Source organism: Alteromonas sp. G4i35, assembly GCF_054960375.1.
In genome coordinates this window covers 57,672-102,809 of sequence record NZ_JBHNZD010000022.1, presented here as the reverse complement: position 1 = coordinate 102,809, position 45,138 = coordinate 57,672, and the positions used below count along the sequence as shown (strand labels likewise).

The window sequence follows — 45,138 nt, the reverse complement described above, 5'->3', positions numbered from 1 at the left end:
AAAAGGTTTACCGGATTCGTTTACATTAAGAAATTTTTGGTGAATACACCACTCGTAAAATTTTACGACATGTCTCATGTATAGAGATGCTGTAGAGAACTGGATTCGTCCTAACCTTGCGTTTGTCAGTAGGTCATCGTTTCTAAATCTATAGGTAGGTCTTAAATATTTAGCGGTCGGAAATATATCCCAAGATAACGAGTTTTCCTCCATGAAATTAAAGTAGCGCTTTAAAGCACGAACCGTCGAGTTTAAATCTTTCGACTTTCTGTAGTTGACTAAATAATTTATCCAAAGATTTACGGGAGTGATGTATTTGTGGTTTGAAGAATAAAATGTAGGAATTCCTTCAAGCCTAATCTGCTCACTATTGGGTACCGAAAGGGGGAGTACAGAGAAAGGCTTGGATTGAATGACATAGGTCATGTACTACCCCGAATTAGCATTGAGAATTGCTTAAGGGTAGTACATTTTCCAGAAAGTGCTCAGCTACAGTCTAACATTCCAGAACGCGATCTACATAGTAACAAACTCTTCTGCACTGGTAGGATGAATGGCTACACACGCATCAAAGTCAGCTTTGGTCGCCCCCATTTTTATGGCAACGGCGAAGCCTTGCAGAATTTCATCCATGCCGTGCCCAATACCGTGAAGGCCTACCACTTTTTCGTCTTTACCCGCGCATACCAGCTTCATCTTGGTCATTTGACGGTGGCGGGTTACCGCGGTGTACATAGACGCAAAACTAGAGGTGTACACTTTAACGTTGTCTTCACCGTATTCTTCAATAGCTTCTGGCTCTGTTAGGCCAATAGTGCCAATGGGTGGATGACTAAACACAACGGTTGGAATCATTGAATAATCCATGTGAGCGTCTTTTTTGCCGTTGAATAAGCGTTCGCTTAGCAAGCGACCTGCTTTAACTGCCACTGGAGTAAGCTCTGCTTCACCGGTAATATCACCAACCGCGTAGACATTCTTTGCCGTGGTGTTTTGATATTTGTCGACCTTAACCGTGCCGTTGTCGTTCAGTTCAACGTCGGTATTTTCAATATCAATTTTGTCGGTAGAGGGTTTACGGCCAATCGCCCAAATCAAGCAGTCAGCTTTTAACACTTCGCCATTGGTTAAGTGTACTGATAGCTCGCCATCTTCAGCTTTTTCCACTTTCTCTACGCTAGCATGGTCGTGCAATTTGCAACCTTCAGCGTGGATCATATCCACTAAGGTTTCGTGAATAATAGGGTCGAAATTTCTAAGCGGAGCGTGTTTGCGAACTACCAGATGCGATTCTGTGCCAAGAGCGTGTAGTACGCCGGCTAATTCCACTCCAATGTAGCCTGCGCCAACCACGACAGCGCGCTTCGGCTGCTCTTTTAAGGCAAAGAAACCATCAGAATCAATACCGTACTCAGCACCTTCAATATCTGGGATGATTGGGCGGCCGCCTACAGCAATCGTAATATGATCAGCCGTGTACTTTTCGCCGTTGACTTCTACTGTGTTGTTATCGATAAACTTCGCGAAACCGCGAATTAAGGTAACGTCATTTGCGGTAAGAGCGCGGTCGTAAGAAGCATGAATACGCTCAATATAAGCCTGGCGGCTGGCAATTAGGCTGTCCCAGCTAAAGTGATTTACCGACAAATCGAACCCGTATTCAGGTGCATAGCGATGTATCGCTTCAGCCACCTGTGCTCCGTACCACATGGCTTTTTTAGGCACGCAGCCAACGTTCACGCAAGTACCGCCAATATCTTTCGCTTCAATGATGGCGGCCTTCTTTCCATGTTTAGCTGCACGGTTTGCAGATGCGATACCACCGCTGCCACCGCCAATACATATATAATCAAAATGTGTCATTCAAAAAGCCTTCTTTGTCGGTTAGGCGAACGTAAACGATAAGCATAAATGCCTTCGGAAGGTTCGCACAGCAAATCATTCTCTATCGGTCTTGTCATAAAGAGTAATCAAAAGACCGAGATTTGCTTTAGGGAATTTCATTTAGTTTATCAATGGGGACAGTGCAGCCTAATTAAAAGGCTAAGACAAAGCGAAGCATATTCATGCATCGCTCATCCTGCTTTCAGCACGTAATCTTTAAAGCTTATTCACTTATAGTAGCAGAAAGCTCTTCTGGTTCTATTTGAATACTAAACGCTTTTCCACGTTCTTCTTCAAAGTGTACGAGTTTTTGAATGGTGGCATCACTAAACACATGTCCCTCGGGAAGGATAAGGATGTGACTATCGTTATACAAATTTTGGGCTAGTACCATGCCTGCTTTGAGCTGCGAGGCTTTCAATGATGTAGAAAGCAGTTTAGATGTCGTTACATCTTCTGCTTCGAGCAACAGGTCCAAAAATTCACCGTCATAGCGGGTGTTTCTGTGCTTTTTCATTTCTAGTTTGGCATCGCGAGGGCTCATTTCGATGCCGCTCATTCTGCCAGTTACTAAGCGCCAGTAATCTCGGGCTATGGCCAAGATACGCGCGCCAGCAGGTATTTCTTTTGCAACTTTGTTATACAAGCCTGAGCCATTATAGTGCTCGAACTGAAATTCAATAATGTCAGAAACTTGATGTAGTTCGTGAGCCGGAGCAAGTATTAACGCAGCCTGCTTGGTTTGCGATAGATAGTTTTGCTGCTGTTGATATTTAAGCTTTGAAAATGGCGCCTTAAAATCTTCGCTTTCAAGCCCTAGTAACCCAAGCTCGCAGATAAGGCCAGCATAACGCACCTGTTTGATTTCTTCTTTCTCTAACCGAGCAATACGCGCCAGCTTTGATGCCAACTCGCTAACCTCAATGGCAAACTTACCATTAATGTCAGGGTTAATGCTTATCACGTTGAACAGCACCTGCTCCATTGCAAGGTTGTGTTTTTCGATTTTATTTAGCGCCGCTTTTATTTGGCGCGTGCGCTTTTGAACCACTTGTTCTAGTGAGGCATTTACGTCGCGTAGCTTTTTATTTTGCAGTCGTGTTAGTTTTTGTAGACGAAGGTTTTCCGCCTTTAACTTAACTCGCTCTAAGCCTTCTTCTACAACAGCGATAAGCTCTTGGTTGTCCCATGGCTTTTGCAGGTAACGGTGTATCTTGCCTTGGTTTACAGCTTTAATTGTTGACTCAATGTCGGCATAGCCAGTGAGCACAACTCTAAAAGTCTCGGGATAATTGATAGCGACCTGTTCGAGTAATTCCGCACCTGACATCTGCGGCATTTTCATGTCAGAAATAACTACATGAACATCGTGTTTACTCATTAGATCTAACGCTTTGGCACCACTATCAGCAAGCAGTAAGGTGATGTCCATAGTGAACAGCGCACGCTTAATAGCGCGAAGGATATTCGGCTCGTCGTCGACAAATAGAACCGTGTAGGTCGTGGCTTGTTCTGTAGTAGGCTCTGTCATAAATTATTATCCTTATAAGCGACGTTACAACTATTACACGCAATGCTGCTTGTTAACACTATTAGTTGCTTCATCCTTCGCTCTCTAATGTTTTGTCTGAGTGTGAAACAAGGGGGAGCGCTAACGTAAATATGCTTCCTTCTCCCTCTTTGCTGGTGGCTGAGAGCGTGCCGCCATGCTCTTGAGCAATGCCAAACGAAATTGAAAGACCTAAGCCAGTGCCTTGCCCTTCAGGTTTAGTTGTAAAAAATGGATTGAAGAGTTTGTCTAAATGACTTGATGGAATACCGCAGCCAGTGTCTTCTACACGAAGCTCGACAAACTTGCCCGCAGTACAGGTGGTAATAGTTACCTTACCGTTCTTACCCGTGCTCTCTATCGCCTGCCCCGCGTTAATGAGTAAGTTGGTAACAACTTGAGAAACCTTGCCTACATTCATGGCAACGTCAGGGACTTTGCCCAAATGCGTTTCAACAGTACAAATATACTTTAATTGGTTGTTCACCATGGCAAGGGTAGTGCGTACACAATCATTAATGTTGTGCTGCTGCATGTGGTCACTGTCTACACGAGAGAATAGCTTTAACCCTTTTACAATTTCAGCAACCCGACTTAAACCGTCTCTCGAATCGCTGAGAAGGTCGGTGATATCTTCATTGATAAACGCCATATCTTGATTAGCTAACATTTTTTCTAGTTCTGATAAGGCAGAAGCACGCTTACCCTCGTCTTGCTCATTAAGCACCGCGTTAATTTGTGAGAATATCATTTGGTAGGTAGCAACGTACTCGCTTAAGGTGGATATGTTGCTGCTGACAAAACCGACAGGATTGTTAATTTCATGGGCGACCCCCGCTGCTAGCTGGCCAACTGACGCCATTTTCTCAGCTTGAAGTAGTTGTACCTGGGTCTCTTTTAGATCTTTATTGGCCTCTTGGAGTTGATAGTTTTTCTGATGCAGCAATGCGGTTCTATCCTGAACCTTTTCTTCAAGTAGCGTGTTAAGCTCTTTAAGCTCATCTTGCGCGTATTGACGCTGCGCATGTTCTTCCTTTAAACGCTCAACCAGTTGATTAAATGCCTCTGCCAGTTCGCTTAACTCATCAGTGCCGCGCACGGGAACAAAAACATCTTGATAGCTGTTGTTTTTCACTGCATCACCTAAACGTTTAGCGCCTTCGTGTAATTGATGAAGTTGCGACATCAGGTAAGAACCGAGTAAGTAAGAGCACAATCCGACCAAAATAAATTCTAGAAAAGCCAGTGTAACTGTCCAGTTTCTCACCCTTGACACAGATTCAGTTACTGAAGCAATGTTAAGTCCAATCTCTACATAGCCGTACAAAGTCCTGTTTACCATGATGGGGGCTCGGGTGTCGTAAATACCATCATCAGCGTCTGAAACACTTGTGTCGGCAGTAAAAGGCCGGTTTAGTGCGTTGGTGTTACCCTTTTCTACGAAAACTCTGCCTAATTTGTCTTTAACTTTGACGTAAGCAATATTGGGGTTGGTAAGGATTTCTGAAACGTCGGCATCTAGAGCTGCAAGGTCGTAGCTTAAAAAGGCATTTTTTGTCGTCGAAACAAAAAGGGCAACCGTGGTGTCGGCTGACTTTTTTATGTTACTGTCGACAAGGTCATTAAGTAGCTGAAACACCGTCACAATGAGCACTAGCAGCAAAAGCGCTGCTATTGATGCGATGCCTGTTATTGTTTTTATACGCAACGACAGTTTCATACGAGTCTACTCATAAATGCGGCCTCGATAGCGACGCTATTCCCAATGCTCTCACGTCGTCCCAATCACTGTCGTTTGACGCTATAAAGCCGTTAAATCCAATACCTTTTAAAATCCAAGACTTACTTGTGTCATTCGACAAAGCAAGTAATGCATTAAGAATAGCTTGTCTGTCAGCGAGTGCCATATTTGGATGGGTTGCGATAGCATGAGGCGTATAACCTTTGCTCTTCCAAAGGACACGTAATTCTTGTTTAACGTCGTCAGGTGAACTGTTAAGCGTACGGACAATGCCACCCCCAGCATTGAAAAAGCCCCGTTGTACTGCGAGGTACACAGAGTCATGAGAATTGACGTAGCGCGGTACAAAAGCAATGCTTTTCATCCGCAAGTGAGCGCTTGTGATAATTGTGGCAGCAAACGCAGCTGGCGCTGGGAAGGCTACTTCAGTACCGCTTAAGTCATCCAGAGAGCGTATGGGGCTGTCTTTATGTACAACAAGTAAGCCGCGAATTTCTTTATCGCGTTGGCGCGCAAGCGCGCGGTATCCCGCAGATTCATTAAAGACCACAAAGTGGTAGGGGTTCATGTAGGCAATATTATATTTGCCGTCGGCGAGATTAGCCTCGAAGGTGGGAATGTCTTTTGCAGTTTTAAAATCAATCTTAAAACCGGTGTAATTGCTCACATAGTCGATTAAGGGTTGCCATGTTTCAGCCATTTTCTTGGCAGACTGCTGAGGTACAACAGCAAAAGTAAGGGGTTTAGCATTTGTCGGTAATGCGCAAACACCAGCAAGCAAACTTAAAAGAGCCAATCGCGATAACCAGGCCATAATGTCACTCCCTTCAAATCGATTTACATCGACATAAACTGCTCAAGGACCATTGTTAAGTCATGATTTGAGAACGGCTTTTGTAAGGTGGCATCAGCCCCTATCTCAAGCGCGCGCTCCAAGCTAATTTCATCGAGTGCCGATATGACCACAATTTTGAGATCTTTATATTTACTCTGATCTCGCGTGAATTCGATAACGCTGTAACCGTCCATGCCTGGCATACTTAAATCGAGGGTCATTACTTTGGGCTCGTATTGGCTTAGCATAATCCCCGCTTGGAAGCCGCCTGTAGCGATATACGACTCATAACCCGCCCGTCTGGCCACGCGCTGAATAGACTTGGCAACTGGCATTTCATCGTCAACAATTAATATTGAGGGCGTGGCAATGCCTTTCAATGAATCGGGAATTGGCATGTCGTGTCGTTCAAGAAAGGCGACAAAATCTTCTACTAATACTCTGTTGTTTCCACGCCCAGGAAGTTTGAAGCCTTTCAGCTTACCGCTTTCGATCCATCGAATTACGGTGCGCAGATTTACATCGCAATACGAGGCTATTTCGCCTGAGGTCAACGTTTTCATATCTATGCCTTGTAGATTTATTAATCGAAATTATAGACGCTGAACAGCGAAGGGACAAAGTAGACAAAAGGATGAAATGTGACATTTGTGACAGCGCTTGGCGGAGGCGGCTGTGTTGTTCAGTTTTTATGAGGGGCATTAAGAAAAACGGTGCAGCGGCATTCATTGAATTCGTAAATATAGGCAATAATCATGATCCATGCACGTTAACGGCTAGTAAGTTCAAAATAGGTCAACAGTGGCTAAAACAATAGCTTGCTTTTAATCAGCGAAGCCCCATCATTATTCTATCAAAGTGTTAAGAGTGAAAAAGATTATGACAACCCCTGCAATTGAAATGGTAGATGGTCTACCAATTTTTTCTGCTATTGAACCTGCCTCTATTAAGCCTGCAATTGAAAAAGCCATTGCGGCGTGCAAAAGCGAAATAGATGAGGTCGTGGCGTCGAAAGATTACTCTTACAAAAATCTAGTGCTGCGCCTTGAAGAGGTCGATGATCGTTTAAGCAAAATGTTCTCGCCGGTTTCTCATATGAATAGCGTGGTGAGCAGCGATGAATTGCGTGAAGCTCACGATGCGTGTTTGCCATTACTATCTGAGTATGGGACTTGGGTAGGCCAGCACGAAGGCCTTTACAATGCTTATGCTTCCCTCAAAGCGTCTGACGAATTTGCGACCTTAAGCGAAGAGCAGCAGAAAGTGATAGAAAACGCCGTTCGCGATTTCACATTGTCAGGTGTAGCGCTTCCCGCAGAGCAAAAGAAGCGTTTTGCAGAGATTCAGGCAAAGCTTAGCGAGCTATCGTCAACCTTTTCCAACAATGTGATGGACGCCACTATGGGCTGGACTAAACACATTACCGATGAAGTTGAACTTGCCGGTATGCCAGAGTCAGCCCTTGAAGCAGCGGCGCAAGCTGCGCACCAAAAAGACTTACAAGGCTGGTTGTTTACGTTAGACATTCCGTCTTATTTGCCAGTCATGCTTTACGCCGATAATCGCGAACTTCGCGAAAAAATGTATCGCGCCTATGCAACGAAAGCGTCTGATCAAGGCCCTAATGCGGGTAAGTGGGATAACACCGATATAATCAAAGAAATCTTAACGCTGCGTACTGAACTGGCTGAATTGTTAGGTTTTTCAAGTTATGCAGAGCGTTCACTAGCGACTAAAATGGCGGATTCTACCGATCAGGTCATCGGTTTCTTGCGTGATTTGGCGGCTAAGTCTAAGCCTCAGGCAGAGAAAGAGCTTGAAGAAGTACGAGCGTACGCGAAAGACAAGCATGGTGTCAGCGAGCTAGCGGCATGGGATTTACCGTATTACAGCGAGAAACTGAAACAGGAAAAGTACACGATTTCTGATGAAATGCTTCGCCCTTATTTCCCCGAAGATAAAGTGCTGTCTGGTTTATTCGAGGTTGTACATCGCCTGTACGGCTTAAAAATTATTGAGCAGCCTGGCATCGATACGTGGCATAGCGATGTACGTTACTTCACCATTACTGACGATGCCGATGTGATGCGCGGCAGCTTTTACCTAGACTTGTACGCACGAGCTAAAAAGCGTGGCGGCGCGTGGATGGATGAATGTCGCGTACGTCGTGAAAAAATGAATGGCGAATTGCAGCTACCCGTTGCGTACCTTACCTGTAATTTCAACGCACCTGTAGGGGATAAGCCTGCGCTATTTACCCATGATGAAGTGGTGACCATGTTTCATGAGTTTGGTCATGGGATTCATCACATGCTTACTAAAATGCGCGTAGCCGGTGTATCTGGTATTAACGGTGTGCCATGGGATGCGGTTGAACTGCCAAGTCAGTTTTTAGAAAACTGGTGCTGGGAAGAAGACGCACTTAATTTTATCTCTGGTCACTATGAAACTGGCGAACCGCTTCCTGCTGATTTACTGGAGCGTATGCTTGCTGCACGGGATTACCAGTCAGCGATGCAGATGGTACGCCAGCTTGAATTCAGTCTTTTCGATTTCTTACTGCATAGCGAAAAGGGCAGTGAGGTAGACGTACAGGGCACATTGGATAAAGTGCGTGAAGAGGTGGCCGTGGTCATCCCTCCATCGTTTAACCGTTTCCAAAACGGCTTTGGTCACATATTTGCTGGTGGATACGCAGCGGGCTATTACAGCTATAAGTGGGCAGAGGTGCTTTCTGCCGACGCGTACAGCAAGTTTGAAGAGGATGGCATCTTTAACCGCGATACGGGCAAAGCGTTCTTAGAAAACATTTTAGAAATGGGCGGTAGTAAGCCTCCTATGGACTTGTTTGTTGCTTTTAGAGGGCGCGAGCCCCAAGTTGACGCTTTGCTTCGTCACAGCGGTATTAAAGGCTAGGCACACATGAAAGAGTCTAAGTTAGAGTCTTTTCAATCTATCTACCGCCGAGCGTGCGAGCGCAAAGGCGGTGAAAGGGTGCTTGAAGCCATGCTCCAAGCGCCACTTTCTAAAGCGCAAATTGAAGCAATTCCTGACGACCGCTTTTTAGCGGCGATGACCAAAAAAGTGTTCCAGTCGGGCTTCGTGTGGCGAGTTATTGAGCAAAAGTGGCCCGACTTTGAAACCGTATTTTTCGGGTTCGACATTGATAAAGTGTTGTTGATGCCTGATGAAATGCTAGAGCAAAAAGCGTCAGATAAGCGCATTGTTCGCAACTATAAAAAAGTGATGACAGTGCGTGACAATGCCATGATGATCAAAGACGTAGCCCTGGAGCACGGTAGCTTTGGTAAGTTCGTAGCAGGCTTTGAAAAAGACAATATCACTGAGCTTTGGGCGTTTTTGAAAAAACGCGGTGCGCGATTAGGCGGTAACACCGGCCCCTACATGCTTCGTGCACTAGGCATAGACACGTTTTTATTCTCACGTGACGTGGAAGATTACTTGCGAAAGAATGAAATTATCGACGGTGGCTTAACCTCGAAAAAGTCGCTGTCGGCGGCCAATGCGGCATTTGCGCAATGGCATGAGGAAAGCGGCCGTTCTTTGCAAGAGATCAGTGCCATTGTTGCCTTTAGCTGGGGCACAAACAATCAGGTAGCGTAGAGCAAGCTGCTTTAGTCTTCTAAACAAGCGAGCTTGTGCCTTGCAGGCTCCGCTTTTGTAAAGGTCAAAGGCTTGATTTACATCAGGAGACAGTCAGGCATAAAGCTTTTGCTTGAGCACACAATCCTATACACTTCGGCATTAATAAAAATATTCAAATTACAGGACTGTCATGAGCGACAATCAAACTCCCGCTACGCAAGCAGACTCTGCAATCGACAATGCTACTGAGCATACAACGCACTTTGGTTTCAAACAGGTGGATAAAGGGCAAAAAGCCTCTTTAGTTGCTAATGTTTTTGACTCTGTTGCAGCAAAGTACGACGTAATGAACGATCTTATGTCGATGGGAGTGCATCGTTTATGGAAGCGTTTCACAATAGACTGCAGCGGTGTTCGCGCTGGCAATAAAGTATTGGATATTGCCGGTGGTACTGGCGATCTAACCGCTAAGTTCTCTCGCTTGGTAGGTCCTACAGGGCGCGTAACCCTTGCCGATATCAACTTGTCTATGCTGAAAGTAGGCCGTGATAAGCTTCGCGATCGCGGCTTGGTAAGCAACATCGATTATGTGCAAGCTGACGCGGAAGCACTGCCTTTCCCCGACAACCATTTTGATGTGGTGACCATGGCATTCGGCCTTCGCAACGTAACGGAAAAGCAAAACGCGCTTAATTCTATTTTTCGCGTGTTAAAACCAGGCGGCCGTTTACTGGTATTAGAATTTTCTAAGCCTACGTCAGAGCAGCTCAGCAAACTTTACGATATGTACTCGTTTCACATTTTGCCAAAAATGGGTCAGCTAGTGGCGAACGATGCAGAAAGCTACCAATACCTTGCGGAAAGCATACGTATGCACCCAGATCAAGAAACCTTGAAGGGGATGTTCGAGCTGGCTGGCTTTGAGCAATGTGATTACCAAAACCTGACTGGCGGTATTGTAGCGCTACATAGAGGTTATAAGTTTTAATGCCTACTTCTGCGCTGGTTACCGCAACGGCTGAATCGGTTTTAAACAAGTTGCTGTCTTTAGACGAAGACAGCGAAGTAAGGCTAAAAGCGCTTGCTGGCGCCAGGCTTACCGCGTTCATTTCGCCGCTTCCTTATGGTATTACGCTGTCGTTTTCTGACCGTATTGACGTACTCAGCGAACAAGGCTCGTTTGAAGACGCCGTCGCGTCCCTTGGGCCGAAAGACTGTTGTATTAAAACGTCGCTACAAACCTTGCCAGAGTTAAAAGAAACCAGCCAGTTGACTCGTCTTATTCAGCAAAAGGCCCTCTTTTTGGAAGGAGAGCTCAATGTTGCTCAGCAGGTCAGTGCCTTGTTTCAGCAGCTCGATATTGACATTGAAGAGTTGCTGGCACAAAAGACTAACGATGTTATTGCCCATCAGACTGTGAAAACGGTGAAATCCGTGCATGAGAAGTCGATGTCAGCGCTAGCGTCCATGGCGAAGGTATTCGGCAACGCCGTAGTAGAAGAAAAGCAGCTTGCTGCACACAAGCTGGCGGTTATGCACTTTAGTGACGAAGTTAATGCGCTTCGCGATCGAGCAGAAAGTGCCGATGCGAGACTGCGCCGCCTAGAAGAAAAATTTAAGTAAGATTGAGAGAAACAGGCTCATAAATGCGTATTGTTAGGTTATACCGAATTAACAAGGTATTGTTGGAACACGGCTTAGACGAACTTATTCCAGCAAAGTGGTTACCCTGGTACGCGCGGGCTATGCGTCATACCATTTTTTGGGTGCGAAACAAGCACAAGGGCAAGTCAGCCGGCGAGCGTATTACCCTTGCACTACAAAACCTTGGGCCTGTTTTTATTAAATTCGGCCAGATGCTCTCTACCCGCCGAGACTTGCTTCCCCCTGCCATTGCTAACGAACTTGCCCGTTTACAAGACAAAGTTCCGCCGTTTTCATCTGACGCTGCACAAGACATTATCAAGCAAGCGTTGGGGCTTTCTGATTTAAGCGAATTATTCAGTGAATTTGAAAAAGCGCCGCTGGCGTCTGCCTCTATAGCCCAAGTTCACGCGGCAAAGTTGAAGCATAACAACGAAGACGTCGTGGTAAAGGTATTGCGCCCAGATATTCGCGATACCATCGTGGCGGACATGGAGCTTTTATTTAGCTTGGCTAACGTGCTTCAACGCTGGCTTCCTGACGGCAAACGGCTGCGTCCTGTCGAAGTGGTTGTGGAATACCGCAAGACCATTGTTGATGAGCTTGATTTACTGCGTGAATCTGCAAATGGTATTCAGTTAGGGCGGAACTTTGAAGGCTCAGACGCCTTATACGTACCTAAAATTTACAGTGACTACTGTCGCAGCAATGTGTTGGTTATGGAGCGTATTTACGGTCTGCCAATTTCAAATATAGACGCATTACTTACCCAAAATACCAATATGAAAAAATTGGCCGAGCGCGGTGTGGAAGTATTCTTCACTCAGGTATTTCGCGACAGTTTTTTCCATGCAGACATGCACCCGGGCAATATCTTTGTTTCTACCGAACACCCTGAAAACCCCAAATATATCGCTATCGATTTTGGCATTGTGGGTACGCTCAATCGTGAAGATAAGCGCTATCTGGCTGAGAACTTTATTGCCTTCTTCAACCGCGACTATCGCAAAGTCGCCCAGCTTCACGCCGACTCAGGCTGGGTACCGCAAGATACCAATATCGATGAGTTCGAGATGGCTATTCGCACGGTATGCGAACCTATATTTCAAAAGCCACTTGCTGAAATTTCCTTTGGCAACGTGCTGCTGCAGCTATTTAATACGGCACGTCGTTTCAATATGGTCGTGCAGCCACAGCTTGTGCTACTGCAAAAAACATTGCTGTATATCGAAGGCTTAGGCCGTCAGTTGTATCCTCAGCTCGACCTTTGGAAAACCGCTAAGCCGTTTCTTGAAAACTGGATGAAAGAGCAGATTGGCTTTACCGCCATGATGGGGAAGGTGAAAGACAATTTACCTTTCTGGTCTGAAAAACTACCTGAAATGCCAGACCTGCTGTACGACAGTTTACAGCAAATGAAGCGCTTGCCATTGCAACAACAAAGGGCCCATTTGGCACTGCTCCAAGAGCAAAAGAAAACAACTCAGACCACTCATTTAAGCGTAGTGGGCGCCACTTTTGTGTTAATGACAGCAATACTGCCAATGTACGATTTATCATGGTATTTCCCTGCAAGTACAGGCGTAATTGGCGCAATTTGCTGGTATTTAGCCTGGCGGAAAGGGCATTAATTTTTGTTACGCTGCGGTGAAATATTTATGAAATCCGTAGTTTATCAATTAATTTGTATATTAATCGTCCCGAAGAGTGTTATAGTGGCTTTGGCTTTAAGCCAAAGTCTTTAAAGAGACGCGATTTTGTATTATTTGCTATATGTTAAACCACTCGAGTTACCCGGTAATTTGTTGTAAGTTGTTTGTCCATTCGTAAGTAAGACCCAATACTCCGCCAATTTAAAGACTCTAAAGAACTTAGTTACACGCGCTTATGCGCAATTTAATACGATATTTGAGGTCTATACGACATGTCTAAAGTTACAGGCACAGTTAAGTGGTTCAACGCTGATAAAGGTTACGGTTTTCTAACTCAAGATAACGGCGGTAAGGACGTATTCGTTCATTTCCGTGCGATCATCTCTGACGGTTACAAAACGCTTCCAGAAGGTCAGCGAGTAGAATTTGAAGTTGAAGAAGGTCAAAAAGGTCTTCAAGCTGCTAACGTGCAAGCTATCTAAGAATTCAAAAACGGCGGTCATTTGACCGCCGTTTTTCTTTCTAATGTCTGTATTTCCACACCCACGCTAAACGCGCGACAAAGCTTTTAGTCCATACCGCTTTTGGTATATATCATTTCTAACGAATAACGCTTTTCATCAATAGCTAGTCTACCGCGTCGCTATCGCCATCCTTTTTCGGCTACACCACATAAGCACTCGTTCACCCCAATAAATTTGAAGCTCGCAGCATATTCCTAATATCAGTACGCCACGGTATTGCGTAGTCATAGCGTTTAATGCTTTACTCATTACAACGCCCATTTGGGTAATACCAGTCCGCACAGTTAATTACCCACTCAGCGAGACTCAAAGTGTTCGTAATCGCGGCGATAAATACGTCTACAGGGAGTGCTTAATGCGCATGACATCAACTATTCGATCTTCATTGGCCACCGCGCTACTTATTCTAATTTCAAACCTTGCTTATGCTGCTCAGGCAAATGGACAAGTCGATGATCAGGGTGTTTTAGCAATGGTGCTTAATACCGAAATCCGTATGGCAGACGTCGTGCCTAGTGAAGAAGAACGTAAAAACTTGAAGCAGCAAGCGAAAGACAATTACGCAGGTATGCTTGATTATGTGGTCCGTGTAAATGCGTCTAACAGAATTTATGAGCTTGTTTTAGAGGACTATGCAAAACAAAAAGGCATAACGGTTAATCAAACACTGGTAAGCAGGTTTATCGAGAAGTTTGAAGGTCAGGTTTCAAGTGAAACGGCAACGAAACCCATTAAAGAGATAGCGGCCAAGCAGGTTCTACAGTTTCAAACAGAAAAAGCGATGTATGAAGAGTTTGGAGGGCGTGTTATCTTTCGCCAGTCTAACCCGCAAATGCCGATTGACGCTTACAATACACTGTTATCTCGCTATCGCGATGCAGGTAAACTTAGCATAATAGATGTGGACTTGCGGGATGCATTTTGGGATGTATTTACGCCTCCCTTTCAATACGAAATTGCACCAGAAAATGTCGACTTTAGTCAGCCTTGGTGGCTGTAAATAGCCTCCATAAAAGTAAAGCGCCTGACGTAATTCGCTGAAAAACTGAGAACATGGAAATAAAGGGCAACATCTCACTATGCGTAGTGAAAAAACAAGCGGTATAGACACAATAGATAAAGCCATTTTGGCCATGCTACAGAATAACGCTGACACGCCTGTCGCAGAAATCGCTGAGCAAGTTGGGCTTACGGTAACGCCCTGCTGGCGGCGTATTCAAAAGCTAGAAGAGAAGGGCATAATCTCTAGGCGAGTAGCGCTGTTGCAAGCAAAACACCTGGGGCTGGCCATGACCGTTTTCGTTCAAGTAAAAGCGGGCAGACATGATGGAAAGTGGCTGGCAAGTTTCGCTAAACACGCCGCATCATTTGATGAAGTTGTTGAATGTTATCGTATGTCTGGCGAATACGATTACCTGCTAAAAGTCCTCGTTACCGATATGGATTGCTTTGATCATTTTTATAAGCGATTGGTTAACGGTATAGAGTTTTCCGACGTCACTTCAAGCTTTGCAATGGAGCAGATTAAGTACACAACCTCGGTACCGCTTAACCATATTTAACCCCTCATAATTAGCATTGGTTTTCTCAATACCTTCGGTGATAGATGAGGCAATTTGCAGTTGAAGACTCTAACTTACATAAATTCGATAACTTCCCGATTAAAAATCTGAAAGAAAAAAGCAACCGTAGCGGTCTATTTTTGTTCAATTGTAGGAGAAGTAAATTTTGTCCTACTACGAATAGAAAAGGGTGCAGAGACGTGCGACAAGTATAGGCGTGCCCCTAAATAATATGGGGGTTATATGTTTAAAACCATCAAGCAAAGAATATTGCTCGGTTATCTTCTCGTTGTAATTGTGTCGCTCATCGCGGCAATTGTATTGACAAAGAACAACGCCAATGTCGAAAACTTAGTAGAAGCCTACGTGGCTGAAACATTACCCTCGTTAAGCGCTATCGATGATATACAAACTCAAAGTAAAGAGCTGGTGCTTATCGCGTATTCCTTATACGGAACCACAATAAGTAGTCGCGAATATAACGGGCAGAAAGACCGGCTCGTCGACGAGACCAACGCCAAATTTTCCCAATTCAGCTATATGGGAAGCGATGCCGCTCAAGAAAAATTTGATGTACTGGTTGCGTCAGCTGCGTCTTTACAGCAAACGATGTCAGCAACATCTATAGATTGGGATATTGCACGGGAAAATCTTCAAGTCATTACCCAAGCAGCATCTGAACTAAATGCACTTTTGACTGGGGTACGCTCGGGTGTTGAGCGTGCTGCGAACTCTCGAACCATGGCTATTTCTGCTGAACTCAGTGTGAGCCAGTTCACTATCTACAGCCTAATCATATTGCTACTGGCTGTATCCATAATGGGCTACATACTTGCTAAGCGGAATATCGCAAATCCTATCGAAGAGATGGCTAAGAGGCTTGACGATATTGCAAAAACACGCAATTTACAGTCACGTCTACCTACTCAAAATTTACAAGAACTCCACGCGATAACGCATAGCGTTCAAGGTCTACTAGCCGTATTTCACAAGGGAATGACTGACCTTCAACATGCAGTGAATGACCTGAACCACTCCTCACAAACACTTAACAGTGCAACATCACACTCTTCAACCGCTATCTTAAGCTTTCAAGGAGACATTAAGCAGCTAGTGTCAGTCATGGATAATCTGTCTGATGAAATGGAACAAAGTCTTACTCTATCTATAAAAGCTGCGGAACAAGCGAAAGGTAGTGCCCACCAGATAGCGCAAGGTAAGGTGGATGTGGAAACCACAGCGCGCGCCATCTCTGATTTAACCCTTAACATTGATAAAACTGCTACTACGTTAGATAAGCTGCAAAGCGATGGAAAAAACGTATCGAGTGTGGTGAAAACCATTGCTGAGATTGCTGATCAAACTAACTTATTGGCACTTAATGCTGCAATAGAAGCGGCAAGAGCAGGAGAGTCGGGTAGAGGTTTCGCGGTGGTGGCGGATGAAGTGCGTACGCTAGCATCAAGAACTCATCAATCGACAGTTGAAATTAATGCCATGTTAGAAAAAATAGTGCAGTCAATTCGTGATTCTGTACAAACTATGACTTCGAATAAAGACAAGGCACACAACGCATTGGGGCTTGCCAATGAGCTGGTGATTACGTTGGAAGACGGACGCAAAAGCGTTTTATCGTTAGTTGAGGTGAGCAATGAGGCTTCGGCTCTTGTACAACACGCTAAAGATCAGGTGCAAGTTGCACGCGAAGGGGCACTAGATTTTCAAATGCTGGGCGATCAAGTAAAAGCCGCGAATACCAATGTGAATAGTGAAGCGAAAAGCTTATTCAGCCTGGCTGAGAACCTTCAGGAAAACGTTAATAGATTTAAATTGAGCTAAAAAAATGGGGCCGGTTTGACGGGCCCCATATAAATTAATGATTTTGGTCTTCAACGTGCTGGTCGGCGAATATCTTGGATTTCTTTTTGATTTTACATCCTAAGATACGCTGCGCATTTTTACGGCCGATATAGTGAGCGACTGTGTAGGGGTGCGCGCGCTTGAAGAACCGTGAGAACGAATGGAATACATTTTCCATGGTATTGGCTCCTTCTATTAAAAATTGCCCCAAATAAAATATAGTAATATTACAGTTTGATGTCAACAAAATATTTAACGGTAAGTAACGTTTAAATTTTGATCACACCTTAAGGGTAGACTAGCTAACGCTAAACATCCTCTAGTCATTGGTATACATTGTTCGAGGGAAAGGATCATATTTTGATCGCAGGTTTTCAGATCGAGTTCGTGGATTGGGGATACTGGTCGCCGCAAATGCCCCAAGCACAGGAAAGGCGTCGGGAACCGCAAGAAACTCGCAATGTACAGCGTTTAGTATAGCGCTGAATAGAAAGTGAACACCATTGAATTTCAATGATGTTCACTATTGTTTCAAGTAATTGGGATCTGCTGCGATCCCATTAACAAAGGCTAGTAGTAAGAAAGCTTCTCTGATTTACCGGAGAATATCTTATATACCATGGCCGTATAAGCCAAAATAATAGGTACTACAATAACTACGCCAACAAGCAAGAAGCGCAGAGAGCTTGCATCACTAAGCGCATCCATCACCGTCATCTGTCCAGGGATGATAAACGGATAGTAGCTTATGCCAAATGCGGTGAAACAAAGTAAAAATACTAGAAGGGCAATAAAGAACGGAAGCCATTCGCCTTTCCCTTGTGCATCAGGCAGTTTTTTAAGCAACACACCACATAGTGCTAGAAGCGCAAAACACGCTACTGGAATAGCGAAAAGCACATAGCCCCAAGGAGCAGACAACCATAAGTCTCGTACGTCATCGTGTAAGGTTAGATTCGCGATACTTACCGCGACAATTCCTACCGCCAGTACCCCTAAACCTCTTCTGGCCCAGTAATACGCCTTTTGTTGAAGCTCACCTTCGCCTTTAAGTATTAACCAGCACGAGCCAATAAACGCATAAGCAGCCGTAACACCAAATGCAGCGAGAAGTGCAAAGCCTTGCGCCCAAATATCTGTGCGAAGCCCCGTCACGTATATACCTAACATATACCCTTGAGCTAATGTGGTTAAAAGCGAACCGTATTTGAATACCATGTCCCACTTACGCTTTTTCACCTGCACAACCTTGGCGCGAAAATCGAACGCTACGCCGCGCAAAATAAGCCCTAATAACATGAAGGTTGCAGGCAAGTACAAGGTTTGTAAAAACTCACTATGGGCTTCAGGGAAAGCAATAAGCAGTAGACCTATGGCGAGCACAAGCCACGTCTCATTAGCATCCCAGTAAGGGCCTATGGAGGCTATCATGTCATCGCGAAACGCTTCTGTTCTTGGCGGAATAAGTACACCCACACCCAAGTCGTAGCCATCTAAAATGGCGTACAGCAATACAGATAAACCAAGTAAACCCACATAAATATTTCCGAGCATTTCTGCTGATACACTTTCAAACATGTTTGCTCTCCTTAAACCGTGCTTGGGTCTGGGTCAGTAGGTTGCATTTTTGCCTTGGCAACTTCGCGCTCTTCCGTCGTTATCTCTTCAATTTCAACGGCTCTTCTGCACATCAACATAAGTGTTCCCATGTATGCGATTAGAAGCACCGTATAGATAACAAGATAGAGCGTGAACGACAGAGCAATATTCGCCGGTGGTAACTGGGTAACGGCATCAGCGGTTCTTAATACACCACTTACCAAATAGGGCTGACGGCCTATTTCCGTTACGTACCAGCCTGCTAACGTAGCAATCCAGCCGCTAAACGCCATGCCTGCAAACGTGCGTTTAAGCCAAATTGGGAAGTCTTTGTTACGCATAAGATAAAGACTGCCAAGCCATGACACAGCAAGCATCAACATGCCCATACCCACCATAACCCTAAAACCGAAGAAAACAGGAGCAACGGGCGGATGCTCTCCTTCGAACTCATTTAACCCCTTAATCTCGCCCTTAAGTTCGTGAGTAAGAATTAAACTTGCACCATAGGGAATGGGAATTTCAAAATAATTCTCTTTGCTTTCTTCGTCAGGAATTGCAAAAAGTAACAAAGGTGCACCTTCAGTGGTCTCCCAAAGTCCTTCCATCGCCGCTACTTTCTGAGGCTGATGCTCAAGCGTATTTAAACCATGCATGTCGCCAGCAAAAATTTGTAGCGGGATTAACACTGCCGCCGTATAGGTGGCGGTTTTAAGCGCGAGCTTAGGCGCAAGCTTGTCGTCGCCTTTAAGCATGCGGTAGGCCGAAAGCCCAGCTATCAGGAAGCTGGCCGTCAGTCCAGACGCTAACATCATATGTACAAAGCGGTAAGGGAAAGATGGGTTAAAGATAATTTCTTTCCAGTTTGTGGCATACACTACACCGTCGACCACTTCAAAACCTTGCGGTGTTTGCATCCAGCTATTTAAGGCTAATATCCAGAACGCAGAAGTAGTGGTGCCAAGTGCAACAATAAGGGTTGAAGCCGTATGCAGCCAGTTCGGAACACGGCGTATGCCAAACAGCATGATGCCTAAAAACGTGGCTTCTAAGAAAAAGGCGGTAAGTACCTCATAACCGAGTAGTGGCCCCGCCACATTACCTACTTTCTCCATAAATCCAGGCCAGTTAGTACCAAACTGAAATGACATGGTGACGCCGCTTACTACACCCAAGGCGAAGCTTAGGGCAAAGATACGTACCCAAAAGCGATACATACGCATCCACACAGGGTGACCTGAAATATTAGAGCGCAGCTTGAAGTAAAATAGAAACCAGCCCATCGCCATGGTGATGGTTGGAAACAAAATATGAAAACTAATATTTAACGCAAATTGTAAACGAGACAGCAAGAATGCATCCACAGAAGGCCCCCTTAGTTAACGCTGTTTTTCCCCGGAAGTAGCTTGTCCTTAAGCTCAAGCATACGGCCCACGCCAGAACCCAACTTCATCAACGTGTTTAACTTTTCAGGCCCAAGATTTTGAAGCTCTTCAGACCATGCCGTAATTGATTCGAGTAAATCGTGAATTTCGTTCAGTTTATGTTGTGCATTTGCCTCTTTTTCATTGGCAGGTGCGTCAAGCAACAAATCACGCAGTAGACTCATGGTTGGGTCTATCTCGCGCTTTCTTCGTTCTTCAAATACTCTATTGGCCAATGTCCAAATATCGCCAGCCGGAATAAAAAACTCTTTTCTCTCACCAGGAACAAGATGCTGTTTAACTAAGCGCCATGACTGAAGCTCTTTTAAACCCATGCTGGTATTGCCTCTGGATATGTTGAGCGCATCTGCAATTTCCTGCGCCGAAATGGGCTCTTCGTTTAAAACAATAAGCGCAAGAATTTGCCCAACTGTTCTGTTGAAACCCCAACGACTTCCCATTTCGCCAAAGTGCATAACCGCAGATGTAATTAAAGGCGTCATTTTCATTTTTACCATCCAGAAGTTTCAGAAATTACTGAAAGTTTATTGCGTAGGATCAAGAAACACAAGTTTTATTCGTGATATCACGTACGAATTTTTGAAAATTTAATGTTTCTCTACACCCAGACTGCGAGCTTGTTTTTCGAACAAAACGTGTCGCTAGCCTGCAAATTTAAAGCGTTTTGAAAATGAAATAGGGGTTTACCCTCATTACCTTTCCTTAACCTTATGTCTACTATTTTTCTTGTAACAGAGCCTGTACTGTCCTTCGAAATACGTTCGTAACCTACTAACTTATAAAAAGATATTAGGTTTTTATTATTCAAAAAATCGTTTTGTTAGTTGGCGAATTTGAATTTCATGAACTAGGTTTCAAAGTCTTTGTTTGGAAGTTGTTTACATTATTTTAACGTTTCTAGCAGAGGTAATTGGAAAAGTAACAGTGAGTAGAGGTTTTGCTCGGCCTCAATAAATTGAATGAAAGGAAAGACATGATCCGCACATTGTCCAAAGCCCTCATTACCGCATCGCTATTTCTAAGCACAGCTCAAGTTGTCTTTGCTGCAACACCGATTATCACAAACTCACCGCCGCAAAGTGCGTTTATAGGGGAGTCATTTTGTTACGACATACCGTTAATTAACTCAGGTACAACAGGGTATGGCCCTTATCTTCGCGTTATTCATGATGCTGACTTAACATTTAACGGTGCGACGTTTATAGGAAGTAACAGCGCTACGGTTAATGTCGGCACGTTTGACACCGTTGCGAACAACAATGAACTCGAAGATCCTATCAATGCGCAAACCGTTGCGGGCACCGAAGGGTTCAGTTTTTCAACGGTAGATATCCCAGTGGGTTCGGTTGTAACCAATGGCCCTGATCTAACTACCAATGTTTGTTTCACTATAGACAGCAATGCAACGCCAGCGGAAGCGTTTGCTATCGAGGTAACGCCTGTTTATGAATTTGGTGACACAGCAACAGGTGATAACGGCCCAATAGTAGGAACAACGCAAAGTGCGTCGGTTGAGGCAGCCCTCTACCAAGTAACTACGCAAAGCTCTGCTGCGGAAAACGAGCTTGCTGCGGGCCCTAGTTTTTCAGCAACCGTTACACATACGGTAGATGTTGCAAATGGCCCTACGATAGACAGCTTACAGTTCACAGATGTTTTAGACAATGGTGTTCAGTATAGCGCTCAAGCTACGATAACTGGTGGAACTGGGTGCGCTATAGATAGTGAACCTTCTACATCCAGTACTGGTGGCATTTTAGATGTTTCGTGTGCTTCTGCTACGGGAACAAGCAGTGCAAATGATGTGCGCGTGAGCTACCCCATGCATTTTATTAATGTCCTGAATGCGCAGCAGTGCAGTGCGTCAAGTATTGTGCATCCGCTTGACTTTAATGCGAGTTTTAACGGCAATGGGCTTACCCAGGTTTCTAGCAGTGACACGGTTACGGCAAAGCATGTTGCAATACAGCAAGGTGTAAATACAGGAGAGTCAAGTCCCGGAAACACACTTACCGTTACTAACTCAATCCAAATTTCTGATTACGTATCGGTAGACTCTTTAATTCTTAACGACACCATAGCCGATGGCGTCGATTTTTCATCTGATATCACGGTTAACTATGATGGAAGTACGTTTAACATAACGAGGCCTGCTTCAAGTACTGATGCCAGTCAAAATGAGGCCATCACTTACAACGTTACTAACGCAACAGGCACGCTTCCGGGGGGAAGCGTTTTGACGGTTTCTTACACCGTAGATATTCAGCAAAATTACGTTGGTGGTTACACAGGGGTTGATAGTAATGCCCCTGTCGTTGCTAACGATTCACTGTCGTTTTCTCAAAGTGCACAATATAACGTAGCAAGTGGTGCGTCGAGCTGCTTGGAAGGCTCAAGTGCTTCGGTCTCTATTGAGGGTATTCGTACCTCTAAATTTCTTGTTGACGGTAACGGCGATACAACCACACAACTATTACAGTACGCACCGGGTGAAAGCGTTACCTATCGTTTGCGCATGGATATTCCTTCTGGCGATACTAACGACATTGTATTTGTAGATTTTCTTCCTTTGCCCGTTTTCTTAATCCCAGAAACGACTGTCGATACAAATTCAAATATTGCGAGCAACACCAGCTTTTCTTATACCGCTGAAAATACGGTAACAACCCTCACACCTACAATCACGGTATCATCTGCTGAAAACAGCGTAACGTTAGACTGGGGCAGTATCTCAACAACCCAAGCTGAAGTACTAGAAGTTGATTTTACCGTTGAGGTAACCGATAAGCCCTATGCTGATGGGTTGGAATTGGCGAACTTATTCCAAGGTACTTCGACCAATACGCCTGATGCAATCACTGCCGATCTTAAGTCAGCTAAAATTCTTGTTCGTGCTCCAGAATTGACCGTTTCACTTGCTACTTCTGCAGGAAATGTAGATGCCGGAGATACGATTCAGTACACCTTAACAGTAACTAACGAAGGTGGTGCTACATCATTTGACACCACCGCCAGTGTTCCTATCGTTTCTGGCGTGGCTTCGCAGAGCCTTGTATCTGCAACAGTCGATGGGAATGGTGTAGCCTTGGGCAGCGGCTCACTAGCAGATGGTACTTACAGCATACAGAACCTCGCCGCAGGTGAAGTTTACGTGCTTACTTTCACTCAAGATATTGCACAAACTGCAGAGCCTAACGATGTCATCACGTCTGAAGCGACGATTGATTGGGCTTCTGCACAGGGGCAGGCTGCGACCTTTGATCCGCAGTCAGATGACGCATTTGTCACCGTTTCAGATATTGCTATTGCTTCAACAATAGTAAGCCCCACGGGGAATGTTGTGGTAGGTGATACCGTACAGTATCGGGTAGACGTGACTTTGCCAGAGGGCACAACGAATGACTTAACAGTAGATATGACGCTCCCTGCTGGCTTTGAATACAGCAATACGTTAACGGTAAATTCAACAGGTTTTGACGGAACCGTAAGTGCCAGCCCAACCGTGACATCGTCGGGAACTGTCGAAAGCGGGCAAACGGTTAGAGCTGTGTTTAACGGCAGTACAACCACTAATAATGATAACGATCCAAGCGATAATACATTTTCAATTACGCTTGAAGCCTTGGTGCAAGACGTCACACAAAATGCCGCTACAACGTCAACGCAAAGCAAGCAGCTGCAGGTAAATGCGGGAACCAACAATACCACCGACAACGCTTCAGCTACGTCAACTAATCAGTTTGCTGAACATGTGTTAAGTGCAACAACAAGCGTGTCGCCTAGCTCTGGCGTAGAAGCAGGTGATACGGTAACTGTAACCATTAACGTTGAAAATACAGGTACAGCTACCGCTTATGATGTTGAAGTGGTCAGCAATGTTAATACTGATATTTTCACCAATGTCACCGAAGGGACAACCCCAATTGGATTTACTTATGCACTACAAACTACACCAGAAAGAGTAACGTATTCAGGTACGGAGCTAGCCGCTGGTGATAGCGTGCAGTTCACTTATACTGCTGAAGTAAAAGCAGGTGCACAGACTGGTTCCTCTTTTGATATTACCGCGCAAGCTACAGGTGATAGCCAAACAGGCGAACAAGCCGTTGAGCGTGACTCTCAGTCCAGTAGCACAGGTACCACGGCCACAAGAGCAATTTCAGCTGACAATATTACGTTGATAGCTTCTTCAGAAACTTTTACGAGTGATTCAGGTACTCGTGAATCGGCTATAGGGGAAGTGCTTACCTACGCGTTTACAACTGTCGTACCAGAGGGACAGACGCTAGAAACTGCTAATCAGGACATTATCGAAGTTATTCTGCCTGCTGGAATGGCCTATCAAGCGGGCACTGCCTTAATTCGCGGAACATTTGATACGGGCTTTACAACTGCAAACGGCGTGTCGATCACTGCTTCAAATACCTCCATTACCCCTGTCATTAATGGGCAGTCGGTTGTTTTCGATTTAGGTGATGTTACAAATAATGACAACGATGCGGGTGATGAAAGTATTACGGTAACCCTTGATGTACTTACCCAAAACACGAGTGACAACAACCGCACTAACAACAAGACGGTAACGGGGGAAGTAAACTACCTTAACCAAAGCAGCACAAATCAAAGTAACAACACGACTCAGAATATTCGTATTGCAGAGCCAAACCTAACCGTAACTAAAACAGCTTCGCCATCAACTGTAGATGGTGGAAGCGAAGTAACATTCACCGTTACGTTAACAAATACGTCGGGAACTGCCGTATCGCGTGCGTATGACTGGTACATCAACGACAACGTACCTGCACGGTTTAACAGTGTGTCATTAGTAAGCGCAACGCATTCAAGAGGCGTGGGCATAGATGTATCAGCCTGTGCAAGCGTTAGCGGCAATGAACTAACGGTTGAGTCAAATAACGTTAGTTGCCCGGCCAGCAATATTGATTACCTGGAAGCGGGCGAAAGCGTCACCGTTGTGTACACCGCTCAGGTCAATTTTGATATTGCATTTGAAGAAACCGTCACCAATACCGTTTCAACTTCGGCAACGTCTTTGCCAGGTGCATCAGGTACTGGAAATGCGACGCCAGGCGCAGCCGGTTCAGATACCGGTGAACGTACTGGTAGCGGCGCGAATAACGACTCAGGCCAAAACGTTAACGATATCGCTGATTCTGCTATGGCATCAGTGACCGCCAATGCGCCCACGCTTACGTTAACGACTACTGCAGCCGATGCTGCTATTGGAACTGTGGTTGATTTAACGGCAAGTTTCTCTATACCGACAGGTACAACAGACAACTTTGTTTATACGTTAGATCTTCCTTCAGGCTTAACATATACCGGCGACGCCATTACCATTACAACACCAGTGTCAGATTTTACCAGCACAAATACACCTAATACCGTCCCTGCTCAAGGGACCGATCCGGTCGTGTTGGATTTTGGTACCATCACCAACAGCGCTTCAACGTCTCAACAAGTCACTATTGCAGTACCTGTTGAAGTCGCCAATATCTTAATTAACCAAGGTGGAATAACGCTAACCAGTACCGGTTCACTTAGCTACCAAGACGTGAGCTCGCCAGCACCTTCTGCGAACGTTGACGTGGATGTTATCGAGCCGAATTTATCTATTACGCAAACCATCATTGCAGGTGCGACATCAAGTGATAGCGGTGATACGGTAACGTATCGCACAGTGGTAACCAACACGGGGAATACAGCAAGCGCGTATGCCGTGACCTTTGAAGATGTGATGCCTACAGAGTTACTTGGAGGGCCTGACGGCAGCGGCTCTGGTGTTACCTTCTCTGCGATAACGCTAACTAACCCGAGTGATGAGGCAGTACTAACCGGCACGAACACAGCACTGACCGCAAGTGATGTCAGTGAGACTACTACGACTAACACTGGCGATACGCTGTCGGTTGCAGCATTCGATCTACCAGCTCTTGCAAGCGTTACCGTCGAATACAGCGTCGTAATGGCCAACGAAGCAAGCGCTGGTGAGACGCTAACTAATGCAGTTGAAGCAACCTATAACAGTCAGTTGAACGGCAGTGGTCTAAACGGACGTAGTGGCGCAGATGGTACAGACGACGATGATGACACTGCGCTAAATAACTACCGTGAAACAGCTAGTAGTAATGTAACGGTAGATAACACACTGGCTATTCAATCTGCACTTAATGCTACACATAGCGATAATGATTTCGCAGTGGGAGAGTCGGTTTCTATTGATGCGCGTATCGATTTAGTGGAAGGCACAATTGACGGTGTTTCTATTGTAAACACGCTGCCAGCGGACATTCGCTTTGACAGTATTAGTATTAACAGCCCAGCGCAAATTAGCTATGACGGCGCTGCAACGGCTAGTGTTTCAGGCAACGATGTCACGGTTGATTTTGGCACTGTGAGTAATACCGCTGATGGCGATAGCGCCAATGATTACATAACGGTTACTTTTACCGGTGTTGTAGAAAACGAAGTAGGCAACGCGCAGGGTACAACACTTACTAATAGTGTGAATGCATCAGGTGGCGGTGAAAGCGCAGGTCCATCTACTCTCGAGATCGATATCGTTGAGCCAAATTTAGACTCAACAATGACGCTCGATAAAACCTCGGTATCGTTGGAGGATACTTTTACCCTAACTATTGACGTAGGCCACAACTCTAGTTTTGCCGACGCGTTTGAGACCACATTTAACGTATCAGTTCCTAGCGGTCTTACTTATGTAGCAAATAGCTTCATGGGGCAAGGTACGATAGATGATACGGCGCCTACGCTACTTGTTGTAGATATGGGCAGTATCACGCTGGTCGAAGGCAGCAAACAAGTAACCCTTCAGTTCACCGTCGATAGCGACGCTGATGTGGGGAACGCGCTATCTATTGGGTTGACAAATGGTGCATATAGCTCAATGAGCGGCGACACAGCTGACGAACGTGATTACAGCTTTGCCGACTCAATTAACGTAACAGGTGATATCGCGGCATTTATCGGTGCAACGCAATCAGTTGTGCTATCTGATGATGTCAATGGTAATGGTTTCATTGATGCTGGTGATACCGTATTAGTCACTTCAACGCTAACTAATGAAAGCGATAGTGCCACAGCCACTGACGTTGTATTTACTCATGGGATTCCTGCAAATACAAACTATGTAGCAGGGTCCGCGACAACGACGAAAGGCACCCTTGATGATAATGCCGGCATCACGGTAAATGTTGGCGATATGGCATTTGGTGAATCTGAAACCATTACATTCGAGTTGCTTGTTGATGCCAATGTGGCTAACAACACGTTAATCTCGCTACAAGGTAGTGTGGATTCATCTGACACAGTAGCAGAGCCAACTGACGCCGATGGTAACGATGTAAACGGCGACCAGGCAAACACCTTCAGAGTGGGCACACCAGCAAACACAGCAGATTTAGATATTACTCAACTGGTACGTCTATCAACCGATGCTGATACCAATGACGTCATTAGCCCTAATGATACGTTAACCATTACGTATTTACTTGAAAATACGGGTAGCCAAGCGCTATCAAACATTGCCCTAAGTGACGCTATACCCGCAGGTCTTACTTACGTCGCTAATTCGGCGCAGGTAAGCGGTGGACATACGGTTAGTGTAATAGGTAGTTCACTAAGCGCAGATTTTATCACGCTAGCAGCTGGCGCCAGTGAAACGGTTTCTTTTGATGTTACCATCGATTCACCGCTGGTTGATTTCAACGGCAATGCCGCAAACGAAAGCTTCTCGCTACAAGGTGAAGCAACGAGTGACGAAACTGATACTGTCTATGCAGATAATAACCGTGCAGATAGCGATGGATTCCAGCCGCTCACGTTCAGTGCATCGACGGGCGCGGGCACGCCAGAACTAGAGATTATTCAATACTATGAACTTGTTAACGATGTAGACGGTGATGGGGTTGTTGATCCAGGTGACAGCGTACGCATTTACACCGAGGCAACCAATCAAGGTTCAGCGATTGCAGAAAACGTTTCGTTTACTCAGCCGGTTAATGCGGGCTTAAGCGTAGTAGCTAATACAGCTGTTACCAGCCAAGGCGTTGTAGTAAGCGAAACGCCGTTTGACGTTAACGTGGGCGGAATTGCCCCAAGTGAAACGGTAACCGCTTCTGTGGTGCTAACGCTAGATGCTAATGCAGCTGACAACACCGTATTTTCAGTTCAAGCGCTGTTTAGCGGTGACAACCTCGGCGCCAACCAGTTAAGCGACAACGACAGTAACGCTTCTGATGGCGAGAATGCTCTGCTTATTCCGGTTACTTCACAAGCGCAAACCGTATCTGCGCCAACCTTTGCCCTTACCGATACCAGTGATGGTGGTACATCTGGTAACAATTTTGTGCAGGGCGAAACACTAACCCTTACACAAACCGTTACTGTACCTAAGGGGACAACAGACGATTTAAGCTTAAGCGTTACCTTACCTGCTAATGTTTCATTGCTCGCAGGGGCGGGGGAACTTGCTCGTACCTTCAATACTGGCCTTTCTTCAGGTGTCAATCCAGCAAGTATAAACAGTGCTGCTGGCGGCACAGCGGTTAACGTGAACGGCAATATTAGTGTGTCTAACAATACGCTAACGCTTGATTTAGGCAGTATTGTAAATAGCGATAATGATGGTGACACTGAAACCTATGTGTTTAGCGTTGAGCTAGACACCAGCGCCCTAGTGCCCAGTGCGGCTACCCAAGATTTAAACATTTCTTCTGCGCTTAGCTACGTTGATGGCGCAGCTCAGCCTCAGTCATTAAATGCTAACGACGTGACGGTAACCTTACTTAACCGTATACCATCAGCGAATGACGATAGTTTCACTGTAGATGAAGATACAACCAGCAATACGTTAGCGGCCCGCAGCAATGATAGCGACGCTGACAATGGCCAAAGCATTAGCATTACCTCTGTAGCTACGCCAAGTAACGGCGGTACGGTAACTACAGATGGCGCGAACTTGATTTACACGCCGGCAGCTGATTTCTTCGGCACCGAAACCGTGCAATACATCCTTACCGATAGCGCAGGCGGTAGCGACACCGCCACAGCAACATTTACGGTAAACAATGTTCAAGATGCGCCTGTAGCACAGGCCGACTCAGCCAATACCACTGAAGACACACAAGTGATAGTGAATGTCTTGGCAAATGATTCCGATGTGGATGGCGATACACTGTCTATCACAGCGGCTAATTCTAGCAACGGTGCGGTTTCGTTTGCGGGAAGCAACATCACCTTCACGCCTGCACAAGACTTTAACGGTCCAGCACTTGTGACCTATACCATTTCTGATGGAAATGGGAACAGTGATAGCGCGAATCTAACGGTAGACGTGCAAGCAGATAACGATGCTCCGGTAGCCGCAGACGACAGTGCGAATACTAACGAAGATAATGACGTAATTATTGATGTGTTAGCTAACGACAGTGACGTAGATGGAGATGCCCTAAGTGTTACTGCGGTGTCGGCAAGCGCTGGTGTGGCCTCCGTAAATTCAAATGGCGATGTTCTTTATACGCCGCCGGCCGATTTCAATGGCCCTGTTACACTTAATTACACGGTTTCTGATGGAAATGGCGGAACCGATTCAGCTTCTGTATCGGTAACGGTTAATGCGGTAAATGACGCGCCAATAGCTAACCCTGATTCAGGGACGGTGAACGAAGACAGCAGCGTAATTATTGATGTTTTGACTAACGATACTGACGTAGATGGCGATGCGTTGTCGATCACCAATGCAGCATCGCCAAATGGTTCAGTAACCTTTAGCGGAAACAATATTACCTTTACACCTACGGCCGACTTTAATGGCGCAACAACCGTAACTTATACCATTAGTGACGGTGCAGGTGGTACGGCATCAGGTACGGTGACTATTAATGTTACTAACGTCAACGATGCACCAGTGGCAAGCGACGACACGGCCAGCACGAACGAAGACACAGCGGTAGTTATTAATGTATTGGCTAACGACACCGACATTGATAACGATGCATTAAGCGTATCAAGTGTATCGGCAACCAATGGTAGTGCAGTAGTTAATGGCGATGGCAATGTGGTGTTTACGCCTGCGGCAGATTACAACGGCAGTGCCACAGTAGCCTATACGGTAACAGACGGTAACGGCGGCAGTGACAATGCGTCGGTGTCTGTAGCTATTGCAGCGGTAAACGACAACCCAATCGCTAATCCAGATACCGCAAGTGTCAATGAAGACGAGTCGGTTAGCATTAATGTACTTGCTAACGATACCGATGTTGACGGCGACACCTTAAGTGTGGCGAGCGCCTCTGTGACAACCGGTAGTGTGCATGTTGTAGGTAACCAGGTGAACTACACGCCAGACGCTGATTACAACGGCAGCGCCACTATTACTTACACCATCGAAGATGGTGCTGGCGGCAGCGCTAATTCAACGGTAGCAGTGACGGTTGTAAACGTTAACGATGCCCCCGTTGCGAATAATGATACAGCTAGCGTTGATGAAGACAGCAGCGTTGTGGTTAACGTTATTGCTAACGATACAGATGTAGACAACGATACCCTTGAGTTAACTGCTGTTAATGCTAGTACTGGTACGGCAACCATTAATAGCGATGGTAATCTTTTGTACACGCCGGATGCCGACTATAACGGTGCTGCAACAGTGACGTATACCGTTTCTGATGGAAACAGCGGCTCTGATTCAGCAACAGTGTCAATTACGGTAAACCCAGTAAATGACAATCCGGTAGCTATTGCAGATACGGCGAGTGTACAGGAAGACGAAACGGTAATTATTAATGCGCTTTCGAACGACAGTGATATTGACGGCGACACGTTGCAACTGTCGGCTGCAAGCAGCAGTCAAGGCATTGCAACTATTACCGGCGATAATACGCTTAGCTTTACGCCAAGTGCCGACTTCAACGGTACAACCACGATAACTTACAGTGTATCGGATGGTGCTGGTGGTAGCGCCTCATCGACAGTCACAGTAACGGTGGCGCCAGTTAACGACGCACCAGTAGCTAATGATGATGCCGGAAGAGTTACCGAAGATTCAAGCACTACGCTTGCTGTATTAGACAATGATACAGATGTTGACAACGATGAATTAAGCGTGACATCTGCTAGCGCATCTGAGGGGACTATTACAGTTAATGCAAATAACAGTGTGACGTATACACCACCTGCTGATTTTGATGGGGCGGCAACCGCCACCTACACTATTTCAGACGGAAATGGCGGTACCGCCACTGCCAGCATTAGCTTTACGGTAGAAGGGGTGAACGATGCTCCTATCGCTTTGGACGACACCGCTGTTGTTGATGAGGACGCTTCAGTAACAGTAGCTGTTCTCGCCAATGACTCTGATATAGATGAAGATGTGCTTTCAGTTTCGGTGGCCTCGTCAGCGCAGGGTAGTGCAGTGATCACGGCAGATAGCCAGGTTACTTTCTCGCCAAATGCTGATTTTAATGGCGAAGCGACAGTGTCATATACGGTAAGCGATGGTAATGGTGCCACTGATACAGCAACGATCACTGTTACCGTTAACCCGGTTAATGATACACCGGTAACGGTGGATGATACGGCCGCAGTCGAGGAAGATGGCTCTGTTGTTACCGACGTGCTCGCGAATGACTCTGACATTGACGAAGACGTACTGACTATTTCAGACGTAACCGTTGACGAAGGTTCAGTCGCTATTCAAGGTGGCCAAGTAAGCTACACACCAGATGAGAACTTCAATGGTACGGCAACCATTACCTACACGGTTTCTGATGGCAATGGAGCAACAGCAACAGGTACGCTTGTTGTAACGGTTACCGCAGTTAACGATGCACCTACACTTGCTGATTTCACTGCTGCAACGAACCAAAATGAAGCATTAACTATCGATGTTATCGCCAATGTTGAAGATGTAGATACAGATGATACGCATACTATCGTTAGCGCCACATCTTCAGACGGCACGGTTGAAATTGTTGACGGCAAACTGGTTTATACGCCGTCTGAAGATTATTCCGGTGAAGTAACCATCGATGTTTGTATTCAAGATGCTGAGGGCGAAGAGGCTTGTGCGCGTATTACCGTTACAGTGGTGTATACAAACATTGGTCCAGTCGTTGAAGATCTCGAGTTCACCATTTACGAAGGGGATAGCCTACCCATCACGCTAACGGGTACCGACGCAGACGAAGACGTTTTAACGTTTGAATTGGTAACGTTGCCAACAGGTGAAGTGTTAGGTTCTGCTCCTTCTTTGCTGTACGTTACTCCAGAAGATTACAACGGTACGGTACTGTTCAGCTATAAAGCGAACGACGGTCAAGAAGATTCGAACACTGCCAATATCACAGTGAATGTGGTGGCCGTGAACGACGCGCCTGTCGCCGTTGCTGATTTAGCTGAAGCGACAGATCAGAACAGTGTAACTATTGATGTACTAGCAAACGATAGCGATATCGAAGGCGACCTGCTAAGTATCGTTGGTGCAAACTCTGATTTTGGTAGCGTAGAAATTATCGATAATGCATTGGTGTTTACGCCAGGTGAAGGCACTTCAGGAGAGGTACAGATAGAGTACACGATTGTCGATCCTTCAGGTGCAACATCAACATCCTATGTTGTGGTGAACGTAGTGCGCACCGTAACCCGCAACGATGCAAACCCGAGAGTAATTGCGCCAGCTGATATTGAAGTTGACGCGAACGGATACCTTACGCTTGTAGGCTTGGGCGTTGCAACGGCTACCACATCTCGCGGTCAATCATTACCAGTGACCTTATTGAACGGTCAAACCCGCTTTACGCCAGGGCTACATACTGTTTACTGGCAGGCAACTGACGATGAAGGCAATACGACAACGGTTAGTCAAACTATCCGCGTAAACCCTCAAGTGTCATTAAGTGATGATGTGGTTGTAACCGAGGGTGGTGCAGCAAGTTTTGATGTACTGTTAAGCGGCGATGCACCTAGTTACCCAGTAACAGTGAGCTACACGGTTTCAGGTACTGCAGATACGAGTGATCACGACCTTATCTCTGGCACTGTCACTATTGAGAGCGGTACACAGGCCACAGTTAAATTCAATATTATCCCCGACACGATTATCGATGACGGCGAAACGGTAATCGTAACGCTAAACGAGAACGTAAATGTCGGAGAAAAAGCGTCGCAGACCACAACAATTGCAGAAGCACCAGTGGCCCCAGTTGTAGCGCTGTCAGTTGAGCAAGGTAACACGACAACGTTAACTGTTGGCCAAAATGAGGGTTTAGTCGACGTTCTAGCGGCTATTAGTCACACCAATCCAGCCGCTGACTTTATCTACGACTGGAGTAATTCATCATCAGAGCTTACTAATGTTTCAGGTGATGATGGCGTATTTACTTTCGACCCTGCTCTAGTAGCGCCAGGTGTTTATGCGGTTACGCTACTTGTGGCAGACAGTGAAAACCCCACGCTTGTAAGTTCACGCACAATTTATATTGAAGTGGTACAAACCTTACCCGAGCTTACTGGTGCTGACACCGACGGTGACGGCCTGCCAGATAATATTGAAGGCGCAGGTGATGCCGACTTAGATGGTGTGCCTAACTACTTAGATAGCATTGCGCTCTGTTCCCTAGCACCAGAAATTGCAGGTGAAAGCGCACAATATCTTGTTGAGTCAAACGCTGGTACATGTGTAAGTGCGGGTGAGTACACCCGTGGCACTTCAAATGCTGGCGTATTGCTACTTGCTGATGATAGCGCAGTAACAAGTCGCATTCCGACAGATACGGAAGCTAACAATATTGGTGGGCTGTTTAACTTCGACGTTGTTAATAGTCAGTCTAATCAAGCACAGTTTGATGTGGTTATTCCGCAGCGCAATGCCGTACCAGAAGACGCATTTATGCGTAGCTGGACTGCTGAGCTAGGTTGGTTCGACGTTATTGCAGACGGCGACGCAGTGATTTACTCAGCACCAGGTGCACCAGGCTTCTGTCCTACCGTGAATAGTAGCGAATGGCAAGAAGGTCTGGTTGCAGGTAGCTGGTGTGTGAAGCTGACGCTAACCGATGGCGGAAGTTACGATGCTGACGCTACAACCAATGGAGCGGTTAGCTTTGTTGGTGGAGTAGGCACATTTGTTAATGGCAATACTCTTCCTGACGTTCAAGACGATCAGCTGGCTATTAAGCTTAACGAAGCGGTAGAGGTTGACGTACTGGCTAATGACACCGATGCAGATGGCGATGCACTTACGCTTACCTCAGTATCGGCTGATTTTGGAACGGCGACTATTATTGATGGATTAGTGTCATACACGCCACCTGAAGGTTTCGTAGGCACAGTAACGGTTACCTACACCGTGTCAGACGGTATGGGCGGCACGGTAACGGGTACCTTGGAGCTAACCGTTGCCGAGAACAATATCCCTGTTGCAAATGATGACAGCTTTACGTCTCAAGAGGACGAGGCGGTAACCTTGGATGTGCTGTCTAACGATACCGATGAAGACGGCGATACGTTATCCATTACCGAAGTAACAGCATCTACAGGCAATGTGATTTTGTTGCCAAACGGAGAATTAAGTTATCAAGCGCCTGCCAACTATAACGGCGTGGTCACTATTGAATACACCATTTCAGATGGTCATGGTGGTACTGATACAGCGCAGGTAACCTTAACTATCACTGCGGTGAACGATGCCCCTGTTGCCGTTGATGACACAGCAAGTGTTACCGAAGATGGCAGTGTTACTGTAACCGTACTAACAAACGATAGCGACGTCGACGGCGATGTACTAACGGTAACCATGGCAAGTACTGAGAACGGCAGTGTAGCGGTCAATAACGGCACTACTGTTACCTATACACCTGTTGCCAATGTAAATGGTGAAGCAACATTTACCTACACTATCAGTGATGGCTTCGGTGGTACTGATACCGCGACGGTTACCGTAGTCATCGTTGCTATTAACGACGCACCAGTAGCAAACAACGACCAAGCTAATGTAAGTGAAGACAGCAGTGTCATTATTAATGCACTTGCCAACGATGCTGACATTGACGGCGATACGTTAATCATCACAGATGCAACGGCTAACTCGGGCACGGTAACCATTAATAGTGATGGAAACATTGTTTACACGCCGCTGCCTAACTTTGTTGGAACGGCGATCATCACCTACACCATTTCAGATGGTAATGGCGGTGTAGCGACTGCACAAATTATGGTGACGGTTGAAAACGTGAATGATGCACCGACCCTTGAAGGTGGCGAAGTATCTACAAGTCAAGACACGCCGCTTAGTATTAACGTGTTATCCAATGCAAACGATATCGACGGTGATACGCTCACTATTGCTAGTGCCGAAGCGACTAACGGCACCGTAGAAATCATCAATGGTGTTGTGACATTTACGCCTGCAGATGGTTTCCACGGCACTGCCACCATTACGGTGTGTGTGGCTGACCCTTCGGGCGCGCAAGCGTGTGCGACCTATACGGTAACGGTAATCGACACTAACGATGCGCCAACGGTGATGGACTTAACGTTCACAATGGAAGAAGACGCAACACTGCCAATTCGATTACAGGGTAGTGACGCAGACGGCGACGCGCTAACGTACCAGTTGGTAACATCACCAGACGGTGAGCTTGTTGGTCGCTTGCCTAGCGTATTGTATGCACCTGAAGCCGACTTTAGTGGCACAACAAGCTTTACCTATACCGCAAATGATGGTGAGGAAACCTCCAACGTAGGTACCGTAACCATCAACGTGAACCCCGTGAACGATGCGCCGGTTGCCCGTGATGATGAGATAACGTTGGGTAACTACAACCCAGTTGCAATTGATGTACTGGCCAATGACTCTGACGCTGATGGCGATACATTACGCATCATCGGTGCCCGCGTTGAATTAGGCGACGTTTCTTGGGCTGACGATTCACTTACCTATACGCCGCTTGAAGGTTTTGTCGGTGAAATAGTAATTGACTACACCATCACCGACCCTCAAAGCGAGGTTGCCCGAGCGTCAGTGATTGTAGATGTTATGCCTGATGATTTGGCCGACCGCCCAGTTATTGAAGTACCAGAAGACGTGTTTGTAGATGCTAATGCACTATTTACCAAAATCGACCTTGGCGTAGCGTCGGCTGTCGATAAATTTGGCAATCCGTTACCTGTGTCATTAGTAGATGGCCTTATCTTCTACGAGCCGGGTAATAATACCGCATACTGGCAGGCGACTGATGAAGACGGTTTAACTTCTGTGGCAAGCCAAGCTGTACGCGTACGTCCTTTGGTTTCTATCACTAAAGATCAGGTTGTGCTGGAAGGTCATGAAGTTGAATTTGGCATTCATCTAAACGGTACGTCACCAGTATATCCGCTAGAAATTCCATATACAGTAAGTGGTACGGCAGATAGCAGCGACCATGACCTGGTTGATGGCGTCATCGTGATGGAATCAGGTAGCGATATAACGGTGAGCTTCAATGTGTTCCCTGATGCGGATATTGAAGGTATAGAGACGATCACAATTGAGCTTTCTGATGTGCTTAACATAGGTAATAAGTACATTCACGAAATTACAATTCGCGAAGATAACGTGAACCCTGATGTTGACCTGTTTACCGAGCAGGACGGCGAATCAAGAATTCTCGTTATCCCTACTGGTTCTGACGTGTTAGTCACCTCTACTGTTGACCATCCAGACCCAACCAATGAGTATGAATTTGTGTGGACATCACTGGATGCAGACATTGCAGATACCGATAGTGTTAATGACACCTTTACGTTTGATCCAAGTGGCTTGGACGTGGGGGTTTACCGAATTCGTGCAACGGTCACAGACGCAGATGACACGGCCTTTACAGACTCGGATACCTTATACATTCAGGTAGTTGATGCGTTACCTACACCTGCTGAACTTGATAGTGATGGTGACGGCGTGCCGGATGTTGTGGATGGCCTTGCAGATAGTGACAGAGACGGTATTTTGGATTACCTAGATCCAACGCCTGAGTGTAATGTGCTTCCACAAGAAGTGGCGTTTGTTGACGGCTACATGGTGGAAGGTGACCCAGGCGTTTGCTTGCGCCTAGGTAACTTCTCTGTAAGTAGTGAGCTCGGCGGCGCGAAAATCATTGATGGCGATATTGCCGGCGACGATGACATTGTCCCTGACCCAGAAGCGACAAATATTGGCGGCATTTTCGATTTCATTGCCTATGGTTTACCTGAAGCGGGTCAAACGCTGAATATTGTTATGCCACAGCTTAAGCCAATACCTGCAAATGCGGTGTACCGTAAGTTCACGCCTGAAAACGGTTGGGTAACGTTTACGGAAAACGCGAACAACCGGTTATGGTCTGTTGAAGGTGAGCCAGGCTATTGCCCACCTCCAGGCGGTGACTACTGGACAGAAGGCCTAACTGAAGGGCACTGGTGTGTGCAGTTAGAAATTCTTGATGGCGGTGTAGATGATGATGACGGTTTAGTAAACGGTACGATTGTCGACCCAGGTGGTGTAAGTGTCATGTTTAATGGCAATACACAACCCGTGGCAAATGACGATGCAGTAACTATCATTGTTGATGAGTCTGTAACTATTGAAGCCTTAAGTAACGATGCAGACCCTGATGGCGATGACTTGCGTATTACCTCTGCTACAACCACGTTCGGCACAGCTGTGATAGCGGGGGATACCATCGAATACACGCCTCCACTTGGCTTTATTGGCGAAGTGATTGTTAATTATGGTATCAGTGATGGAAACGGAGGTTCAGACCTGGGTGTAATTACGGTAACCATTATTGGTAACAATCCTCCACAGGCTGTAGACGATACTGTAACGATAGACGTTGACCAATCTGTAACCGTTAACGTGCTTGCCAACGACTTCGACGAAGATGGCGATAGTATTCGTGTTGTAAGTGCCCAGGCATCAATCGGTAGCGTATCTGTTAACCCTGACGATACATTGACCTTTACGCCGCCTGCTGCATTTACGGGCAATGCTGTAGTCACCTATATTATTGAAGATACACAGGGCGGAACGAGCGAGGGTAGACTAACCATTACTGTTCAACCCGTGACGGTTAGAATTGAAAACTCTGGCGGAGGCGGTGGTAGCATGAACGCTATGCTGCTGATGTTACTGGTATTTGTTATGACACTGCGCCGCTTATTAGTGGCGCAAAGAAAGGGAGTAAAAGCGTGAGCGTAGCTAAGATGAATAGAACTTTTAGGTATGGGATTGTTAGCGCTGTTGCAATGGGAGCAATGTTTTCATTTCCAGCCATGGCTCAGCAATCTAATAAAGAAAGGGATGCTTCCCCTTTTTTAGCTAGCAAAACTCAATGCTTATCTGAAGAGGATGCCTCAAAACTTTCTAAAGAATATGAAAAGTGCACGGCTAAACAGTTTTTCATAAGCGGGAGTTGGGGGAGCGCATCAGGAGATTTCAAGGAAAGGGATGTACAACAAGAAGCCGCAGAGCTAGGCTTTGATGTCTTCGACATAGATATTGATGACACCCGCAGTGCGTGGAAAGCGGTAGTAGGTACCAATATTACCGAAAACAGCTTTATTCAAGTCGGTTATACCGATTTAGGTGATGTATCGGCAGCATTTTCAACCACGACCAACGAGCCATCTCGCTTTTTCAGCGAGACATCGCGTATTCGCCCAACATCAGTAGATGGCTATACATTAAGTGTAGCCTATCAGTTTTTACGTCATGAGGACTGGTTTTTACATGCGCATGTGGGCTTATATTTTTGGCAAGGTAATTACGATTCGTTAGATGTGTTTGAGGATACAGCCCTACTTCAAGACGTTGATGATGAAGGCACGGATTTGTTCTATGGCATTGGCGCTAACTGGCGTATCCACGATGATTGGGTTGCAACGATTGAGTATGAACGTTACGACATAGATGATAATGCTACTGACCTCGCGTCCGTTGGCATTAGCTATTTGTTTTAATATTTGCGGTCTAAGGCCTAAACTACTCGCAAACAAACTCAAGGAAGGGAGGGGAAACGCCTCTCTTCCTGAGATCTACTTTTCCGATATAACATGCTTTCTCAGCCATAAGTTGTTATCGTGTGGGTTACTCTACGGAACACACGACGAAAGTTCGCTTTCTTGATACTTGGCGCAAAGTAATGCAAACAATTGACAATACCCCTACAACGCTTCAAAACTGTGAAGATGAAGCTATCCACTTGATTGAAAGCGTACAAAGTTTTGGGTATGTCATAGCCATTAACCCTAGTACCAAAAAAATTCAGGTGGTGAGCGAGAACATCAATGACATGTTCAACGTAGACGTCGTTCCCGGTGAAACACTTATCACTGAACTGATTGACATTCCCTCTCCTGAAGCGCGCACATTCCAGACTATTCACGATGCTGTAAAAGGCGGAAATGTACGCCACGCCTACCAGTGGAAGTTTGCTGAAAATGCGCTCCATCTCAAAGATTGGGAGAAAGAGGGCAGTGGTGTTGCCTTCGATTCAAATGGCCTGTTGGTTATAGAGCTTGAGCCAACCCCTCAACTAAGCTTTGAGGCGGCGCAGCAATGGGTGCCAATGGATGTAGATATTCGCGCATTGTTACCCAATGTCGATGACCGTGACTCCATAGGGGATGTTGCCGATGCTATCGCTCAGGTATTTAAGCAATACATAGGTTTCGACTCGGTCATGGTTTATCAGTTTGACAAAACCTACTGTGGTGAAGTGATTGGTGAAGCCGCAAGTGCAGATTCTCGCTCATTCAAAGGGTTGAAGTTTCCCGCTTCAGATATCCCTAGTCAGGCCCGTGAACTGTATCTAAAAAATCGAGTGCGCTGTGTCTACGATGTAGAAGAGCAAGTTATAGGCCTTAAGCCTTCGGTTAAGGAGGCTGAACGTCCGCCATTGGATTTATCAATGTCAATGGTTCGCTCTGTTTCGCCTATGCACATTGCCTACCTTAAAAATATGGGGATCCGTTCTTCATTTTCAGTTTCGCTTGTTTTTGAGGGTAAGCTGTGGGGATTGTTAGCATGCCACAACAGTGAACCTGCTTACATCGACCAGAAGAAACGTTTAGTTTGCGAATCATTAGGTCACCTTTATGCCTGGCAGCTTCACACGAAAGCACTGCATAAAAAGAAAGAGCAATTTCAAATTCGCCAACGCAAGCTGAACTATATTGTTCATCAGCTTACTTCATTCACGAACCCGCTTGAGGCCATCACGCAGAAAGAAGGAGACTTACTGGATGTTGCTGATTCGTGCGGTATGGCGGTGGTTACCCCTACGGGCAACTATCTGGTTGGTAAGACTCCCACAGAGAAAACCTTGGCAAAATTACTCGAAAAATTTGCCATTAGCGGCTCTGAGCAGTCCATTGCCATAAACCGATTAACAAATGAAATTTTAGATAGCGGCGACCTAAACGGCATTCGAGGCATGTATATTTCCTGCGTGTCTTCAAAACTGGGCTACTACACGGTTTGGTTTAGGGAGCAGAAAGACAAGACCATTCGTTGGGCGGGTCGCGATGCAGCCAGAAAAGATATTGGAAAGTCTCTTACTCCTCGTAATTCGTTTGATATGTATTTGCAAAGTGTCGCTGATGAATCGGTAGAGTGGACCGAAGATGACCAACTAATCATTGAAGGTTTTGATCATCTGTTTATACCTTACGCGCTAAGCTTAAAAGCGTCGCTCGATAAGCAAATTAGTAAATTAGAAGAGCTGGATAAAGCGAAAGATCAGTTTCTTGCCAGCATTTCTCACGAGCTACGTTCACCACTTAACTCCATTGTGGGGTGGACCGATTTAGCGCTTATGGATGTCGGCAATGTGGACAGAATGACTGATGCCCTTGGCGTGATAAAGCGCGCGGCATCAACTCAGGCAGCACTGATCAACGACATTCTCGATTTATCCCGTATTATTTCAGGTACGATGAAGCTCAGTACCCATTCGCTTAATATCGCTGGGTCAATATCTGAAGTTGCTAAATCTTTTGAGGCTGGGTTTGCGAGCAAGAATATTCAGCTATCGATAAATTGCGAAGACGATCACACGCAAATTCTGGGTGACAATCTCCGTATAAAACAGGTTATCAATAACCTGTTGAGCAATGCGCTTAAGTTCACGTCGAAAGGCGGTACTGTGCATGTAAGAGGTAGAAGAGAACATTCGAACTACCTTTTCCGCGTTAAAGACAATGGCAAAGGTATGACGCGCGAGCAGCTATCTCATGTTTTCGAACGTTTTTATCAAGGCAAAAACGAGCACAACAAACATGGGTTGGGCTTAGGCCTGTCTATTGTGAAAAGTTTAGTAGAGATGCACGGTGGTGAAATTTATGCTGAAAGCGACGGACCTAATACAGGAACAACGTTTTACGTAACGCTGCCTATTGCGCCGCTTAATTTGCACGACGACATTATTGAAACTAAGAACTCTGAAATTAGCGACCTGACTGAGTCTTTGCGTTTGAACGGCTTACGGATTTTAGTCGCAGAAGATGAGCAAGACGCCCGTGATTTTATAAAGCTGTTTCTAGAATCTAACGGCGCGCGAGTTAATGTTGTGAAGAACGGCCTGTTAGCATGGAAAGAAATTAACGATATGCCAGAAGCCTTCGATCTTCTGCTATCGGATATTGGTATGCCGGAAATGGACGGGCTGGGTTTAGTTTTAAAAATAAGAGCCAGTGAAATACCAGAAATTGCAAAGCTTAATGCCGTAGCACTGACCGCTTATGCCTATACATCTGATCGCGTTAAAGCACTTAAAGCTGGCTTTAACAACTATGTGTCAAAGCCAGTCGATGGCGAAGAATTGCTGACTATTCTGGAAATGTACTTGCCAGAAACGACACACTAACGCTGCCGACTCCCCGTCTTTTTTGCAACCTTTGATCAGCGGTATTACGAAGATAGAGCGCGAAGATAGAACGTTAACAAGGCTGACGCATACCTTTGAATAGTCCGTTTAGTTTAAGCAACGACAGGTATGCTTTGTAGTGTAGAAGTCGCGTAGTCGACTTCGTGCTTCTCTACCTAATTTAATGCCTTTCAAAGTTAAAGTTCACCGAAGTCAAAATTCATCTACCAGCGGCGGAGTAATAGCTGGTAGGTGGTTTTATCTAACAGCGACTCGCGGGGCGACGAACTTTCTTTTTCGGGAAGGGCAGCACGGGCTTTCTCAAGCGATGCATATCTATCCCCGTCAATATAAAATGCGCTGACTTCAGATGTAGGTTTACCGTCAAGGGAATAGGCGGTGTTTAACAAGTCTGACGTGGTAGTTATGTTGCTGTGCCCGATAAAGTCGGCAACGCCATCGCCATTCACATCTTTGGTGAGCCAAGCTAAATCAAGTGGCTGATTCAATTCCCCCGAATTCTGCATTGTCGACACAGCCTGGTTGAATTGCGCAATAATCCTTTCAGCGTTAGCAACATTTTTGCTGATAGCTATTTGAAATCCGGTTTTTGCTAATGGTTTTGCTGAAAAGTGCAGGGTTTCTTCATTATCGTTAGCCAGCAGTATGTTTAGCTCGCGCGCAAGCAGCTGGGTGGTAATTAAGTAAGGCGCTCTATCGTCGGCAAGTTGGCGAAATGCATCAAACGTAGTGGGGTTGCGTGACCACTTTATATCTTTCAGCAGTCTGAATGAGGGCGTATTCGCAAAGCGATTTTCAATAGCGACCCGGTTGTCTTTTAAATGAGGAAAAAGCTTTATTGCCTCAACGTCCGCCTCTTTGCTTACCGCGTAAAGGTAAATGGGTAAGTAGATATCGGATAGAACATAGTTGCTGCTATCCTCGCCCAAATTAACGTAGGCAAATTCACCGTCTAGCTTACCTGTCAGTACAGAACTGCCCAAAAAAGCTTGTCGCATAACCTGAAGTTGGATATCCAACTCCGCCTTCTGAAACACCTTTTCGAGCAGTGTGTTAACTCGAGCAGGCTCCCCATCGTCGCTTATGTAGGTCTCGAAGGAAGCTGCACCTAATTTGGTAGGGGCGGCATGTAATTGCGAAACATTAAAACAACAAAGGACTAGGCTTATGCCTAATAAAGAAAGACGTTGAGTGAAAATAGAGAGCGAGAACGCGCTGAATCTTACCAAAGGTGAACTCCGAACTGCCGTCATACATTTACTACACTGTAATGCAGTTAGTCGCTTAATTCCAATAAACACGTACTGGCTTAAATTAACAAAATGTAAGCGACATCAATATATTGAGTGTAGTGTCCACCTTTATACTAGCTTTTATTGAGTAAAGTCATTCGTGACGATAAGCCGGTTTCATTACCAGCTTAACGTCACGAACTTGATTGCATGCGTAATTGGATGCGTATAAGCGCGCTCAATATAGGCGCTCAACATAAACGCTTATTCTCCAAAGCTTCCCGCAGGACCTGGATAAACGACAACGCTTTCAACACCGTCCTTGTTCACGCTGGCTACACCAAAGAAGTAGTTGTCGATAACGACGTTCTCAAGCATAGCCTCGGTGACGTTACCCACATATTTACTGTATTCCCATTGCGGAGCATCAGTATGACGCCAGTATACTTTGTACCCTTTAAGTTGAGGGTTCTCTTCAGCGTCTAGTGCATCCCACTTTAAAAACGTGGAGGGTTGAACTGCACCGGCAATTTCTACATTTGCAGGTGGATTCGGTGCCCACGCCATTGCAGCAAGTGAAACAGCATTAAGGCCAGTAAGTTTGGCAGCGTAATCAAAGTCGACGCCATCCAAGGTGTCACCATAGGCAACACCGTCTTCTACGCGAAGGTCTTGATGCTGGCGGGTGTAGTTTTCGTTAGTTTCCATAATACGAATACCCGGATAGCCCAAGTCGTTGAACGGGCGATGATGGCCGCCACGACCAAAACGGTCCAAACGATAAATCACCATCGTGTCTAGGTTCTCAATATACTGATCGGCAATTTTATCGATGTAACGGGCAAGGTTACGGCTTGGTGAGTCAACTTCACCCCCGGTGAAACGTCGCATGCGCGCTTCCTTATCCGTTTCGGTTACGCGTGTACCTTCAGCAAACAAGCGAGCGGTGGTGTTGTTAATCACACCGTTAACCCCTTCGATATTGCCTATCATGTCATTATTGAGCACGGCTTTAATTCGCCAGCCGTCTTCCTTGGCTTGGTTTGCCATAATACGCCCGCCGAAAAGCCCTTGCTCTTCGCCAGATAAAGCAGCATACACGATACTGCCGTTAAACTTGTATTTGGATAGTACTCGCGCAGCTTCAAGGGTACCGGCAACACCAGAGGCGTTGTCGTTTGCCCCTGGTGAGTCAGAGGTGAAGTCCATTACATCAGACACCCGTGAATCGATGTCGCCTGACATGATGACGTAACGGTCTGGATCGGTGGTACCGCGTTGTATCGCGATAACGCTAACCACTTCTACTGGGTCGGGAATACGTTTTTCTCCGCTGATGACTTCCGACTGGTAGTACACTTCTAAGCAGCCACCACACTCGGCTGAAATTTTATCAAATTCAGATTTAATCCAACGTCGCGCAGCACCAATACCACGAGTATCGGACTCGGTTTCAGAAAGGGTATGGCGTGTACCAAAGTTCACCAGCGTAGTAATGTCTTTTTCAATGTTTTTAGCAGAGACATTTTTGGCAATATCGTAAAGTGCTTGCTGCTGCTCGCTTTGTGCGTGAGCGGCGAATGACACTGTGCTACTTACTAATACAGCTGATGCCAGTACTTTCGTTAACTCAGTTCTTATTTTTGCACTTATACTAGCTAGTGCGGGTCGGTTTTTTATCATTGTTATCTCCTGTTTTTATTTTTTCACCATAACGAATACGTGGCAAAGCTACAATTAGAGTAAACGTGTTTAATGGTTGGTCATCGCAAGGCATCGCGATTGAAAAAAGGAGTAAGACGCTGGGAATGAAAAATGACTTTAAAAAAACAAAAAAGCCGGCATTCGCCGGCTTTCAGAATATGGGTTTACGCTAGCGCTTAAATAAACGCAAACGCGTCGCCAAACAGGTTCTCAACTTTTAAGCCGCGTTGTGTAAAATCATCGCGTACAACTTTGGCCATTTCAAAACGACCTGCAACGTAAACCTGAATATTGGCAAAGTCAGCGTGGTCTGCCATTACCGCATGGTGTACCCAGCCCGTTCTGCCTTTCCATTCGTCGCAT

Annotated in this window: 24 protein-coding genes (1 of these 24 cut by a window edge); 12 read left to right on the top strand and 12 right to left on the bottom strand. The window is 45.8% G+C overall.

Going from position 1 to position 45,138, the window contains the following annotated elements; all coding sequences use genetic code 11:
- Positions 1-516 precede the first annotated feature (516 nt).
- The 5 genes from gorA to ACFI6L_RS14970 all read right to left on the bottom strand — a co-directional run bounded on the left by gorA (position 517) and on the right by ACFI6L_RS14970 (position 6,572).
- Entirely contained in the window at positions 517-1,863 is a 1,347-nt protein-coding gene (gene gorA / locus ACFI6L_RS14990) for a glutathione-disulfide reductase (protein ID WP_462574327.1), read from the bottom strand.
- Positions 1,864-2,107: 244 nt separating this feature from the next.
- On the bottom strand, positions 2,108-3,415 hold the full coding sequence (nosR, locus tag ACFI6L_RS14985; RefSeq protein ID WP_014977555.1) for a response regulator c-di-GMP phosphodiesterase, NosR family: 1,308 nt from the start codon (positions 3,413-3,415) through the stop codon (positions 2,108-2,110).
- Positions 3,416-3,485: 70 nt separating this feature from the next.
- Positions 3,486-5,153 (bottom strand): HAMP domain-containing sensor histidine kinase, encoded by a 1,668-nt coding sequence (locus tag ACFI6L_RS14980; protein WP_049586758.1) that lies wholly within the window; start codon positions 5,151-5,153, stop codon positions 3,486-3,488.
- A 10-nt stretch (positions 5,154-5,163) separates the two neighbouring features.
- Positions 5,164-5,988 carry a phosphate/phosphite/phosphonate ABC transporter substrate-binding protein gene (locus ACFI6L_RS14975; protein WP_156078908.1) on the bottom strand — a complete coding sequence of 275 codons (825 nt, stop codon included), beginning with the start codon at positions 5,986-5,988 and terminating at the stop codon, positions 5,164-5,166.
- 23 nt (positions 5,989-6,011) lie between these two features.
- Positions 6,012-6,572 (bottom strand): response regulator, encoded by a 561-nt coding sequence (locus ACFI6L_RS14970; RefSeq protein ID WP_014977552.1) that lies wholly within the window; start codon positions 6,570-6,572, stop codon positions 6,012-6,014.
- A 316-nt stretch (positions 6,573-6,888) separates the two neighbouring features.
- Between ACFI6L_RS14970 and prlC the strand changes: the two genes are divergently transcribed.
- The 9 genes from prlC to ACFI6L_RS14925 all read left to right on the top strand — a co-directional run bounded on the left by prlC (position 6,889) and on the right by ACFI6L_RS14925 (position 16,836).
- On the top strand, positions 6,889-8,925 hold the full coding sequence (prlC, locus tag ACFI6L_RS14965; protein ID WP_462574326.1) for a M3 family metallopeptidase: 2,037 nt from the start codon (positions 6,889-6,891) through the stop codon (positions 8,923-8,925).
- Positions 8,926-8,931: 6 nt separating this feature from the next.
- Positions 8,932-9,633: a DNA-3-methyladenine glycosylase I gene (locus ACFI6L_RS14960; protein ID WP_462574325.1), complete on the top strand. Its 702-nt coding sequence runs from the start codon at positions 8,932-8,934 to the stop codon at positions 9,631-9,633.
- 172 nt (positions 9,634-9,805) lie between these two features.
- Positions 9,806-10,603 carry a bifunctional demethylmenaquinone methyltransferase/2-methoxy-6-polyprenyl-1,4-benzoquinol methylase UbiE gene (ubiE, locus tag ACFI6L_RS14955; protein WP_069945054.1) on the top strand — a complete coding sequence of 266 codons (798 nt, stop codon included), beginning with the start codon at positions 9,806-9,808 and terminating at the stop codon, positions 10,601-10,603.
- Complete coding sequence (locus tag ACFI6L_RS14950) at positions 10,603-11,238, top strand: ubiquinone biosynthesis accessory factor UbiJ (protein WP_014977549.1); 636 nt, start codon at positions 10,603-10,605, stop codon at positions 11,236-11,238. Before ubiE ends, ACFI6L_RS14950 begins: the two co-directional genes overlap by 1 nt.
- A 23-nt stretch (positions 11,239-11,261) precedes the next feature.
- Positions 11,262-12,890: a ubiquinone biosynthesis regulatory protein kinase UbiB gene (ubiB, locus tag ACFI6L_RS14945; RefSeq protein ID WP_014950939.1), complete on the top strand. Its 1,629-nt coding sequence runs from the start codon at positions 11,262-11,264 to the stop codon at positions 12,888-12,890.
- 293 nt (positions 12,891-13,183) lie between these two features.
- Positions 13,184-13,393 (top strand): transcription antiterminator/RNA stability regulator CspE, encoded by a 210-nt coding sequence (gene cspE, locus ACFI6L_RS14940; RefSeq protein ID WP_012519905.1) that lies wholly within the window; start codon positions 13,184-13,186, stop codon positions 13,391-13,393.
- A gap of 397 nt (positions 13,394-13,790) precedes the next feature.
- Positions 13,791-14,435 carry a hypothetical protein gene (locus tag ACFI6L_RS14935; RefSeq protein WP_462574323.1) on the top strand — a complete coding sequence of 215 codons (645 nt, stop codon included), beginning with the start codon at positions 13,791-13,793 and terminating at the stop codon, positions 14,433-14,435.
- Between the two features lie 79 nt (positions 14,436-14,514).
- Positions 14,515-14,997, top strand: coding sequence for an Lrp/AsnC family transcriptional regulator (locus ACFI6L_RS14930; protein ID WP_014950937.1), 483 nt, complete (start codon positions 14,515-14,517; stop codon positions 14,995-14,997).
- 243 nt (positions 14,998-15,240) lie between these two features.
- Positions 15,241-16,836, top strand: coding sequence for a methyl-accepting chemotaxis protein (locus ACFI6L_RS14925; protein WP_014950936.1), 1,596 nt, complete (start codon positions 15,241-15,243; stop codon positions 16,834-16,836).
- A 34-nt stretch (positions 16,837-16,870) separates the two neighbouring features.
- Here the strand turns inward: ACFI6L_RS14925 and ACFI6L_RS14920 are convergent, their stop codons facing one another.
- From ACFI6L_RS14920 to ACFI6L_RS14905, 4 genes are all read right to left on the bottom strand, one after another.
- Entirely contained in the window at positions 16,871-17,035 is a 165-nt protein-coding gene (locus tag ACFI6L_RS14920) for a hypothetical protein (RefSeq protein WP_014950935.1), read from the bottom strand.
- 392 nt (positions 17,036-17,427) lie between these two features.
- Positions 17,428-18,435 carry a cytochrome d ubiquinol oxidase subunit II gene (locus ACFI6L_RS14915; RefSeq protein WP_101566066.1) on the bottom strand — a complete coding sequence of 336 codons (1,008 nt, stop codon included), beginning with the start codon at positions 18,433-18,435 and terminating at the stop codon, positions 17,428-17,430.
- 11 nt (positions 18,436-18,446) lie between these two features.
- A complete protein-coding gene (locus tag ACFI6L_RS14910; RefSeq protein ID WP_462574321.1) occupies positions 18,447-19,820 on the bottom strand; it encodes a cytochrome ubiquinol oxidase subunit I in 1,374 nt (457 codons plus the stop codon).
- An 11-nt stretch (positions 19,821-19,831) separates the two neighbouring features.
- A complete protein-coding gene (locus ACFI6L_RS14905; RefSeq protein ID WP_014999724.1) occupies positions 19,832-20,389 on the bottom strand; it encodes a GbsR/MarR family transcriptional regulator in 558 nt (185 codons plus the stop codon).
- A 485-nt stretch (positions 20,390-20,874) separates the two neighbouring features.
- Here ACFI6L_RS14905 and ACFI6L_RS14900 point away from each other — a divergent pair, with 485 nt between their 5' ends.
- The 3 genes from ACFI6L_RS14900 (at position 20,875) to ACFI6L_RS14890 (ending at position 41,818) form a co-directional block, all read left to right on the top strand.
- Positions 20,875-38,145: a tandem-95 repeat protein gene (locus tag ACFI6L_RS14900; RefSeq protein WP_462574319.1), complete on the top strand. Its 17,271-nt coding sequence runs from the start codon at positions 20,875-20,877 to the stop codon at positions 38,143-38,145.
- A complete protein-coding gene (locus ACFI6L_RS14895) occupies positions 38,142-38,912 on the top strand; it encodes an outer membrane beta-barrel protein (protein ID WP_156086989.1) in 771 nt (256 codons plus the stop codon). Before ACFI6L_RS14900 ends, ACFI6L_RS14895 begins: the two co-directional genes overlap by 4 nt.
- A 182-nt stretch (positions 38,913-39,094) precedes the next feature.
- Entirely contained in the window at positions 39,095-41,818 is a 2,724-nt protein-coding gene (locus ACFI6L_RS14890) for an ATP-binding protein (RefSeq protein ID WP_075177826.1), read from the top strand.
- A 224-nt stretch (positions 41,819-42,042) separates the two neighbouring features.
- Here ACFI6L_RS14890 and ACFI6L_RS14885 read toward each other — a convergent pair whose 3' ends face one another.
- The 3 genes from ACFI6L_RS14885 to fre all read right to left on the bottom strand — a co-directional run.
- The gene (locus tag ACFI6L_RS14885; protein ID WP_462574318.1) at positions 42,043-43,068 is read right to left on the bottom strand and encodes a substrate-binding periplasmic protein; all 1,026 of its coding nucleotides are present in this window, start codon (positions 43,066-43,068) and stop codon (positions 42,043-42,045) included.
- Positions 43,069-43,335: 267 nt separating this feature from the next.
- Positions 43,336-44,754, bottom strand: coding sequence for a M28 family metallopeptidase (locus ACFI6L_RS14880; RefSeq protein ID WP_462574317.1), 1,419 nt, complete (start codon positions 44,752-44,754; stop codon positions 43,336-43,338).
- 197 nt (positions 44,755-44,951) lie between these two features.
- On the bottom strand, positions 44,952-45,138 hold the final stretch of the coding sequence (fre, locus tag ACFI6L_RS14875) for an NAD(P)H-flavin reductase (RefSeq protein ID WP_462574315.1). 509 nt of this gene lie beyond the right edge of the window; the window shows 187 of its 696 coding nt (coding positions 510-696); its start codon lies off the right edge, out of view; the stop codon is at positions 44,952-44,954.

Coding starts and splice junctions, on each gene's coding strand:
- gorA (WP_462574327.1), bottom strand. CDS start 1,863: ATGACACATTTTGATTATATATGTATTGGCGGTGGCAGCGGTGGTATC.
- nosR (WP_014977555.1), bottom strand. CDS start 3,415: ATGACAGAGCCTACTACAGAACAAGCCACGACCTACACGGTTCTATTT.
- ACFI6L_RS14980 (WP_049586758.1), bottom strand. CDS start 5,153: ATGAAACTGTCGTTGCGTATAAAAACAATAACAGGCATCGCATCAATA.
- ACFI6L_RS14975 (WP_156078908.1), bottom strand. CDS start 5,988: ATGGCCTGGTTATCGCGATTGGCTCTTTTAAGTTTGCTTGCTGGTGTT.
- ACFI6L_RS14970 (WP_014977552.1), bottom strand. CDS start 6,572: ATGAAAACGTTGACCTCAGGCGAAATAGCCTCGTATTGCGATGTAAAT.
- prlC (WP_462574326.1), top strand. CDS start 6,889: ATGACAACCCCTGCAATTGAAATGGTAGATGGTCTACCAATTTTTTCT.
- ACFI6L_RS14960 (WP_462574325.1), top strand. CDS start 8,932: ATGAAAGAGTCTAAGTTAGAGTCTTTTCAATCTATCTACCGCCGAGCG.
- ubiE (WP_069945054.1), top strand. CDS start 9,806: ATGAGCGACAATCAAACTCCCGCTACGCAAGCAGACTCTGCAATCGAC.
- ACFI6L_RS14950 (WP_014977549.1), top strand. CDS start 10,603: ATGCCTACTTCTGCGCTGGTTACCGCAACGGCTGAATCGGTTTTAAAC.
- ubiB (WP_014950939.1), top strand. CDS start 11,262: ATGCGTATTGTTAGGTTATACCGAATTAACAAGGTATTGTTGGAACAC.
- cspE (WP_012519905.1), top strand. CDS start 13,184: ATGTCTAAAGTTACAGGCACAGTTAAGTGGTTCAACGCTGATAAAGGT.
- ACFI6L_RS14935 (WP_462574323.1), top strand. CDS start 13,791: ATGCGCATGACATCAACTATTCGATCTTCATTGGCCACCGCGCTACTT.
- ACFI6L_RS14930 (WP_014950937.1), top strand. CDS start 14,515: ATGCGTAGTGAAAAAACAAGCGGTATAGACACAATAGATAAAGCCATT.
- ACFI6L_RS14925 (WP_014950936.1), top strand. CDS start 15,241: ATGTTTAAAACCATCAAGCAAAGAATATTGCTCGGTTATCTTCTCGTT.
- ACFI6L_RS14920 (WP_014950935.1), bottom strand. CDS start 17,035: ATGGAAAATGTATTCCATTCGTTCTCACGGTTCTTCAAGCGCGCGCAC.
- ACFI6L_RS14915 (WP_101566066.1), bottom strand. CDS start 18,435: ATGTTTGAAAGTGTATCAGCAGAAATGCTCGGAAATATTTATGTGGGT.
- ACFI6L_RS14905 (WP_014999724.1), bottom strand. CDS start 20,389: ATGAAAATGACGCCTTTAATTACATCTGCGGTTATGCACTTTGGCGAA.
- ACFI6L_RS14900 (WP_462574319.1), top strand. CDS start 20,875: ATGATCCGCACATTGTCCAAAGCCCTCATTACCGCATCGCTATTTCTA.
- ACFI6L_RS14890 (WP_075177826.1), top strand. CDS start 39,095: ATGCAAACAATTGACAATACCCCTACAACGCTTCAAAACTGTGAAGAT.
- ACFI6L_RS14880 (WP_462574317.1), bottom strand. CDS start 44,754: ATGATAAAAAACCGACCCGCACTAGCTAGTATAAGTGCAAAAATAAGA.